57 protein-coding genes, 1 tRNA gene and 1 other RNA gene (2 of these 59 cut by a window edge) are annotated in these 56213 nt (G+C 59.3%); 16 read left to right on the top strand and 43 right to left on the bottom strand.

Translation table 11 applies throughout. The features are described 5' to 3' along the window. The 9 genes from FF098_RS00545 to FF098_RS00505 all read right to left on the bottom strand — a co-directional run. On the bottom strand, positions 1 to 2309 hold the 5' portion of the coding sequence (locus tag FF098_RS00545; RefSeq protein WP_155135856.1) for a TonB-dependent receptor. It extends 403 nt beyond the left edge of the window; 2309 of the gene's 2712 nt are visible here — the first part of the coding sequence; its start codon is at positions 2307 to 2309; its stop codon lies beyond the left edge, outside the window. A 194-nt stretch (positions 2310 to 2503) separates the two neighbouring features. Continuing rightward, on the bottom strand, positions 2504 to 3532 hold the full coding sequence (locus FF098_RS00540; RefSeq protein ID WP_155135853.1) for a LacI family DNA-binding transcriptional regulator: 1029 nt from the start codon (positions 3530 to 3532) through the stop codon (positions 2504 to 2506). A 363-nt stretch (positions 3533 to 3895) separates the two neighbouring features. Next, positions 3896 to 4681, bottom strand: coding sequence for an SDR family NAD(P)-dependent oxidoreductase (locus FF098_RS00535; protein ID WP_155135850.1), 786 nt, complete (start codon positions 4679 to 4681; stop codon positions 3896 to 3898). Between the two features lie 409 nt (positions 4682 to 5090). Beyond that, a complete protein-coding gene (locus FF098_RS00530; RefSeq protein WP_155135847.1) occupies positions 5091 to 5498 on the bottom strand; it encodes a helix-turn-helix domain-containing protein in 408 nt (135 codons plus the stop codon). A 101-nt stretch (positions 5499 to 5599) separates the two neighbouring features. Continuing rightward, the gene (locus FF098_RS00525; RefSeq protein WP_166426256.1) at positions 5600 to 6334 is read right to left on the bottom strand and encodes an alpha/beta fold hydrolase; all 735 of its coding nucleotides are present in this window, start codon (positions 6332 to 6334) and stop codon (positions 5600 to 5602) included. Positions 6335 to 6345: 11 nt separating this feature from the next. Continuing rightward, complete coding sequence (locus FF098_RS00520) at positions 6346 to 7104, bottom strand: class I SAM-dependent methyltransferase (protein ID WP_155135841.1); 759 nt, start codon at positions 7102 to 7104, stop codon at positions 6346 to 6348. Positions 7105 to 7132: 28 nt separating this feature from the next. Next, on the bottom strand, positions 7133 to 7324 hold the full coding sequence (locus FF098_RS00515) for a hypothetical protein (protein ID WP_155135838.1): 192 nt from the start codon (positions 7322 to 7324) through the stop codon (positions 7133 to 7135). Next, positions 7299 to 7919, bottom strand: coding sequence for a GNAT family N-acetyltransferase (locus tag FF098_RS00510; RefSeq protein ID WP_155135835.1), 621 nt, complete (start codon positions 7917 to 7919; stop codon positions 7299 to 7301). Before FF098_RS00510 ends, FF098_RS00515 begins: the two co-directional genes overlap by 26 nt. Beyond that, entirely contained in the window at positions 7916 to 8602 is a 687-nt protein-coding gene (locus FF098_RS00505) for a hypothetical protein (protein WP_155135832.1), read from the bottom strand. The genes FF098_RS00510 and FF098_RS00505 overlap by 4 nt, the downstream gene beginning before the upstream one ends. Positions 8603 to 8694: 92 nt before the next feature. Between FF098_RS00505 and FF098_RS00500 the strand changes: the two genes are divergently transcribed. After that, positions 8695 to 9705, top strand: a complete 1011-nt coding sequence (locus FF098_RS00500; RefSeq protein WP_166426255.1) for a LysR family transcriptional regulator — start codon at positions 8695 to 8697, stop codon at positions 9703 to 9705. 139 nt (positions 9706 to 9844) lie between these two features. On the opposite strand, the gene FF098_RS00495 is transcribed toward FF098_RS00500, so the two are convergent. Further along, entirely contained in the window at positions 9845 to 10624 is a 780-nt protein-coding gene (locus tag FF098_RS00495; protein WP_166426254.1) for an ImmA/IrrE family metallo-endopeptidase, read from the bottom strand. Between the two features lie 10 nt (positions 10625 to 10634). Further along, entirely contained in the window at positions 10635 to 10988 is a 354-nt protein-coding gene (locus FF098_RS00490; RefSeq protein WP_155135823.1) for a helix-turn-helix domain-containing protein, read from the bottom strand. Between the two features lie 112 nt (positions 10989 to 11100). On the opposite strand from FF098_RS00490, the gene FF098_RS00485 reads away from it, so the two are divergent. The 5 genes from FF098_RS00485 (at position 11101) to FF098_RS00465 (ending at position 15411) form a co-directional block, all read left to right on the top strand. Beyond that, positions 11101 to 12402: a site-specific DNA-methyltransferase gene (locus FF098_RS00485; protein ID WP_188544027.1), complete on the top strand. Its 1302-nt coding sequence runs from the start codon at positions 11101 to 11103 to the stop codon at positions 12400 to 12402. Beyond that, complete coding sequence (locus FF098_RS00480) at positions 12399 to 13097, top strand: DUF5681 domain-containing protein (RefSeq protein WP_155135817.1); 699 nt, start codon at positions 12399 to 12401, stop codon at positions 13095 to 13097. Before FF098_RS00485 ends, FF098_RS00480 begins: the two co-directional genes overlap by 4 nt. 124 nt (positions 13098 to 13221) lie before the next feature. Continuing rightward, the gene (locus FF098_RS00475; RefSeq protein WP_166426253.1) at positions 13222 to 13446 is read left to right on the top strand and encodes a DUF3489 domain-containing protein; all 225 of its coding nucleotides are present in this window, start codon (positions 13222 to 13224) and stop codon (positions 13444 to 13446) included. After that, positions 13436 to 13873, top strand: a complete 438-nt coding sequence (locus tag FF098_RS00470) for a DUF2924 domain-containing protein (RefSeq protein ID WP_155135811.1) — start codon at positions 13436 to 13438, stop codon at positions 13871 to 13873. Before FF098_RS00475 ends, FF098_RS00470 begins: the two co-directional genes overlap by 11 nt. Then, positions 13870 to 15411, top strand: a complete 1542-nt coding sequence (locus FF098_RS00465) for a recombinase family protein (RefSeq protein ID WP_155135808.1) — start codon at positions 13870 to 13872, stop codon at positions 15409 to 15411. Before FF098_RS00470 ends, FF098_RS00465 begins: the two co-directional genes overlap by 4 nt. A 318-nt stretch (positions 15412 to 15729) precedes the next feature. Here FF098_RS00465 and FF098_RS00460 read toward each other — a convergent pair. Then, a tRNA-Ser gene (locus tag FF098_RS00460) sits at positions 15730 to 15819 on the bottom strand. Between the two features lie 198 nt (positions 15820 to 16017). Here FF098_RS00460 and FF098_RS00455 point away from each other — a divergent pair. Beyond that, positions 16018 to 16284: a hypothetical protein gene (locus tag FF098_RS00455; protein ID WP_155135805.1), complete on the top strand. Its 267-nt coding sequence runs from the start codon at positions 16018 to 16020 to the stop codon at positions 16282 to 16284. Here the strand turns inward: FF098_RS00455 and FF098_RS00450 are convergent. Next, positions 16281 to 17144, bottom strand: a complete 864-nt coding sequence (locus FF098_RS00450) for a TerC family protein (protein ID WP_155135801.1) — start codon at positions 17142 to 17144, stop codon at positions 16281 to 16283. The two genes, FF098_RS00455 and FF098_RS00450, sit on opposite strands and share 4 nt — an antisense overlap. 162 nt (positions 17145 to 17306) lie before the next feature. Here FF098_RS00450 and FF098_RS00445 point away from each other — a divergent pair, with 162 nt between their 5' ends. Further along, positions 17307 to 19577, top strand: a complete 2271-nt coding sequence (locus tag FF098_RS00445) for a S9 family peptidase (protein ID WP_155135798.1) — start codon at positions 17307 to 17309, stop codon at positions 19575 to 19577. A gap of 13 nt (positions 19578 to 19590) precedes the next feature. Here FF098_RS00445 and FF098_RS00440 read toward each other — a convergent pair whose 3' ends face one another. The 10 genes from FF098_RS00440 to ffs all read right to left on the bottom strand — a co-directional run bounded on the left by FF098_RS00440 (position 19591) and on the right by ffs (position 29883). Further along, positions 19591 to 20523, bottom strand: a complete 933-nt coding sequence (locus FF098_RS00440) for a tetratricopeptide repeat protein (protein WP_155135795.1) — start codon at positions 20521 to 20523, stop codon at positions 19591 to 19593. A gap of 3 nt (positions 20524 to 20526) precedes the next feature. Continuing rightward, on the bottom strand, positions 20527 to 21894 hold the full coding sequence (locus FF098_RS00435; protein ID WP_166426252.1) for an ATP-binding protein: 1368 nt from the start codon (positions 21892 to 21894) through the stop codon (positions 20527 to 20529). A gap of 75 nt (positions 21895 to 21969) precedes the next feature. Continuing rightward, entirely contained in the window at positions 21970 to 22938 is a 969-nt protein-coding gene (locus FF098_RS00430; protein WP_155135792.1) for a zinc transporter ZntB, read from the bottom strand. 84 nt (positions 22939 to 23022) lie between these two features. Then, positions 23023 to 23628 (bottom strand): recombination mediator RecR, encoded by a 606-nt coding sequence (gene recR / locus FF098_RS00425; RefSeq protein WP_155135789.1) that lies wholly within the window; start codon positions 23626 to 23628, stop codon positions 23023 to 23025. After that, positions 23628 to 24818, bottom strand: coding sequence for a hypothetical protein (locus FF098_RS00420; protein WP_155135786.1), 1191 nt, complete (start codon positions 24816 to 24818; stop codon positions 23628 to 23630). The genes recR and FF098_RS00420 overlap by 1 nt, the downstream gene beginning before the upstream one ends. Positions 24819 to 24831: 13 nt before the next feature. After that, on the bottom strand, positions 24832 to 25155 hold the full coding sequence (locus FF098_RS00415; RefSeq protein WP_155135783.1) for a YbaB/EbfC family nucleoid-associated protein: 324 nt from the start codon (positions 25153 to 25155) through the stop codon (positions 24832 to 24834). 26 nt (positions 25156 to 25181) lie between these two features. Further along, positions 25182 to 26021, bottom strand: a complete 840-nt coding sequence (locus FF098_RS00410; protein ID WP_155135780.1) for a rhamnogalacturonan acetylesterase — start codon at positions 26019 to 26021, stop codon at positions 25182 to 25184. Between the two features lie 38 nt (positions 26022 to 26059). Next, positions 26060 to 27856: a sulfotransferase family protein gene (locus FF098_RS00405; RefSeq protein WP_155135777.1), complete on the bottom strand. Its 1797-nt coding sequence runs from the start codon at positions 27854 to 27856 to the stop codon at positions 26060 to 26062. A 74-nt stretch (positions 27857 to 27930) separates the two neighbouring features. After that, the gene (locus FF098_RS00400) at positions 27931 to 29715 is read right to left on the bottom strand and encodes a DNA polymerase III subunit gamma/tau (RefSeq protein ID WP_155135774.1); all 1785 of its coding nucleotides are present in this window, start codon (positions 29713 to 29715) and stop codon (positions 27931 to 27933) included. 70 nt (positions 29716 to 29785) lie between these two features. Continuing rightward, positions 29786 to 29883, bottom strand: an RNA gene (gene ffs, locus FF098_RS00395) — signal recognition particle sRNA small type. A 653-nt stretch (positions 29884 to 30536) separates the two neighbouring features. On the opposite strand from ffs, the gene FF098_RS00390 reads away from it, so the two are divergent. Next, positions 30537 to 31046 (top strand): hypothetical protein, encoded by a 510-nt coding sequence (locus tag FF098_RS00390; protein ID WP_155135771.1) that lies wholly within the window; start codon positions 30537 to 30539, stop codon positions 31044 to 31046. Between the two features lie 219 nt (positions 31047 to 31265). On the opposite strand, the gene FF098_RS00385 is transcribed toward FF098_RS00390, so the two are convergent. After that, positions 31266 to 33263, bottom strand: a complete 1998-nt coding sequence (locus tag FF098_RS00385; protein WP_155135768.1) for a DEAD/DEAH box helicase — start codon at positions 33261 to 33263, stop codon at positions 31266 to 31268. 228 nt (positions 33264 to 33491) lie between these two features. On the opposite strand from FF098_RS00385, the gene nudC reads away from it, so the two are divergent. Both nudC and FF098_RS00375 read left to right on the top strand, forming a co-directional pair. Beyond that, complete coding sequence (gene nudC, locus FF098_RS00380) at positions 33492 to 34394, top strand: NAD(+) diphosphatase (protein WP_155135765.1); 903 nt, start codon at positions 33492 to 33494, stop codon at positions 34392 to 34394. A 74-nt stretch (positions 34395 to 34468) separates the two neighbouring features. Continuing rightward, on the top strand, positions 34469 to 34837 hold the full coding sequence (locus FF098_RS00375; protein WP_155135761.1) for a DUF6249 domain-containing protein: 369 nt from the start codon (positions 34469 to 34471) through the stop codon (positions 34835 to 34837). A gap of 87 nt (positions 34838 to 34924) precedes the next feature. On the opposite strand, the gene FF098_RS00370 is transcribed toward FF098_RS00375, so the two are convergent. Both FF098_RS00370 and FF098_RS00365 read right to left on the bottom strand, forming a co-directional pair. Next, complete coding sequence (locus tag FF098_RS00370) at positions 34925 to 36703, bottom strand: SLC13 family permease (protein WP_166426251.1); 1779 nt, start codon at positions 36701 to 36703, stop codon at positions 34925 to 34927. Between the two features lie 74 nt (positions 36704 to 36777). Further along, positions 36778 to 37626: a prephenate dehydratase gene (locus tag FF098_RS00365; protein ID WP_155135758.1), complete on the bottom strand. Its 849-nt coding sequence runs from the start codon at positions 37624 to 37626 to the stop codon at positions 36778 to 36780. Between the two features lie 179 nt (positions 37627 to 37805). Between FF098_RS00365 and FF098_RS00360 the strand changes: the two genes are divergently transcribed. Then, the gene (locus tag FF098_RS00360) at positions 37806 to 38600 is read left to right on the top strand and encodes a c-type cytochrome (protein WP_155135755.1); all 795 of its coding nucleotides are present in this window, start codon (positions 37806 to 37808) and stop codon (positions 38598 to 38600) included. A gap of 39 nt (positions 38601 to 38639) precedes the next feature. Continuing rightward, positions 38640 to 38846 (top strand): DUF4169 family protein, encoded by a 207-nt coding sequence (locus FF098_RS00355; RefSeq protein ID WP_155135752.1) that lies wholly within the window; start codon positions 38640 to 38642, stop codon positions 38844 to 38846. Here FF098_RS00355 and FF098_RS00350 read toward each other — a convergent pair whose 3' ends face one another. From FF098_RS00350 to FF098_RS00340, 3 genes are all read right to left on the bottom strand, one after another. Next, a complete protein-coding gene (locus tag FF098_RS00350) occupies positions 38847 to 39719 on the bottom strand; it encodes a C40 family peptidase (protein WP_166426250.1) in 873 nt (290 codons plus the stop codon). 69 nt (positions 39720 to 39788) lie between these two features. Next, positions 39789 to 40139: a MarR family transcriptional regulator gene (locus FF098_RS00345; protein ID WP_155135746.1), complete on the bottom strand. Its 351-nt coding sequence runs from the start codon at positions 40137 to 40139 to the stop codon at positions 39789 to 39791. Positions 40140 to 40239: 100 nt separating this feature from the next. Further along, positions 40240 to 41088 (bottom strand): hypothetical protein, encoded by an 849-nt coding sequence (locus FF098_RS00340; RefSeq protein ID WP_155135743.1) that lies wholly within the window; start codon positions 41086 to 41088, stop codon positions 40240 to 40242. Positions 41089 to 41340: 252 nt separating this feature from the next. On the opposite strand from FF098_RS00340, the gene FF098_RS00335 reads away from it, so the two are divergent. Beyond that, positions 41341 to 42429 (top strand): sensor histidine kinase, encoded by a 1089-nt coding sequence (locus FF098_RS00335; RefSeq protein ID WP_166426249.1) that lies wholly within the window; start codon positions 41341 to 41343, stop codon positions 42427 to 42429. Next, entirely contained in the window at positions 42426 to 43226 is an 801-nt protein-coding gene (locus tag FF098_RS00330; RefSeq protein WP_155135737.1) for a LytR/AlgR family response regulator transcription factor, read from the top strand. The genes FF098_RS00335 and FF098_RS00330 overlap by 4 nt, the downstream gene beginning before the upstream one ends. 254 nt (positions 43227 to 43480) lie before the next feature. Here the strand turns inward: FF098_RS00330 and FF098_RS00325 are convergent, their stop codons facing one another. From FF098_RS00325 to FF098_RS00290, 8 genes are all read right to left on the bottom strand, one after another. Then, complete coding sequence (locus FF098_RS00325; protein ID WP_155135734.1) at positions 43481 to 43897, bottom strand: hypothetical protein; 417 nt, start codon at positions 43895 to 43897, stop codon at positions 43481 to 43483. A gap of 12 nt (positions 43898 to 43909) precedes the next feature. After that, positions 43910 to 45001 carry a flagellar type III secretion system protein FlhB gene (gene flhB / locus FF098_RS00320; RefSeq protein ID WP_155135731.1) on the bottom strand — a complete coding sequence of 364 codons (1092 nt, stop codon included), beginning with the start codon at positions 44999 to 45001 and terminating at the stop codon, positions 43910 to 43912. A gap of 3 nt (positions 45002 to 45004) precedes the next feature. Continuing rightward, complete coding sequence (locus FF098_RS00315; protein ID WP_155135727.1) at positions 45005 to 45790, bottom strand: flagellar biosynthetic protein FliR; 786 nt, start codon at positions 45788 to 45790, stop codon at positions 45005 to 45007. Positions 45791 to 45922: 132 nt separating this feature from the next. Further along, positions 45923 to 48007 (bottom strand): flagellar biosynthesis protein FlhA, encoded by a 2085-nt coding sequence (gene flhA / locus FF098_RS00310; protein ID WP_155135724.1) that lies wholly within the window; start codon positions 48005 to 48007, stop codon positions 45923 to 45925. A gap of 48 nt (positions 48008 to 48055) precedes the next feature. Beyond that, a complete protein-coding gene (locus FF098_RS00305) occupies positions 48056 to 48319 on the bottom strand; it encodes a flagellar biosynthetic protein FliQ (RefSeq protein ID WP_155135721.1) in 264 nt (87 codons plus the stop codon). Positions 48320 to 48361: 42 nt separating this feature from the next. Then, a complete protein-coding gene (locus FF098_RS00300) occupies positions 48362 to 48685 on the bottom strand; it encodes a flagellar hook-basal body complex protein FliE (RefSeq protein WP_155135718.1) in 324 nt (107 codons plus the stop codon). A gap of 22 nt (positions 48686 to 48707) precedes the next feature. Continuing rightward, positions 48708 to 49100 carry a flagellar basal body rod protein FlgC gene (gene flgC / locus FF098_RS00295; protein ID WP_155135715.1) on the bottom strand — a complete coding sequence of 131 codons (393 nt, stop codon included), beginning with the start codon at positions 49098 to 49100 and terminating at the stop codon, positions 48708 to 48710. 17 nt (positions 49101 to 49117) lie between these two features. Then, complete coding sequence (locus FF098_RS00290) at positions 49118 to 49465, bottom strand: flagellar basal body protein (RefSeq protein WP_155135712.1); 348 nt, start codon at positions 49463 to 49465, stop codon at positions 49118 to 49120. Between the two features lie 102 nt (positions 49466 to 49567). On the opposite strand from FF098_RS00290, the gene FF098_RS00285 reads away from it, so the two are divergent. Beyond that, a complete protein-coding gene (locus FF098_RS00285; protein WP_155135709.1) occupies positions 49568 to 50923 on the top strand; it encodes a FliI/YscN family ATPase in 1356 nt (451 codons plus the stop codon). Positions 50924 to 50939: 16 nt separating this feature from the next. Here the strand turns inward: FF098_RS00285 and FF098_RS00280 are convergent, their stop codons facing one another. From FF098_RS00280 to FF098_RS00255, 6 genes are all read right to left on the bottom strand, one after another. Continuing rightward, on the bottom strand, positions 50940 to 51779 hold the full coding sequence (locus tag FF098_RS00280) for a DUF1217 domain-containing protein (protein ID WP_155135706.1): 840 nt from the start codon (positions 51777 to 51779) through the stop codon (positions 50940 to 50942). After that, positions 51779 to 52222, bottom strand: a complete 444-nt coding sequence (locus FF098_RS00275; protein WP_155135703.1) for a flagellar biosynthesis repressor FlbT — start codon at positions 52220 to 52222, stop codon at positions 51779 to 51781. Before FF098_RS00275 ends, FF098_RS00280 begins: the two co-directional genes overlap by 1 nt. A gap of 1 nt (position 52223) precedes the next feature. Then, the gene (flaF, locus tag FF098_RS00270; protein ID WP_166426248.1) at positions 52224 to 52613 is read right to left on the bottom strand and encodes a flagellar biosynthesis regulator FlaF; all 390 of its coding nucleotides are present in this window, start codon (positions 52611 to 52613) and stop codon (positions 52224 to 52226) included. Positions 52614 to 52696: 83 nt separating this feature from the next. Then, positions 52697 to 53956, bottom strand: a complete 1260-nt coding sequence (locus FF098_RS00265; protein WP_155135697.1) for a flagellin — start codon at positions 53954 to 53956, stop codon at positions 52697 to 52699. A gap of 216 nt (positions 53957 to 54172) precedes the next feature. Next, complete coding sequence (locus FF098_RS00260; protein WP_155135694.1) at positions 54173 to 55426, bottom strand: flagellin; 1254 nt, start codon at positions 55424 to 55426, stop codon at positions 54173 to 54175. Between the two features lie 142 nt (positions 55427 to 55568). Then, positions 55569 to 56213, bottom strand: the 3' portion of a protein-coding gene (locus FF098_RS00255) for a flagellin (protein WP_155135691.1). It continues 618 nt past the right edge of the window; only the last 645 of its 1263 coding nucleotides appear in the window; the start codon falls outside the window, past its right edge — the gene reads right to left on this strand; its stop codon occupies positions 55569 to 55571.

Raw genomic sequence — 56213 nt, 5'->3', positions numbered from 1 at the left:
AGGTCCCCATCGAAGTAGTTCTTCGTCGCAGCCACATAAAAACCAAGGCCGTCGAATGGGGCCGGCAGATATACGAAGTTATGACGGGCGGTAACCTCGAAGCCGGAGAACTCGCCGGCCCCTAGGTTTTTCGGTGCATCCAAGTCAAACGTGTATCCGGAGATCTCCTCCTGCACCAGACCGTCCTGAATGAAGCCATCTATGTCCTTGTAGTAGTATCCTCCGGTAAGCGTCGTGTTCTCGCCATACCACTCAAGGGATAAATCCAACTGATTTGAGGTGATGGGATCAAGATAGGGATTGCCGGCAGACCCGGTATAAATATCATCCCCATCGACATTGCTGACATTCAGATTACGCGCCAGGCGAAGTTCATTGAAATTCGGTCGAGCTATCGCTCTGCCAGCTCCGAATTTTACGAGAAGGTCGTTGGTCAGCATCATGGTGGCGTTGATGCTCGGTAATATATCCGTATAGGATGTATTGACTTCATCAGGCTCAAGCCCGCCGACACTCAGGTCAAAACCGCCCGAGCCATTCTCAGTCAGTATAAGCTCGCCCGAGAAGCCCTTGGCAGTGAGGTCCGTCTGAAGGGCACGCACACCGGCAACCCCGCGGATCGGGAAACGACCCAACTTTGTCTCCCAGGATAATTCGGCGAAGCCGGAAACGGTCTTCTCCTCGTTGTCGATATTGTATTGCAGCAGATCACTGTCGTCCGCATCAAACACGAACTCGCCAGTTGGCGTCAGCCCGACAAAATAATCCCATGCCGCAGCCGCATCGAAAGTTGCAAACGGGTCGGTCAAACCACCCGGTACATGATCCGGATTAAAGTTGATATAGGGATCAACATACAATTCTTCAGGCACCGGATTGCCGCGCGGTGAGCGGTCGTCTTCATCATCCCTGAAATAGTCCAGTCGACGATTGCTGTAACGGATGCCAGACTGAAAGTTAGTAAAGATACCGGTATTTAGCTCGCGGCCGGCCTTTGCGCTCAGCGACCAAGCGCTATCGAACTCGTCCACGTTGTTACCGTAGAGCTGCTCGCCCTGCCACGGCCCGGTATTCGATAGATCGCCGGCAAATGACCCGATGGTCCACCCATCATCACCGACCTCAAGGGTGGTATCCATGCCTACCTGACGGATGGCAACACGTCGCAGGCTCAGATCACCCTCAACCTGTGAATAAGAGCCGTCGAGTTCCAGAGACCACCGACCAATGTCTTTCTGAATATTCAGGCCAGCCAGCACAGAAAGCTCATCCTGCGTGATACTGTCCCGGCGAGACTGAGTGACAACATTGTCCAGCCCGGTCGAAAGTAGCTGCCCACCATCAGAAAAGACCGGGTCGACATACCTGGCAGGATTGATCAATCCCGCAACAAGGAAGAAGGTTCTCTCCTGAGGGTCGTCGATGTGACTGATAATCAGATCCCCCTTAAGACGAAGGGAATCGCTTGGCTCCCACTCGACCACGCCGAGCAGGGAATTTCGAACGAAGTTTTCAGTATCGTTCTGAAAGAGAAGAGCGGCAGGAATGATCCCGTCCTGACCATCAAACGTGGCGCGATCGTAGACCGGGTTCGAACTGAGCCCGGAAATAACCCTCTTGTTGTCATGATAATCGTAGGTAAATAGCCACCCCAGTTCACCTTTGCCAATATCGACCTTGTCCTGAAGGCTCAGAATTGCCTGCCCGCCCCAATTGTCGATCAGGTCATTATTGTCATTATACGGCGCATACTCCGCCCTATACGATGCACTGATCTGAAGGTCGTCACGCCTGTCATCTAAAGGGCTTGGTGTTTCAAGGACTATCGTCCCAGCTACACCACCCTCGACAATTGATGCGGTCTGAGCCTTGTTCACCTCTACACGCTTGAAAAACGAGCTTGGATAGTTCTGGAAGCGAACAAAACGCACTCCATTGCTGGACGCCACCTCCCGGTCATTGAAGCTTGTCAGCGTAAGAAGCTGCGGCAGCCCGCGCAGATATACCTGGTCGACAGTGCCGCGAAAGCGCAGCCCAACAGCACCCGGGAGATATTCAAGGTTATCGGCAATGTTCAATGCCGGCAGATCACCCACATCATCAATACTGATGTAATCGGCCACGTTATCAGAGTTGCGCTTCGCCTCAGCACTATCCTCCAGACTCTGCCGAATACCCGAAACCACTATGACATCGTCATCTCTTTCCTCACCCTCAGCAGCCTCTTGAGCAGTGGCAGCAACCTGTGCCGAGAGACCCAGCAGTGCAACAGAAGACAACAGAAAACTTTTCCCCGAGCGATACAACATTATTTCCTCCAAAACCGGCTTTTCACCTTATGATGGACAACTTGTTGCACAATATTTATTGGATCGTCAAGACGCCATCAACAATTCTCTGAAAAAGTCCGCTTGAATCGCAGGATAATCAAACAAACTCGCGAAACCTGTTGCACAATGAGCGCGCTCATAACGGCGCGCCAGCCCGGCCTAGAGTCGCCCACTTAGCTCTTCTTATGAGAAATCGTGCTTTCGCGAACTTGAAGTTTGGGAGGAATAACCTTGCTGTCGACCTTTTCTCCCGCAAGAGCGCTGCAGAAAACATCCACCAGCAATTGCCCGCCCACGGGTATTTGCTGACTTACAGTGGTAAGCGACTGGCCGTAGGCCGAAGCCAGGCTGATATCGTCATAACCCACAACCGCAACATCCTCCGGAACTCGGCGCCCTACAGAGCGCAAAGCATCAATGACATTGAGAGCAATCACATCGCTGCCGCAAAAAATTGCATCGAAATCGGCCGAACTGGCAACCGCTGCCTGCGCAGCAATTCGCGCGCGATAGGCATTGAAGGGCGACTTGAACAATATCGGTTGCTGTCCAGCACCCCACTCCTTAAGGGCCTGCAAGTACCCCTCCTGTCTCTGCGTTACTTCCGGCTCTGCAGGATCGCCTATAAAGGCGACACGCCTTCTGCCAAGCGAAAGCAAATGTTCTGTGGCAAGCCTGCCCCCGGCGACATTGTCACTTCCAACAGTAAGATGATGGTCACCATCGACCCTCGCGCCCCAGACAACGAGATTTGAATTTTCCCGCCCAAACCGCTGAAGCGCTTCTTGGTCAGGCGCGTGACCGATAATGATCATACCTGCAACGTGGGGGAGATGGGCAACATTCCCCCTCCGCGCCCAAGGTGTTTCATTGATTAGCACCAGATTGAAGTTGCGCTCGGCAAGCCCGTCAGCGACCACAGCAAGCATATCCAGATAGAACGGGTCGGTAATTCGCTGCTCACCGGCGACTGCGAGCGGAAAGACAACCTCAACAAGTCGGCGCAGCTTTTTGCCTCCCTCCGTACCAGCAATACCACTATACTGACCTGCTCGCGCGGCTTCGATGATTTTCGCCTTGGTCTTCTCACCGATACGTGAAGATCCTGCCAGCGCCCGCGAAACGGTTGAGGGGGAAACCCCAACCTGCTCGGCAATGTCGTAAATTGTGATGTCACCTGATCGCGACCTCTTATCCGCCATAATTGTTATCCTTTTTGGCTTTCCGGTTGCACTGAGACCCTCGTGCTATATCCCCATGCGCAACTTTGTGCAATACGTCGGTGACGCACCACTGACTTTTCGCAAAAGGCGCTGAATGCCTAAAACAGTGTGCTCTGCTCAATTCAATTGGGAGAGCACTGGAAACCAAGCCGGCAACTAGTTGACCAAAACCTGAAAGGTAGCGCGATGCCAACCAGATGGATGGCGACCTTATTTTGAAAAACAAAGGTGTAGGCACCATTTCGGGACAAAGCATCCCCAAAAGTGGAGCGCCGTTTCTTCAGTATTTCACCCAGTCTAGAGGGTAAAATGCAGAAAGGGGATTTGAATCTATATCAATACTTATATGCAACCGCCATCTACTATGAACTGCTGCCCAGTAATCATATCGGCGTCTTTTGAAGCAAGAAAAAGTGCGGTGCTAGCGATAGCCTGGGGCTGTAAACGACGTTTCAGCGCCACTTTATTGAGGAAGTCTTTTTCAACCTCCGGCGTCAACCATGTTCCAAGCTGCCTCTCTGTCGCAACCCATCCAGGAAGGATCGCATTGGAGCGGATGTTAAAATCACCGAACTCACGCGATAGGGATTTGCTCAGCCCCAACAGGCCAGCCTTGGCAGTAACGTAAGCCGGCACGGATGGCGTCATGCCCGACAATGCATTGATTGAACTCATAAAGAGAATAACCCCCTCCCTTTGTGTACGCATTACTTTCAACGCTGCCTGAGTAGCGAAGAAAGCTGCATCCAAATTGATAGCAAGACCGTTTCTCCACTCGCAGGGTGCAAGTTCAAGCGTATCTTGGCGAGCATCATTTGCGACATTGTTTATGAGGACATCCAGCCCGCCTGCAGTCGCCGAAAACTCGCTGATGCACTCCTGTAGCAAGTCGATATCCGCAATGTCCGCTTCGCGATACCAGATACTTTCTTCACTCTGGGAGTGCAGGCGGGACAGAAGGTTACTGGATGAAGACGCATCCACATCAACGAAGCCTACTTTGGCACCTTGACGGTGAAATGCCTCCACCAGACAAGCACCGATTCCGCTGCCACCGCCAGTAATGAATACAGCCTTGCCCATCAGCGAAGAATAGAGGGTATATTGATGCATCACCTTGCCTTCCATTCTAAAGATACTGGAACCATCCTAGATCGATTTAATCCGTAAACACCCCTAATAGAGATATCAACACGCGTCAACTCACACCAAAATTGCATAAAAGCTCAACACCCGCCCCTCTTTCCATAATCAAAGAATCCGAGAGCATCAGAATAACACCGAGAGTCTTCCCGAGAGAATTGAGCGGGACTCGCACGGCTATATCACTATTTATGATTAGTGCTGAGAATCTATAGCTGATTATGCAGAAACCAGAATTTTACGCACAAGGAACCTGCAATATTACTCACTTCATAAGATTATAAGTACGGTGATTAGGTGGCGAGAATCAACGAGCCCGATCAGGAATTCCCTACCCTGAAATCAGTCGGGTAAGATTCACATCGCACCCGTCATATTAGGTAAATTTTTATAATCACTTTCTTTGGCTATACAAAACATCGATGAGATCGCGCAATTTCGTGCGGGCATCCGCAGGGAGGGCATTGATGCGAGCGGCCAGTCTGATATCCGCGCTGGTGACTGGCGGCAATTCGTCAGCCTCTTGCCGATCGCTTATTTTGTGCGGATTGCCCTCGGCACCTTTCTTGATCGCCTCTGCAGGTGATGGCATGTAAAAGGCGTCAAGTGGTACGTCCAGTATTTCACAGAAGGCCCAGAGCCTTGACGCGGCTATCCTGTTTGAGCCTTTTTCGTACTTCTGTATCTGCTGAAATGTCAGATCAACTCTGTCGCCCATTTCCTGCTGGGACAGGCCGCGCATCGTGCGCATGGTGCGTAAATTCTCGCCAACCAACTTGTCGATTGGGTTCGGTCTATGCATTTGACGCTACTCCAACTGGGAACTCCCGCTTCTCGGGAAGGGCGGAACCTATCCTATTTTGGGTTGTGCGAAAACTGGTTTATGCACCAACTTGCAATCCTTTAATTCAGGAAGTCCGATATCACACGCCTGAACTTTTGGGGTTTCTCCAGAAAGGGATAATGCCCGCCGCCATCGATGTTGATGGATTGGCAAGCCGCATCGCATAACTCGGCACAATCATTGGGCTCAATGAAGTCACCGGTCCCAAACACACAAAGAATATTCTCGGAGCCAAGGAGCGCAGATTTGCGAAGGTCATAGTCGCCGACTTCACCGAAGATACCGGCGAAACTCCTGTAATCATATTCGGGCTTGAAGGCGTCAGGTATCGAGTCTGTAGTGCTGTAATAAGGATAAAGCTGTCGCAGACCCTCCGAATGATCAGCGGCATCATCGCTCGCCATCAACTCCCTCAGCCGCAGCGCATGGTCTTCAGGGACACGCTCAAACAGTCGTGCCTGAGCGACACCGAACCCTGACGCGGTAAGGGGAAGTGGATTTGAAAAAACGATCTTGTGAATATTCCGGGTGAGTTCCGGGTGGCTCTCGATACAAAGTAGCAACAGCAATGTGCCCCACGAATGGCACAAGACATTGCACCGGCTAGTCGACGAGGCCTTCTCCATAGCATCCCTGCATCGCTTCAGGCTTTCCGAAAGCGAAGCAGAATTGCCTTCAGACTGCTCGAAGAATTCCAGCGCCATTTCCGGGAAGAGATCGGAAAGAGGCGCACGCAAATATCCGCTCAAAAGACCGGGGCCGCCATGGATAACGATCGTGCGCGTCTTCTTCACTTGTCCCCACGTCAGTTCGGTCGCAGCAAGGCTCCGAATAATCCGAACTGAGCCGATGATTCATCGTCTTGATACCAGTCCAGCACCTCATCAAAGAGTGGCATCTCTATTTCATCATTGCCAGCGAATTTGGCATTGAGGAGCATATAGAAGGCAAACTGTGCCTTGAGGCCCTTCATGTCGCTGTGAATGAGGATGTCTTTTTGCCAAGCCGTCTTCAGCCCTGCCTGATACTCAAGTTGTTCGAGGTTATCGTGAAGCGTCCGATTGACACCTGAATAGGCCCATAGCTTGGCGATAGTGGCGCGCAATAGAGGCATCGGACGGTTTATCTCGAAATAGCTGTCAGCAGCATCGATCAGAAGCAGGCAGGCACTTGGGCTGCCCTTCAATCTTAAAAAGTCTCCCAGCAACGACAGCGCCGGCAAGTGAAGCGCCACATACCGGGCGAGGACGATATCGAAACGCATGTCCTCGGGGAGGTCTTCTATGCCTGTGCCGGTGAAGACACTGTTCGGCTTGGCAAGCCGGGACTGGGCGGTTTGAGCCAAGGTCTCGTCACGCTCGAGGCCGAAGCACTGGGCGCCCGGCATCGCCTTCTCGATCTCCCGCAAATAGGCACCATTGCCGCAACCGAGGTCGAGCAGGTTTTTGCCATTGCCAAGACCGGCCCGCCTAAGAAGTTTTAGCTCATGTGAAAACGACAGGTTCGTCTGGACTTGCAGAAGCTGGTCAGTCGTTCGGGTCTGGCCGGAGAATTGACGCAGCATGGGGGATTCTTTGAACGGAATAACATTATCATGCACGTGGTATACTCCCGCTGATTTCCTTGTCTATTTCTTCCAAGGCTTCGTTCAACCGGTAGACGGCAGCAACAAAGCCATGATCCCTTGCCATCATCGCGGCATGTTCAACCATGCGCCGCAGCGCCTTCCGGTCGTCCTGGTTGGTGATGATCCTGGTGTCAGGCCGATTTTCGATAGGTTTCATATTGCCCTTCTCTTTTTTGATCTTTGGCCCCCCGTAAACTTGACGCGTCCAGAATGCCTGGCCGGTCCCATTCGCCCTCGGGCCTGATGAGGGTTAGTGGTTTCGAGTTAAGTGTGACCTGCTCACCGCTATAGTCTGTGTAAAGATGGCACTCCTGATATTCATAGTCGGAGAAGGAGAATGCCGATTTCGGAGTTCCGTTCGGTGCAGCGGGCCGGAAACCGAAGGACTGCCACAATGTCAGAGTGTGATCAGGCACATGGGCGCAGAAATTCCGGAAGCCTTTGCGCTGGCAAAATTCTATCGCATAGGTGATGATTTTGCGGGCAAGCGTCTTGCCACGGCAGGATGGCAGCACCGCCAGCCGTTCCAGTTTGACGAAGTCCCCGAAATATCGAAGCCGGATACATCCAACGGGGTTACCGTCTTCAGATGCTAGGATCTGTGTCCCGACAAAATCGTTTCCGTCGAACTCCTCATCATAAGGACAATCTTGTTCCGCCATATAGGTCGCGGCCCTGATCGTGTAGACCCTAGCCAGGTCCTCCATGGTGCGGGCAGGGCCAAGCGTCAGCGTGTCATCATGCGCGCTCATGCGGCTCTCTCCCTGCCTTGGATCGTTTTCTGGGCTTGATGAAATGTCGCTTTAGGGGACCACCGGCCCTCCACGAGGGCGGGATCGAGAGAACGGTTCGAAAGGCGGCGATAGATGATCAGATTTCCGATGCCGCTTTTTGCCGGATCGACCGGCTCAAATCCGACACGGGACATCGACGCGCCGCCCGCCTTGCTACCGATTCTGGCGATGATATCGAGATGCCGGTAGCGCTGCCCCAGTAGCTCATTGACGATCAGCGGTACAATTTTGAATACGCTGTTGTCGACGGCAGTAACCCACCAGTACAGGCACTCTGGCTGCTCGTTGCGACCGGCAATCGCAGAGAGCGGTGGGTCTGTCATATCGAGATCATCGGCAAGCAAGGCCTCAAGACCAGACTTCGTCAGGGGCAGAAAAACCGTGAAGCCGAAATAGGACACCCTTGAATAATCGTCGGGGCGCAATTCGTGGAAGACCCAGGCACACTCATTGTTATGGGTAATAACTGCTTGAAACTTATCGCAATTCACAATAGGAGTTTGTAACTTGCGAAGGGCAAACTTATGATGATGCGGCGCTTGAGCCGGTATGATGGGCATGATCGACATGCCGGAAATCGTGCCTTGGCGACCGCAACAATCGAACTCTACTGGACGGGTCGAATGCTCTCTCTTTGTCATTATCTTTTCCCTCATCGAGTAACGTGCGATCCACTGTCATGCAGAATGGCGGTCTCGGGGAGAGAGAAATTCGGTCACAAGGCGTGTTCAAAATGAACACATCTGATCCGCTTCAGCTATTCGATCAGGTAAGCTGGGACGATTTCCGCATGTTCCTGGAAATCGTGGATGCCGGCAGCCTTCGCGCTGCGGCTGACCAAGGCACATTCTCAATCTCGACGATAAGGCGACGACTGCCAGCGCTCGAGGAACGGGTGGGAGAGCAGCTCATCAAGCGCAGCGTGGAGGGTGTTCAACTCACACCATTTGGTGAACGCTTTCTTGCCGAGGCGCGGGAAGTGGAAGAGGCAGTGCGGAAACTCGCCCGTATCACCCGTCTTGGTTCCGATGGCGTGCGAGGGCAAATCTCCATCAGCATCACCGAGGGCCTCGGCCTGTTCTGGCTTGTCCCTTTTATCGTGGACTTCCAACGCAACCACCCGGGCCTCACGATCGATCTCAATACCCAGATGGCAAAGGGAGACGTGCTGAGAAAGCACATGGATGTGTCGGTTCAGTTCGCGCCACCCGAGGAGGCGGAGCTCATCACGAAACCGCTCGGGCGTCTGCACCTCATGCTGTGCACGTCCCCTGGATATGAAAAGGCCTACGGGCTGCCGAAAAAGCTGGAAGACCTGAAAGACCACAAGCTCGGCTTCCAGGCGGCAGAACAGCTCGATGAAAGCGCCTTTTTCGAAATTCTCGAAATACCGCCCCACAGGCGTTTCGTCTCGTTCAGGGTGAATTCATCTGTCACCTACTACGAGCTGATCCGGCGCGGTGCGATCATCGGCGTCATGCCGACCTACCTGCTGGCGATGGAAACGGGTCTGATACCCATACAGTTAGGGCCGCATTATCACCGTGACTTGTTCATCAGCTACCATACGGATTTCATAAAATCCGCCGCAGGCAAAGCAACCGTCGATTTCCTGAAAAACTGTTTTGACAAGAAGAAGTTTCCGTTTTTCGCGGAGACCTTTTTCGCTCCGGAAGATCTCGCAGGGCAAGCGATCATCCCGGCCACAAGACAGCTGTTTCCGCAATATCTGAAAGCGCTCTAGGGTAGGCTAAATTCAGAGGGGCGTCACAATATGCCATTGTTCTGGCTAATTCGAGTTTCATCGCGCCCGCCCAATGCGAGGAAGCCCAACGCTCAATCGGGCGTGCAAATCAGCAACCTAATCAAAAATATCTACTCGACTAGCCAGACTTCAACGTCAGCATGGTGATCGAGAAGCCCTCCTGTTGTTTTAATACCTGTGCGTTGAGACATGGATTTTCCCGCTGCCTGTTGTGCTGATCATTGTAGGTTAGAATTGAACCCGCAGATTTGGAACAGTTTCTAACAGCAAATTCTTCCGGTAGCGCTGCACCGATTTCCAAGTCTAGTTTTGGAAATCCGTCACCGTACCGCACATGTATGACTTTACCGTTCTGTGCAGATACCATCGCAATTGGCGAAGGGTGGAGGTCTTGGTACCGGCGTCCCGCAACCTGCTTTGAGATGCGCAATTCTTGAGAGATTTCGACGACTGCACTGATATCCGGAGCTTGGGACATATATGCATCGAAGCGCGCCCTTGGCGCCAGTAATTCAGCGGCAAACTGGTTGGCCTCCTTCTCCTGCAGATAGTGCCGACCCGCTGCCGGCCCGGCGGCGCTCATGTCTTTTCGCGTGCATCTAAAGCCAGTTTCAGTCTGTCGATGGGTGGGATTGAGAAAGTGCAAGAGTTCATGGGCAATGGTGAACCGGCGGCGCCAGACACCTGCATTCGTGTTTACACTGATGATACCAATTGTGTGTTCGTCGTTGGTGAGAAGAGCGCCTTCATAGGTGGTAAGCGCATCATAGGAAATCTTGGTTATATCAAGCGCTCTCGCCACCTTCCCTGCATCGATATGACCGCGCTGATAATCGATCTGCCGGTGAATCTCTTGCGCCATTGCGCATGGATCAAGTCCCGCCTCTTCTACCGCCATCCGATCAAGCTTATCGGGATACCTCGTCACCATCCTGCCTTCGACGCTTCAGCTGATCATGTAATGTTTGCATCAAGTTACGCAATATTTCGCGCTCCGTTGGGGAAAACTCCGATGCCTGACGAAACATTCCAACGAGCTCCGGATCAGCGTCTTCCGCGTCGAGATCCTCCCCGACCAAATATGCGATACTGACGCCGAAATGGTCAGCCAGAGCCTGCACCAGTGTTATGGCGGGCTTTGTGGCGTTGCCCTTTTCCAGTTGCCAGAGGTGGCCTTTAGTCGTGCCAACGGCATCCGCCGTTTCTTGCAGTGATTCGCCTTTCGCCCGGCGGAGGTCACCCAGTTTCACACCCAGTCCCATCGCGTATCTCCTTGCTCGTTTTTTACACGAAACAGGATTGTAGCGCCAACCATTGTCAAACACCACCGTTTAGTGTAGAAAACTAATGTGTTTTCCCTCTAGGAGTTACGAAATGTCAGACCTTGATATCCGGCAGCTGCCGACCGCCAGCTTGAAGCCTTGGCAGCGAAACGCGCGCACCCATTCGAAGAAGCAGATAAAACAGCTTGCCGACAGCATTCGGGAATTCGGCTTCACTAATCCGGTTTTGATCGACGAGCAGGGGTCGATTCTGGCCGGTCATGGCCGGGTTGAGGCTGTGAAGCTTATCGGATTGAGCGAAGTCCCCTGCGTACGGCTGGATCACATGACACCGGCGCAGAAGCGGGCATACGTTATCGCCGACAACAAGCTCGCCCTCAATGCAGGCTGGGATGATGATCTCTTGGCCGAAGAACTCCAGTCCTTGATGTCGGACGACCTGGAGTTTGATGTCGGCCTGACAGGGTTTTCGATCGCCGAGATCGACAACCTGATTGACACTGTCGAGCCTGAGGAAGACGGCGATCCAGGTGATGACAAGGTTCCCGATCATGCTCCGCCGCGCGTCCGGCTCGGCGATATCTGGCAACTTGGCCAGAATCGCCTGATATGCGGCGACTCGACGAACGCTTCCGTAGTTTCCGACTTGATGCAGGATGAGCAGGCAAAAATGGTCTTCACCGATCCGCCTTACAACGTGCGGATCGACGGCCATGTCGGCGGGCTGGGCAAGACGAAGCATCGGGAGTTCGCGATGGCCGCAGGCGAAATGACCAGCCCGGAGTTCGCTCAATTTTTGCGGCAGGCGTTCGACCAACTCTATGCCAACAGCGCTGATGGATCGATCCACTATATCTGTATGGACTGGCGGCATATGGCGGAGATGATGGACGCTGGCTCGGTCTATGACGAGATGAAAAATCTAGTAGTCTGGGTAAAGGACAATGGGGGCATGGGTACCTTTTATCGATCCCGACACGAACTGGTCTTTATATTCAAGAAGGGAACTGCCCCCCATCTGAACAATTTCGAACTTGGCCAACACGGTCGCTACAGGACGAACGTATGGGAATATCGCGGCGTCAACACGATGCGCGCTGGCAGGATGGAAGAACTCACCATGCATCCGACAGTAAAGCCGGTTCAAATGATTGCCGACGCCATCCGCGATACAACCGGACGTGGCGACATAGTGCTCGATTTGTTTGGTGGATATGGATCGACCCTTATTGCAGCGGAGAAGACCGGAAGACGTGGCTATTTGTGTGAACTCGATCCACTTTACTGCGACAGTATCCTTACCCGCTGGGAAACTTATGCACATGATGATGCCGTGCAGCTCTGTTGCGGATTAGCCGGTGCCGATCGCAGGCTGGTGGAGGCCGGTGAATGACCAAGCGGGATTACGAGATCGGCTATGGCAAGCCACCGGCTCACAGCCGATTCAAGAAGGGCCAGTCAGGAAACCCGAAGGGACGGCCAAAGGGCTCCAGGAACAAACCTTCGCAACCTGCCACAACAGAGGATATGCTGCAGAGCATCATCTTGGACGAAGCCTACCGCACGATAAATGTAAAAGACGGCACCGGCGAGATCACGATTCCGGTTGCCAAAGCCGTTATCCGATCATTGGCCGTCAACGCCGCCAGAGGAAATGTCCGTTCGCAAAAAATATTCACCGACATGGTGGCAAACACCGAACGGCAGATGCGGCTTAAGCGCGAAGAATTGCTCGCAACGTTCATTGAGTACAAGACAAACTGGGAGGCAGAACTGTTCAGGCGACAACAGGCTAGCATAACGACACTCCCGGACCCTGTTCCGCATCCGGATCATATAATTATCGACATGACACGTGGCACCGTATGGATCGACGGTCCAATGACGGAGACCGAAAAGAATAACCTCGAATACATTCACAAATGCCGGGCGGCGCATCAGGAAGAAATCCTGCACTTTCAAAGTGACCTTGCGAAATACGAAAAGGACGACGGCAGGCGGGCGTTCATTGAGAATGAGCTGGCCTTTGAAACGAGGCTGCTTGATATCTGTGATCGAGCTATCGCTAGTTATCGCCGGGAGATGTGACATAAACGGCACGACTCGGCACCATCGTGCTTTTTGAACTCTCGCCAAAAGTAATGATTTCCCACTGGACTTCGCCCACTTATCGAGCATTCCTGTCCGTATAGAGATGAAAGGAGTACTTGGTATGAAAAAGCCAATCAGCAAAGCAAAGAGGCTCTCAAAAAAAGATCAGCTTCTCGGCATGTTGCGCCGCAAGAACGGCGCCAGCATCGCAGAGATGATGAAGGCGACAGGCTGGCAGGAACATACGGTTCGGGGTTTTCTCTCGGCGACCATCAGAAAGAAGCTTGGCCTGAACCTTTGTAGCGATGAAGCAACGGGCAGCAAGAGGCGCTACCATGTCGCTTGAATCAGATATCGCTGCCATCGAAGAACTGCCGAAAGAGGATCTCGTCGAGCGCTGGAGGCTTCTTTATGGCAAGGAACCGCCAGCCGGCCTGTCGGTGAAACTGATGCGCGGTGCGCTCATCTATGACCTTCAGGCGCGGCGCCATGGCGATTTGTCCTCCAGAACAAGAACACGTCTTCAGCGCATCGCCACCCGGCTGGAGAAGAACCCCGACCGGTCGGTTCTGGAGACGGAAGGACCCTCCCCCGGCACGCGACTGACACGGGACTGGCACGGATCGCGCCATGTCGTTGAGGTGCTGAGCGACGGCTATGCCTGGCAGGGGGCAACCTATGCGAGCCTGTCGGAGATCGCCCGCAGGATCACCGGCGCGCGCTGGTCAGGCCCGCGTTTCTTCGGGCTGAAGACACGGAGGAAAGTGGCATGACCGACAAGATCCTCAAATGCGCTGTCTATACCCGCAAATCCACAGAAGACGGACTGGAACAGGAGTTCAACTCGCTTCATGCGCAGCGCGAGGCCTGCGAGGCCTACATCAAGAGCCAGGCGTCGGAAGGCTGGGTACTGATGGATCGTGCCTTCGACGATGGCGGCTTCTCCGGCGGCAATCTCGATCGTCCGGCCCTGAAGGAGCTGATGGGCCTCGTCGAGACCGGCAAGGTCAATGTCATCGTCGTCTACAAGATCGACCGGCTGACTCGCTCGCTCGCGGACTTCGCCCGCCTCGTCGAAGTGCTTGACCGTCATGGTGCATCCTTCGTGTCGGTCACCCAGCAGTTCAACACCACAACGTCCATGGGCCGACTAACCCTGAATGTCCTTCTCTCCTTCGCCCAATTCGAGCGCGAAGTGACCTCCGAGCGCATCCGCGACAAGGTCGCTGCCTCGAAGCGTCGCGGCATCTGGATGGGCGGCTTCCCGCCGCTCGGTTATGACATTGGCGACCGGAAGCTGATCGTCAATGAGGAAGAAGCGGACCGAGTCCGGACAATCTTCCGGCTGGCGCCGGAAGCCGCATCCCTTGCAGACCTGAAACAGCAACTCGATGCGCGCCGCATCCATGGCAAACGCTGGACAGGCCAGTCCGGCAAGGTGATCGGCGGTAAGCCCATTGCCCGGGTCAGCCTTGGCCGAATGCTGCGAAATCCTGTCTACATCGGCAAGATCAGGCAGGGCGGACAGCTTCATGAAGGCGAGCACAAGCCGATCCTGAGCGAGGAAGACTGGACCGCCGTCCAGGTCTGGCTCGACAACAACGGCCAGAAGCGAAGAACGACCAAGAGGTCTCCATCCGATGCCCTGCTTGACGGTCTGGTCTTTGATGATGCCGATAATCGCATGCCGCCAACCTATGCGCAAAAAGGCATCGCTACCTATCACTATTATACCAGCACACCGCTGATCAGGGCGTCGGCAGAGAAAGCCGGATCCATTAACAGAATCAGCAGCGTTCGGCTGGACGACGAGGTGCTCTCCGGTCTTGACGAGGCTAAGATCTGTCCACCCGGCACCACGCCAAAGGATCTCATCGCAAGCATTGCGAAGATTGTCCTCCATCCCGCAGAGATCGAGATCAGGTTGAAAGATCATGAGACAGGACCGTCAGTCCTCCGTATCGAGACGGATCTTACCTCCATCAAGAACGCAAGCCGCCTTATCCAGTATGGCGGTTCCAATCAACGCGACGAATACCTGATCCGCTCGGTGGTACAAGCCTTCGACTGGCGGCGACAACTGGAGCAGGGCAAGCAGGCATCGGTCCCGGCGCTCGCCCGGCAAAAGTCCATGTCAGAACGCTATGTCGCGAAGATACTCCGCCTCGCCTTTCTGGCACCCGATATCGTCGAGGCCATTCTCGACGGTCGCCAGCCGTCTGATCTTTCCCTGAGCAAGCTCAACAAGATTGCGCCGACAGGTGACTGGAACCAGCAACGCAAGGCGCTGGGGTTTTTTAAGGCGGCCTGACGCGACTGCCCTCCATTCAGGCTACTTCGAACCCTCAGACGATGAAGACCGGACATGCCATGTCCGTTCTTTACCAGTTGCGGAGACACTTTGGTTCGCTAGTGTTCGCTAGCCTGAAAATACATCTATCTCCGACGGTCTTGCGCCCCATTTTGACGTCACCACAGACGCCTGAAGCAAAGGAGGAATTCCGGCCTGGAATGCGGGACAATCGCGTCTCCCCGCAGGCGGAAATAGTGCCAAATCCCGACGCAAGCCCTTGAATTCACGGCGACATTCGCCGGGAGATACAGAGACCGCAGTTCGATCGGGAAATGCTGGCGGACAGAGAGGGATTCGAACCCTCGAGACGATTGCTCGCCTACACGCGTTCCAGGCGTGCGCCTTCGACCACTCGGCCACCTGCCCAGCAAGAGAGCGGGACTATAGCGTCACCGACTGGCGATGCAAGCGCCGATTTGCCCGACTTTGCATCATTCTTGCGAGGTCCCCGCTCTTGGGATAGGCTTTGTTCTTCTGTAACGGGGTCAAGCCCGCGCCGCCCATGTCCATCTGTTGGGGATCTGGCATGAGCGCGGCATCAAACGGGTAAAAACGGGGCGTCTAATGGGTATTTTCCGTCTTCTTTCCTGGATTTTCGTGGCCATCGGCCTGATGCTTGTCGGGGCCGATATCGTGTCCTGGCTCGAGACCGGCGAAATCACCATCCGCACGACGGCTGAGGTGATGAACCTGGTCGGCATCGGCGTCTCGGCCGATGTGGGTGACGGGGCTGCCGCCAAGGTCGCGAACTTCATCCTGAATGTGCCGCTCTGGGCCCTTGTCGGTGGCCTAGGCATCATCATGACGCTGATCTTCCGCCCGCTCGACTAGAGCTTTCTGTCGTTCTGTCCGGCAGCCTTGTCTGCCGCCGGGAAGGCCGTTTCCGGCTCCATGGTCGGCAGGCCGTCGCGCATGGCCGCTTCACGCGCGGCCATCAGCTTGGTGCGATAGCGCGACTGGATCACCGAAACGCACACCATGATGAAGATCACGAAATAGAATGTCGCCTTCGACATCGGCGTGATCTCGTAGGTAAAGACATGCATATGCGCCAGATGTGCGCCTTCGGACAGCAGAAGGATGCCGACGATGAACAGGATGAACAGGCCCAGCACCTCATAGGCGCGGTTCTGTTCCAGGAACGCCGAGACGTGGTCGGACAGCCAGATCATCAACAGGCCGCCAATCACGATCGCTGTCGCCATGACGAGGAACACGTCTGACAGCGCCATCGCCGACAGGATCGAGTCGAAGGAGAAGATCAGGTTCATCGTCACGATCCAGAACAGGGCCGAGGCGACGGAGCGCCGCCCCGCAGAGTCTGAATGTTCCAGATGATCGACGGCAAGCAGGTGGAAGATTTCCTTCATCGCCGTGTAGATGATGAAGCCACCGCCGAACAGCGTCACCAGCGAATGGAAGGTAAAGGCGCCATCGATAATATTACCGAGCCCTATCGAAAAGAACGGCTCTCGCAGGGCGTTCACCATCTGGATCACGACGAACAGCAGCACCAGCCGGAAGGCGATGGCCAGCCCTATACCCATGCGGCGGACGAACGCTTGCCGCTCCGGCGGCACACGCCGGCTCTCGATCGAGATATAAAGAAGGTTGTCGAAGCCCAGAACTGCCTGCAGCAAGACCAGCATCATCAGGGTGAACAGGTTTTCCAGGGTGAACAGGTCGGCCATCTCGCATCTCCTCGGTATGAGTGTTCAGGCTTAGCAAGTTCGTCTTCCTAAAGACACCCTTTCAAAGTCCCCTTGTCAGGTCCGATATTTTGACTGGTTTGGCTGTTTGCACCGCGTAATCATCGCGCTACTTCTGGTGAAAGACAGTTTTGAGGAGCGAGCATGCCTTTCCCGACCCGACCGCTATCTGCCATTCTCAGCGCCATTGCAGCCCTTTCCATTCTGGGCCACACAAATGCCCAGCCCCGTGCCCAGGCCGAGGCCAGTAACGAGGAAACAGCAATGCCCCCTGCCCGCCAGTTGACGATCGATGACCTGCACGCCGAAGGCGGTCTCGACGGCCCTGCCCTGCGCCAGCCACGCGTGTCACCCGATGGCAGCCTCGTCACCCTGTTGCGCGGGCGTGAGGACAATGCAAGCCAGCTCGACCTGTGGGCCTATGACACAGCAACGGGCGAGGCCTCCATGCTGGTCTCATCCACCGATCTCGTCGGCGATGTCGAATTGTCGGAAGAAGAAAAGAACCGGCGCGAGCGCCAGCGTATCTATGCCAGCGGCATCGTTTCCTATCAGTGGGACGCAAAGGGCGAGCAGATCCTGTTCCCGCTCGGCGGCGATATTTTCCTCTATCAGCTTGAGGCCGGGAAAGCGGTGAAGGTCACGGACACGGATGCGTTCGAGACGGACCCGAAGATTTCCCCCGCCGGAAACTTTGTTTCCTTCATCCGCAATGACGAAGTGTTCGTCTACGACCTTGCGACGGGCACGGAGAAACAACTCTCCAGCGGCGCGACAGAAACGATCCGCAATGGCGTTTCGGAATTCGTTGCGCAGGAAGAGCTCGACCGCGACACCGGTTACTGGTGGTCGCCGGACGACAGGCTTATCGCCTATACCCAGATCGACGAAAGCCCGGTCGATATCGTCGAGCGACTGGACTTTGGCCCCGATGGCACGAAGACGATCCGCCAGCGTTATCCCTTTGCGGGGACGGACAATGTCACCATCCGCCTCGGTGTCGTACCGGCAGCTGGCGGCGAGACGGTCTGGGTCAATCTCGGCCCGGAGAAGGACATCTATCTCGCCGATGTCGCCTGGGCGAAGGACGGCAAGCAGCTCTATGTCACGCTCCTCTCCCGCGACCAGAAAAAGCTGGAAGTCCTCGCTGTCGCACCGGAGATGGGGGCCAGCGGCGGCCTGCTGGAGGAAACGAGCGAGACGTGGATAAACCTGCGCGGCGGCATGCGGCCTCTCGCCGATGGTTCCTTCCTGTGGGAATCCGAGCGCGATGGCTTCAACCATATTTATCATTACCCCGCAGACGGATCGTTGGTCACCCAGGTCACAAGGGGCGACTGGGTCGTCTCCGGCATTGACTGCGTCGACGAAGACAATGGCACGATCTACTTCACCGGATGGACAGAGACCCCGCTGGAGCGCCATGTCTATCGCGTGCCGCTTTCCGGTGGTGAGCCGGTACAGATTTCCGAGGGCGAAGGCTGGCATGGCGCCAGTTTTGCCGGCAGCTGCGATGTCTGGATCAACACCTTTTCCGCGCCGGACCAGCCGTCGCAGGCGCGGGTACGCAGCGCCGATGGCGAGCATCTTTTCTGGCTGAAGGAAAACGCCCTCACCGCCGATCATCCTTACGCGCCCTTTGTCGCCTCCCATGTCGTGCCGGAGTTCGGCACGATCGAGGCCGAGGACGGCACGCCGCTTTACTATCAGGTGATGAGGCCGGACCTTGCACCGGGCGAGAAGGCACCGGCCATCGTGCGTGTCTATGGCGGCCCGCACGCTCAGACGGTGCAGAAGGACTGGACCGGCGCATTCGACCAGATGCTCGTCGACATGGGCTATGTCGTCTTCCGGCTCGACAATCGCGGCTCCTGGAACCGCGGCACGGCGTTCGAGAACCCGCTCTATCATGCCATGGGCTCGGTCGAGGTGCAGGACCAGGCGACCGGCACACGCTGGCTCGCCGCACAGGATTATGTGGATGCGGACAATATTGGCGTCTTCGGCTGGTCCTATGGCGGCTACATGACCCTGCACATGCTGGCGCAGGACCCGGACCTCTACAAGGCTGGCGTCTCCGGCGCCCCGGTCACCGACTGGCGTACCTATGACACAGCCTATACGGAGCGCTACATGGGTGACCCGCGAGAGGTCGCAGACGCCTATGACGGCTCTGCCGTCTTCGCCCATCTCGATGGCATGAAGGCCAACAGCCTCTTGCTGATCCATGGCATGGCCGATGACAATGTCATCTTCCAGAATTCCATCGACCTGATGGCCGCCCTGCACGAGCGCGATGTCGCGTTCGAGATGATGACCTATCCGGGCGAAAAGCACGGCTTCCGCAAGCGCGAGAACAAGCGCCACATGGACCGGCTGGTCGTCGATTTCTTCGAGCGGAGACTGAAGGACTAGAAGGCAGGATCCGTCAATAATCGTCCCGGATGGTCACGTCTTTCAGTTCAGACTGAACCATCCGGGCAAAGATATACGGACCGACCCAGGTCATCAGCACAAAGCCCAGCCAGCCCCAGCTGAGCACGCTTTGCATCGTCGGCGACATTCCCGGCAACAGCGTGCGGGCAAAGACCTGCCACAATAGCCACAGGCCAAGGATGATGCCCAGCTGCTGCTTGCCGGAAAAGCGGCCCATGAACATCGCCCAATAGAGCCAGATGCCCATGAACGGGTTCTTGCGTGCCTTGACCTTGGTCAATAGCGTCAGCGCCTGCCGGTTCTCCGCGTCCTGCGACAGCACCCACAGCGCCCGCTCGCGCGCCTCCTCCAGCCGCCCCTTGCGGAAGGCGATATCGCCCATCAACAGCGCAAGGTCGGCATTGTCAGGGGCGATCTGCCCGGCCCGCTCGACAAGCACAGCCGCATCGCCGGCCCTGCCACGGTCGACGAGATAGCTTGCGTAATCCGTCAGGGCAGAGACATTGTCCGGGTCCAGCTCCAGTGCCCTGATATAGGCGGGTTCTGCCTTTGCGAAATTGTTGCGCCGGTCATAGAAGCTCGCCAGTGCCAGATGGTTGTACGGATCGACCGGCATCAGCTCCACCGCCCGCAGATAGGCCTCCTCGGCATCGGCATAGGCCTTGTCATCCGTATCGAGAATATAGCCGCGCGACCGCCAGGCGAAATCATATTCGCTGTCGTAACCGAGCGCAGTATCGATCAGGTCCTTCGCCTCATCCTTGTCCTTGCGGGCGGACCGGCACAGGGCAAGCAGGGTCAATGCCTCCACATGATCCGGCTGTTCGGCGATGATGGCGCGCAGCTCTGCCTCTGCGCCACTGACATTGCCGGCGTTCCATTGCGACCATGCCTTGTTCATGCTGCCAGCCGGTGTGTCGGTCATTGCCTACCTCATATTCTTGTCGAGAAAGGCCAGCACGTCTTCATAGAGGCCGCCCTCATTGGCATAACGGGCATAGTTGCGGGCCGATGACAGCCATTCGCCGGTGGAGGACTTCACCTCCTTCAGTGCCTCGGCCAGATGCGCCTTGCTGATCGGGCTGATCTCATCACTGTCCAGGCTCTCCTCGATCGCGATATCGCATGCAGTCTCGACCACATTGGTCAGGTCAGCGCCGGAGAAGCCGGACGTCTTCGCAACCACGGCCTCAAGGTCGAGCTTCTCCTGCGGGCGCTCTGCCAGCAGGCTGCGCAGGATTTCCAGCCGCGCCACCTTGTCTGGCGGCGGCACGAACAACACGCGGTCGAACCGGCCATGGCGCCGGAAGGCGGGGTCGATAGCCCAGGGCGTATTGGTCGCCGCCAGGATCAACAGTCCCGCATTGTCCGCCGAATAGCCATCCATCTCGTTCAGGAAAGTGGAAACGAGGGCGGATGAATTGGAATTGTGGGAGAACTTGCGCCGCGCGGCGAGCGCCTCCAGTTCATCGAAGAACAACACGGTCGGGCGGTCGGCCCGGGCTTCCTCGAACACGGCGGCAAGCCGCTTCTCGGATTCACCGATATACATGTCGAGGATTTCCGGAATCTCGACATTGACGAAACGCGCGCCGCACTCACCTGCCGTCGCCCGTGCAAGCATGGTCTTGCCGCAGCCCGGCGGGCCATAGAGCAATACGCCGCCCCCGGCCTGCTTGCGAAAACGCTTGAACATGGCCGGTTTCTGAAAGGGCAGGATGATCTTGCGGGATATCTGTTTCTTGATATCGGCGAGTCCGCCGACATCCTCGAAAGTGATCTGTTTGCGGACAGATTCGACCATGATCGCGTCGCGCTCATCCTTGTCGCCCCCGGCCTCTGCCCGGCCGCCGAGCCGTTCGCCAGACAGGCTGAATACTTCCGCGCCACCGCCGGAGGGCGCAGCGCCGCGTGCCATCAGCGCAGCATCAAGATCGCCGTCGCGCATGGCCGGGTTCTCGTCAACCAGCGCGCGATAAAGCGGCGCTGCCTCTTTCATGCGCCCCTGCCGCACGAGCAGGCGCACCATCGCCAAGCGCTCTTCATCGCCCTCTCCCGCCAGCCAGCTTTTAGCGGCCTCGGACGCTTCCATGTCGGACAGGAAATCGGCTGCCTTTTCCCGCGTATCGAGGTCATAGGCAGAGGGGTTGGCCTGCGACAGCCAGGCGATCGCCGGTGACGGATCCGGCGCCTCGCGCCCAGCCCGCAAGAGCGAGCGCAGGATTGGCCCCGACCCGGGCATGGCGGCGCATGTCTCTATCAGGTCGGCCAGCGCCTGGCGCTTGTCGTCACTCATGGATGTTCCCTCTGAACCGTTACGGCGACCCGTTGCAGCAGTTACCGTTACACGCAGCCTATCTGCTTGGCGCGATCAAATCCACTTCATCTTGCGGAACAGCCAGAGCTCGGCAAGGGTGATGCAGATCAGCAGGGCACAGACGATCCAGAAGGCGACATCCATGTCAGCGCCCGGCATGCCGCCGACATTGATGCCCAGCAACCCGGTCAGGAAGCCGAGTGGCAGGAAGATCGCAGTGACGACCGACAGCACCAGCATGTTGCGGTTCATCTCTTCGGAGCGGCGGTCAACCAGCTGGTCATGGATGATGCCGGCCCGCTCGCGCGTGATGTCCAGTTCCTCGACCACGCGGGTCAGGCGGTCCGCCTCCTCCCGCGCGGCGTTCTGCAGCGTGTCGTGCAACAGGCCCGTCTCGTTCGCGGCAAAGCGGGCATAGGCCTCGCGCTGCGGAGCGATATAGCGGCGGAAGACGATTGCATCGTGGCGCATGGCGGCCAGCGGGCCGCGCAGCTCCTCTACGGTGGCGGTCAGGGATTGTTCCTCGAACACGTCGACCCGGTCGGCAAGCTCGTCGACCACCGGCTCCATCTTGTTGGTCAGTCCGCGCAGCATCTGGAACAGCAGCGTGCCGGTATCATCAGGCCCCTGCCCTTCCCGCAAGGCGTTGCGCAGGTCCTCCACCGCGACAAGGCGGCGCTTGCGCACGGTAATCAGACGCCCCTTCTCGACCCAGACCCGCAGGGATACCATGTCCTCGCTCTGGCTTTCCGGGTTCAGGTTCACCCCGCGCAGGGTCATCATCAGCCCGTTCTCGTGCACGGTACAGCGCGGCCGCGTCTCGTTCGCCAGCAGGGACTGGACGACGACGGCATCGAGACCGGCCTTGCGGCGCAGCCAGTCCTGGTCGGCCCCGAGATCGAGATGCGCCCAGTAGAACCCGCCCCTGGGCACATCCGGCCCGGCGCGCAGTTCCTCGAAATCCATCGGTCGGGCGCCGCCCTTGCCGTCGAGCACAAACCCTTCAATCAGCGGATCACTCATCGCACCTCTCCTTGTTCGTCAAGCAGAGCATTGTTCATGAAAAATGAACAGGGCGTTGAGAAAGAGGCAGGTTCTGGGTCCGCCTCAGGCCTTGTGGCGGGATTTCATCGCTGCGGCGAGGGTACCCTCGTCGAGATAGTCAAGCTCGCCGCCGACCGGCACGCCATGGGACAGGCGCGTAATATCGACCGTCAGCCCTTCCAGCCGCTCTACCAGATAATGCGCCGTGGTCTGACCATCGACCGTGGCGGACAGCGCCAGCACAATCTCGCTGACCCCGCCGGCAGACGCCCGCTGGGCCAGCGAGGCGATATTGAGATCGTCCGCGCCGACGCCATCGAGCGGCGAGATCACCCCGCCCAGCACATGATATTTGCCCTTGTGCGCACCGGAGCGCTCCAGCGCCCACAGATCCGCAACCTCCTGCACGACGCAGATGACCCCGGTCTCGCGGTCTTCGTCAGCGCAGATCTGGCACGGATCGGACGAGTCCCAATTGCCGCAGATCGAACACGCTGTCACCTTTTCCGCCGCCTCTTTCAGCGCTACCGCCAGCGGCGCCATCAGGCCGTCGCGCTTCTTCAACAGGTGCAGCGCCGCCCGCTTGGCAGAGCGCGGCCCCAGCCCCGGCAGCTTGGCCAGCAGCGAGATAAGACGATCCAGTTCAGGTCCGGCGGGGGTTCTGGGCATTACCAGACAGCTTTCTTTTGGGTCAAAAAGTTATCGGCATAGTGGAGATTGACAATTCCAGTCTTGGAATGGTTTTCGCAGATATCCCGCGCGATTGCGAGCGCCTTGGCACGACTTTCCTTAAGACGGGTCTTGCGCCACTTCAAAACCCTGTGGCGCAATGCACTGAGGGCTATCGTCTGGATAAGGAGTAAAAAGTAATATGCGCCTATGGTAACCCCAAAGACAAACGCGATTGGAGACGTAAAGTCTATATCGCCGTTCCCAATACCGAAGGTGCCGAGAATTGCCCATAGGAGAATGCCTAGAATGCCAATATAGAAAGGGCCCATCCACAAATGACTTAATACGGTAGAATAACAATCCCTGTATGTCGCTGTGCTGTTGATCCGAGGCAGGAAAGCCATCCTGCACCAAGGACTGAATGGCCCCAATACTCTCTTGTAGCGCTTCGACACAAACCTCGACCAAAAGGCCCGGGGTGAAAAGGCGTAGCGCCCAGCCATCATTTCCCGCCTGAAAGCCTTTTCATGCGACCTATCCAGAATGGATAGGTGGTCCGCATTAATCTCTGCGAGCTCACCATGAGACAGAGGCCGCAGAGTGCGTTCCACACCGGCTTGTCGAAAGACAACCTCATCAAACCGCCTGGTCCGCGCAGCATGTCGGCTCGAGCCAAGCTTGCGGTCCACTTTCACCCAACAATATTTGATCAGGAAGTAGGGAACGATGAGCGCCAACAGTGCAATCAATTTAATTATCAGTTCGGACACCCAACCCTCACCCGGAACCAAGTCCCACGGGATATCAACGAATTGGAAGCCGAGCATACCCAGAAACACGAGTGCAAGGAGAAGTAGTGCATCCCCCCATGTTGCCGCCATCAAGCGTGTGTAGCTGCCACTCATCAAGTGGGGATTTTCGTGACGCCATCCAAAACTTTGTGCTGCAGCTTGCCTGAGCATGTCGGAGCTCACCCTGCAGCCCTCAGTCATACCGGACACGTTGTCGGAGTAGTCGTAAACAAAGGCCGTATCTCGCCGTTCCATTACGACGACACGGACAAAATAGTCGCTAGGGCCTAATTTTGACGTCCGGTATGCAACTGCGTTTTCACTTGCAAAACCATCTCGCAACCAGGATTGAAGTGCCTGCTCCTCTCCCACCGCACAATCACCGCGCTCACCCACTGAGAGGGACCATTCAGAACGGCAGTTTCATGCCCGGGGGCAGGGGCAGGCCGTCGGTCAGGCTCTTCATCTCTTCCTGCGACTGTTCTTCCAGCCGCGCCTTGGCGTCGTTGATCGCGGCGGTGATCAGGTCTTCCAGCACCTCGCCCTCCTCGGCGTTCAGCAGGTCCTTCTCGATACTGACTTTCGAGGCATAGCCCTTGCCGGTCAGGGTGACCTTGACCATGCCGCCACCGGCAGAGCCCTCGACTTCCATCGCGGCGATCTTTTCCTGCATTTCCTGCATCTTGCCCTGCAGCTGCGAGGCCTGTTTCATCATGTCGCCGAAATTCTTCATCGCTCTTGTTCCTTTCCAGTATCGATCTAGCCGGGTTGTGCCCAACTGAATGCCCCAGCGCAATCGGTAACCGCTTGCGGGCGCAGCGCGTCGGCGGGCACATCCGCGGACGGTGTCTCGACAGAGATAATGCCTTCTTCGGCCAGCGCCAGTGTGACGACCATTGCCACCCCGCAGGCCCCCAGCGCGGTGAAATGGGTGTTGTCCTCGACCCCGTCCGGATGACGCTCATTCCTGTCTTCCGGCGTCAGCCACAGGAAATCTTCCTTGGTCTCCTCCCGGCCGATCGTCTCGAAATAGGCAAGCGACAGGGTGGCAAGGTCGATATAGGCGGCCCCCGTCTTCTCAGCGGCCTTTTGCGCATTCCAGCGATAGAGCCCATGGGTCTCGACCATGGCCGGTCCTTCCCACAGGCGGCGGGCGGCGGAAGACACGATCACCGGGCGGGCATCGCGCGCCCGCACATCGGCAACGAACTGCTTCAGATAGGCGCGATAATCCGTGTTCGCCTCGGCATACCGCTCCGGCGCATCATCGCGCTGGTCGTTATGGCCGAAGCTGATCAGCACTATGTCGCCCGGCTGCAATGCCTCCAGCAGCGCCGCCCACTTGCCTTCATCGACGTAAGAGCGCGTGCTGCGGCCACTGACCGCACGGTTCTCCACCGCAATATCCCCCAGAAAATACTGCAGGGCCTGACCCCACCCGGCCTGTGGCTGGCGCTCGACAGGATAAGGCGATGCAGTGGAATCCCCGGCTATGACGATACGCGTTCCATCCGTCTCCTGTGCCGATGCGCCCGGCATGGCGACGCCAACCGCAGCCATCGTACAACCCAGCAGCAGGGCAACAGGTTTCCACATCATTCACCGTCTCCTCGTTCTTCAAGACACGTTGCAGACTATCAAGCGACGACACCCTGTTGGTCATCCAGTCTGGCCTTCTTCTTGCGACCCTTTTTCGGCTCTTTCGTCACGTCTGTGACCAGGCCCTTGCGCAATTGTGCGATCAGCGTGCCATAGCCGCGCCATTCATGCTCGGCTCCCGTCACATGGCCGGTCAGGGCCGGATCGATGGAACCCCAGTGCCCCTCCTTTTTCGCCGTGCGGGCATATTTGGCGAGGCCTGCATGGTTGGACGAGGCAAAGACATGCAGGCTGCCCAGCCATGCGGCACGCTCGGTCGGCGACAGCGGCAGGCGGTTGATGCGCACTACACCCTCGAACAGCCAGCCCGGCAGGCTCTGGTTGACGCGCGGCAGCACGATCTCGCCCGGCGCCTCGTAACCGCAGACATCGAAGAACTTGCCGACCCAGTCATCCTCATAATCGGCCATGACCAGCCCGGCACCGCCAAAGGCGGCTACGCAATCGGCACGCAGCGCTTCGCTGTCAAGGAAACGCGCGATCCGCGGCTGCCGGCTGAATTCCTCCAGCGTCAGCCCCTGCCCATAGCAATACTGGTCCGATTTCTGGTTCGTCTCGCACTGCTTGTGATATGATCTCAGCCAGTCCTCAGGCTTGCGTCGGACGAGGAAGACCGTCATGTCATGGTCTTTCGTCAGCTCACGAAACATTTCGAGGGCTGCGGGCCGGAAATCATAGAGATGGTTGGTCAGGCCCTCGGTGCTGAGCACCAGTGTCCCGTCACTGCTCTCCTCCAGCGCCTTCGCGGTGCGCTCGACCGTGGCGTTATGCAGGTCGTTGACGATGAACTGGTGCTTTGGCATGGCCGTGCCGCTGTTCGGCGTCGGATAGCAGATACCCTGCCCCGCCAGCGCCTTACGATGGTTATAGCACCATGACTGCAGCGAACTCGTCCCTGTCTTCGGCAATCCCACATGCAGCACCAGCTTTTGCCGGCGGGAGAATTTCGCCGGCGCGGACAGCCTGGCATTCACATGGGCTATCGCATTATCGACGACGGGCTGGCCGGTCGGCTTCAGCCTGCCGCGCCTGTCCACCGCGCGATGGTAATGCATCATCACCGGTGCCCCATTGCCGATTTTCTCCGCAGGCTGATGGGTCGGGAAGTTCAGCGCCCGCGGCAACAGAGCAAGGTCGATTTTCAGCTCCAGGCAGGTCAGGGCAAAGGATATCTGGTCGACATGAAACGCATGCTGGCCGAGCAGTTCGGCACGCTCTTCCGTCCAGTCCGCCCATTTGCGCCAGTGCTGGTCGAGACGCGCCAGCATCTTGCCGGGCAGCACATATAGTCCGCCATTACGGTTTTCAAACAGCGTATTTACCTCCGGCACCGATCCGGCGGGGATATCTTCGCGCTGACGAGCGAGCCCGGACTGCTTGAGCAGGCGGTTCCAGATTTTCATGGGCGGGCTCGGCAGGTCGACGACGACGGCCCCCGCCTGGCCGCGTTTCAGATAGGGCCGGGGATCGGAGACGAACACCGTGTCGCAATCGCACAGCACGGCAAGATCCGCCTGCTGAAGGAAAGGAGTGCGCAACTGCGCCACCTTGTTCATGTGCGGACGTTTTTCCGACACGCGCTCTATCACCTCGGTCCGGATACCGAGCGAGGCAAAGGCTGCGACACGGTCCGGGTCGGTCTCCGGCGTATGGTGAACGATGATATCCTGCGGTTCGACACCGGCAATCTCGATCAGGCTGCGCGCCCAGCGCATGGACTGATTGGCGAATATGTCGCCCTTGTCGACGACACATGAAAAACGAATAGTCAGCATTCTTGCCCCCTCGGCACCTTCCCCATATCAGGGCCCCATAACAGGCCCCTTTATAGCCCCATCATAGGGAAACTTTAGTCCGGGTCCACCTCATCGGACAAGTCGGGCAGATCATCGAGGTCCTCGCCCTCTTCGCCTGCCCCGGCGGTCAAGGCCGTATTATCCTCGCTGATCTGCTTGATCCGTACATTCTCGTCGGGAATCTCGGGGAATGCCTCGCGCGCGGCGATGAACAGCGGGTGGGCATAAACGACGCTGTCGCGGTCATGGCGCAACGTGTCCTCGCCTTTTTCCCGGGTGTTGATCGACACCGTCCAGCGCTCGCCGGTCCAGTCCTTCAGCTTGGCGGCAATGCGGCCCGCCAGGTTGCGCGGTGCACCTTCCGCCGGGTGAAAATCGATCACCCCCGGCTCGAATTTCACGATACGAACGAAATTCTCGATCTCATGGCGCAGGCGCGCATCCCGATTCTGTGAACAAAGCGCTACAAGATCCTTCAGGCTCGACAGCCGGGTCTGGTTCGCCGCTTCCATTTTCGGTGCACTGCGATAGTTCGCCTGCGGCGCGCTGGACGGCTGCGCCTCCTGCCGCACGGCACCGCCGGACACGGCACGGGCGCCGCCCGAACCACCGCCCGATGGCGCTCCCTGCGGCGCAGCCCCACCGCCGCTTACCTTGCCTTCTGTCAGCATACGCACGGCCTCGTCCGGCGTTGGCAGGTCAGCGGCATAGCACAGCCGGATCAGCGTCATCTCGCCTGCCGCAGCCGGGTCAGGCGCGACCTGCGCTTCCTGCAGGCCTTTCATCAGCAGCGACCAGGCCCGTGTCAGCCCGGCCATGGGGAATTTGTCGGCCATGCCCTTTGCCTGCACCGCCTCGGCGGTGCCGGCGGAACCATGGCTGGCCGCTTCATCGCCTGCCGCTTTTACCCGTGTCAGCAGGTGCACCAGCTCCAGCATGTCGCGCAGGATGACGACCGGGTCGGCGCCCGCATCATATTGCCGGCGGAACAGTTTCAGCGCTTCCGCCGCCTCGCCCTTCATCGCCGCGCCCAGCATGTTCCAGCTGGTCGAGCGGTCGGCAAGGCCGAGCATGTCCTGTACATCGCCCGCCGTCACCGCCTCGCCGCCGGAAGTCGCATGCTGGATGATCGCCTGGTCGAGCAGCGATAGCGCATCGCGAACGGAGCCTTCCGCCGCCCGCGCGATCATCAACAGGCCATCGCGCTCGACTGTCGCGTTCTCCTTCTCGCAAATGCCCTGCAGGTAATCGGCGAGCGTGTCCTGATCGAACCGGCGCAAATCGAAGCGCTGGGTCCGCGACAGCACCGTCACCGGCAGCTTGCGGATCTCCGTCGTCGCGAAGATGAATTTCACATGGGGCGGCGGCTCTTCCAGCGTCTTGAGCAGCGCGTTGAACGCGCTGTTCGACAGCATGTGAACCTCGTCGATGATATAGACCTTGTAGCGGGCCTGCACGGGCGCATAGCGCACGCTCTCGATCAGCTCGCGAATGTCGCCGACGCCGGTGCGCGAGGCCGCGTCCATCTCGATCACATCCGGATGGCGGCTCTCGGCGATCGCCTGGCAGTGGATGCCCGGCTTTTCCATGTCGATGGTAGGCTGGTCGATGCCGTCTTCTGTCTCATAATTCAGCGCCCGCGCCATGATCCGCGCGGTCGTTGTCTTGCCGACACCGCGCACCCCGGTCAGGATCCATGCATGCGCGATGCGGCCAGAGGCGAACGCATTTCTCAGCGTACGCACCATCGCATCGTGACCGAGCAGGTCATCGAAATTCTGCGGCCGGTATTTGCGGGCCAGCACCTGATAGGGGGTTTTGGTTTCGGAATCGCTCATCACAGCTGACTATGCACCGGAACCGGCCCCGCTTCAAATGGCCCTGACGTCGTGAGGGGAAAACAAAACTGAGGTGGAAGACTGAAACGACCCGAGCGGAAACTCGTTGCGGCTGCTTCCTTCCGGACCTGACCGGGTTGGCGAGGAGCTCGTCCGCCAGCCTTCCACCGGTGGATATCGCCGTTCGGGCGGCAGAATGCAAGGGGGTGGGGCAGAGACTCTGGAAAAAGATCGCGATTTCAGGCGTTTGGGTAAACTTATCCCCGCGGTGTATGGCCCGGCTATGCTTGTGAAGTTGCCGGTGAGGACCGGAAACGGGGATGATGCTGCCCTTACCTGCGGGCGGCACCCTCCAGCAGGCATCCCTGTCGCCCCTTTCGGGGAGAGGAGCGGGCGCGCGTCGGCGTTCGTGGCAGGGATCGGCATCCTGTCCAGACGGATAGGCGCGAGAGCTCCTTTAGGGCCGCGCACCGGAATGCCGCCGTGACGGGCGATATGCGCTTCCACGCTTGTCGCTTTCGCGCTTAACGCTGGAAGAATGTCCGTCACGGGCCTTCCTCATTTCATTTACGCTCGCAGCTTCTCAGCTGGCGGCGCTATCGGTGTGATTAAGTTGTCAACCGAAGCCTGTAAGGCGGATTCCGCCTTACAGGCTTGGTGAGCCATTGTTTTACCGGCGGCGATCAGTCAAGGAGCGAAGCCCGCCGGAGGCGGCGGCCCTGAAGGGCCGTCCTTGACAGATCGACACCGGTGAAACACCCACCGCACTTCCCCTTGGTGGTGATGCTAGCTACACTCAGGGCGAACAGAGGGAGAGCATCATGAAGAGCCGCACCACCATCCTTACAGCCGCCGCTGCATCGCTGGCTGCCATCACAAGCGCCTCCGCCGAGGAAGCGCCATGGCAGCCCGTCTCCGGCGAGGGCATCCACTATTTCTCGACCTCGGTGAAACATTCAGAGGCGCCAACCGAGACAGGTGCTGTCATCCGCAGCACAGACATCGTCTCCCTGACCGGCGACCTGACGGGCACCGTGCTTTATCACCCTGTCACCGTAATAGATGGCGCGGCGGGCACGCTGAACAATAGCGGCTATCAGGTCTTCTCCGGCACGGTGCTGGGCGGAGAGCCGGTGCTGCTGCTCGATGACAGTTTCTCTTTCGAGGTGCTTCTGGCGACAGGCACGGCAAACGGCACCGTCATTCTCGACCAGACGCTGGCCGGCCCGCCGACCGTCTGCAAGCTGACGGTCAACGGCGATGGCACGATGACCGAGGACGGCGATTCGCTCTTCACCTATGAAGGCGAATGCCAAGTTGAAGCTCGCTGAGAAGTCTTATCCATTACCCACTCACCACCAATCGACTGACGGAGATCTCGCTGTAGGTAAGTTGTCAACCGAAGCCTGTAAGGCAGATTCTGCCTTACAGGCTTGGTGAGCAATTGTTTTACCGGCGGCGATCAGTCAAGGAGCGCAGCCCGCCGGAGGCGGCGGCCCTTCGGGCCGTCCTTGACAGATCGACACCGGTGAAACACCCATCGCCTCAGCTCAGCCCTTAGGCTTTTTCTTCCCCGGCGAGCGTTTTTTCTCGCCGTTTGGCCCGCGCGGCTTTTTCGGACCCTTTTTCTTCTTCACCCAGGCCGGCTTGCCACCCTCTGGCTTGCCGCCTCCAAACTTGCCACTTGGCTTACCGCCCTCTGCGTCTTGGGGCGCGGCAGGCTTGCGCGGCCGGCGTTGAAACTTTGGCTCCGGCGCATCGGGGTCGCCCGGCGCAGGCGACCATTCTTCCTTCGGACGGATTGCCACCTTGCTCTTGCGCGGCGGGCGCGGGGCTTGAGCCTGTCCACCACCGCCAATACCGGCATCATCCTCGCCCGGCCCGTCGGCCCGGGTCACATAAAGGCTCTTGTCGATAATCTGGTTCTGTCCGGCATTTTCCATGATGCTGTCGGCGGCATCCGGCTTCAGCTCGATCCAGCTGGTCGTCTCGCCGATCCTGATCGCGCCGATCGCACTTTTTGAAAAGCCGCCTGTCTTGCACAGCATCGGCACCAGCCATTTCGGGTCGGCATTGCGCGCCCGCCCGACGCCGAGGGCGATCCACGCGCTGTCCTCGAAATCCGGGTGGCGCTGCTTCGGCGCTTTTGGTTCTCTGGGTCCACGGGGCTCACGCGGTTCGCGTCCGCCACGCGGCGGGGCGGGCTCGAACGAGCCGCCTCTTTCATCATCCTGCATGTCCTCAGGCGCGGACTGACGCGTGCGGGCAAGCTTGATGAACGCTGCCGCCAGTTTCTCCGCAGGGAATTTCTCGACCAGCGCTTCGGCGAGGTCCATATCGCTTTCAGCCAGGTCCTCGCTCAGCGCCGGATGGTCGAGCACGCGCTTATCGAGTACGCGCTGGATATCCTCCGTACCCGGCGGCTGCGTCCATTGCGCTGACACGCCGGCATCGCGCAGCAATTGCTCCGCCCTTCGCTGGGCCCGGCCCGGTGCGATCAGCACGGACGCCCCTTTGCGCCCGGCCCGGCCTGTCCGGCCCGACCGGTGCAGCAGCGCTTCTTTATTCTGCGGCAGGTCGGCATGGATGACGAGGTCCAGCCCCGGCAGGTCGATGCCCCGAGCGGCAACGTCCGTCGCCACACACACGCGCGCCCGCCCATCGCGGATTGCCAGCAGGGAATTGCTGCGCTCCTTCTGGCTGAACTCGCCGGACAGCGCGACGACGGAAAAACCGCGATTGGTCAGCCGCGCCGTCAGCTTGTTCACGCCCTCGCGCCGCGCGCAGAAGACCAGCGTCGTCGGCGCATCGTGATAGAGCAGCAAATTGATGACCGCCTTCTCCACGTCCTTGTGCCCGACCGGGTGCACGACATAGTCGATATCGACATGCTGTTCGCGGCGGGAAATGGTGTTCAGGCGCAGCGCCTTGTCCTGATAGCTCTCAGCCAGGTGCGCGATCTGTTTCGACACGGTCGCCGAGAACATCAGTGTACGGCGGCTTTCCGGGGCCGCCTGCAATATCTCTTCCAGCTCCTCGCGGAAGCCCAGCTTCAGCATCTCGTCGGCCTCGTCCAGCACCACGGCCTTGAGGTAGTCCATGTTCAGCGCCCGGCGCTTGATGTGGTCGACCAGGCGCCCCGGCGTGCCGACGACGATATGCGCGCCCCGCTCCAGTGCCCGGCGCTCGGTGCGCACATCCATGCCACCGACACAGGTCGCGATGCGCCCGCCCGCCCCGGCATAGAGCCATTGAAGTTCCTTGCTCACCTGCAGGGCAAGCTCTCGGGTCGGTGCGATGATCAGCGCCAGCGGCGCATCGGCCCGCGGCAGGCTTTCACCATCTTCCAGCAGCGACGATGCCAGCGCCAGCCCGAATGCGACCGTCTTGCCGGAGCCGGTCTGCGCGGAAACCAGCAGGTCGCGCGTGCCGACATCTGCCGCCATCACTGCCTCCTGCACCGGGGTCAGCGTGTCATACCCCTTCTGTTTCAGGGCGTCGGCGAGGGGGGCTGCAATCGGCAGCGCGGTATTGAAATCGGCAGGCATCGTTGTTCTTTCAGGGGGTGGCGGGCAGGCGCAGTATATCACGATTGATCGCGCGGCCCGGGCGCGGGACCTCATGTCGCCAGCGCCAGAAAGGCACTCCATACAGCAAAAATGCCGTCCATAAAGGAAAATCGGCGTTACGGCACCAAAACCAGGTCAAATAAACGTGTCTGCCGTTCCCTGCATGCCGCACTCCCCTTCCCGCCATTCCATGCTAGATAGCGCTCCATGCCAGTGATCAACCCGAATGCCTTTACCGGCAACCCGCTCGACCGCCTGTCCGAAAACCGCAAGGACGAGGCCTGGGTCGCCGCCCAGCTGACCGCCGAAAACGGCCGCATGGTCGTGTTTCACAAGGGCCAGCCGCTGATCGACACGGATCGGAAAGAACCGCTCTGGCTGTCCCCTGCAGCGCGCAGCGAGCTACCGTCGGACGCCACCCACATCCTGCTCGGCTGGTGGAATGACGTGCCCTATTCCGCTATCGACGCCTCAGCCGCGCCGGACCAGCCTTTCTCTGACCTTGGCACCTACATCCCCTTGCGGGAAACCGGTGGCCTCCTCGGCCGGGAAGAGCTGGCGATCCTCGGCCACGCGGCATGGATGCTCGACTGGCACCGCCGTCACCGGTTCTGCGCCCGCACCGGCAAGCCAACACAAATCCGTGGCGGCGGCGTCAGCCGTATCGAGCCAGAGTCGGGTACGGAGCATTACCCCCGCGTCGACCCGGTCGCCATCGTATTGCCGGTCAAGCAGGACCATTGCCTGCTCGCCCGCGGCGCCCACTTTCCGCCGAACATGTATTCCGCGCTCGCCGGTTTCCTCGAACCCGGCGAAACGCTGGAGGAATGCGCCATCCGCGAGATCCGCGAGGAGGTCGGCATCATCCTGACCGATGTGCGCTATGTCTTCTCCCAGCCATGGCCGTTCCCGTCCTCGCTGATGGTCGGTTTCATCGCACAGGCCGAAGACTGGGAAATCCTGCTCGATCCGCAGGAAATCGAGGCCGCCCGCTGGGTCGAGAAAGACGAGCTTGCGACCCTCCTCGGCGGCGAACGGCGCGAAGACCTCTGGGTGCCACCCAAATACGCCATCGCACGACAGCTCATGGAAGTCTGGGTGAAAGAATAGAGTGCCATTGTCGCCGCTGGCAAAAACCGTGATATGAGTCCCCAAAGGACCAACCCTCGCAAAGAAGGCCCGTCATGGAAGTCGCCATTCTCGTCCCGCTGATCTTCTTCACCGCCATCGTGATGATCATCGCGCTGCCGTTCTATTTCAGGCATCGCAACCGTCGGCTGGTCTATGAGGCGATCAAGACGACGATAGAGAAGGACGGCACGGTCGATCCGGCCCTTGTCGCTGCGTTGACGACGGAGAATATCGGTCCCAATGCCGACCTGCGCCGGGGCATCCTGCTGATTGCCCTGGCCCTCGGTCTCGGCATTTGCGGATACTTCCTGCCCGACGACTATTCAGGCCCGATTGTCATCGGCATCGCCTTCATACCTGGCCTGATCGGCATCGCCTACACGATATTCCACTTCTTCATCCCGCGCGAAGCAACGGTCTAGATATTCAGTCTGGAACGGCCAGCACGCGCTGCCGGAAAAGTGGACACCGGTTTTCCGGTGAGCAGCGCGTCACCTAGAATGGCCAGATCAGAATGGCCATATCAGCGGGATCATCACCATCGCCACGATGAACATCGACAGCGACAAGGGCAGGCCGAGGCGCAGATAGTCCGTGAACCGATAACCGCCGGCATTGTAGACCAGCGTATTGGTCTGGTAGCCGATGGGCGTCAGGAAGCTGGCGCTGGCGGCAAACATCACCGCTACTACGAAAGGCCGCGCATCGACGCCCAGCCCCTCGGCCAGTGCGATGGCAATCGGCGTCATGATGATCGCCACCGCATTATTGGTCACGATCTCCGTCAGCATCGTGCAGATCAGGTAGACGACGGCAAGCGCGACCAGCGGCGGCAACCCGGCCATCAGCGGCTCCAGCGCCACGACGATGTCAGAGATCAGCCCTGTCTTATCTAGCGCCGCGCCGATGGCAAGCATGGCAAGGATCAGCATCAGCACGCGCCAGTCGATCGCCTGGAACGCCTCGTCGGCTTCCAGGCACCGTGTCGCCAGCACAGTCACCGCCCCGACGATGGCCGCAATCGAAATCGGCAGTACACCGAAGGATGCGGCCAGCACAACGCCGATGATCACCGCAATCGCAATCGGCGCCTTTGTCCGCCGGAAACCCGTCGCCCGCGGCTCGGCCACGTTGACGAGATCATTGTCATCGACGAGGCGCTTCAGGTCCGTGGGTGAGCCCTCGATCAGCATCGTATCGCCGACGGCGAGCGGCACATGTTCGAACCGGTCGGCAAAATTCTCCCCGCTGCGATGCAGCGCGATGGGATAGACGCCATAGCGCCGGCGCAGGCGCAAATGCCGCAACGTCTTGCCCAGGATCTTTGCCCCTGGCACCAGCAGGATTTCGACGATGGTCGATTCCCGCGTGCCGAGTTTCTGGAAGTGATCGTCGACGGCTGTCATCTCGCCTGATTCCTTCATCGACAGGATATCCTGCACCGGGCTGCGCAACACGACGACGTCACCTGCCTGCAGCACCACCGCGTCCATTTCCCGGCGCAGGGATTCACTGCCGCGCAGCACGTCGATCAGCCGTGTGTTGCCGCGATTGAAGAAAGGAACCTCCAGCGCCTTCCGGCCGATATGGGGCGAGCCTTCCTCGATCGCGGCCTCGACCATGAAGCGCGATGAGGCTGCCCGTGCGCCCAGGTCCTGCCGGCTTTCCCGGTCAGGCATCAGCCGCCGCAGCACGATCAGCACCGTCAGGCCGACGATTGCGCTGGTCACGCCCAAGGGCGCGATCTCGAAGATATGAAAAGGCGCCAGCCCCTGCTGGCGGGCAACGGAATCGACCAGGATATTGGTGGACGTGCCGATCAGCGTGCAGGTGCCACCCATGATTGCCGCATAGGACAGCGGAATAAGGATGCCCGACGCCTTGCCATTGATCTCGCCCGCCAGTTTCACCCCGACCGGGATCATCAGCATGACGAGCGGTGTATTGTTCATGAAGGCTGACAGCACGGCGACGACAAGCAGGAAGACAGCCACCGCCAGCACCGGATAGCGCTGGGCGGGTCCGGTCATCGCCTCCGCCAGCCGGTCGAGTGCGCCGGTACGCACCAGCGCGGCAGAGATGACGAACATCGCCGCGATGGTCACCGGGGCCGAGTTGGAAAAAACGCTTAAGAATTCCTTCTCCGTCAGCAGACCGAGCAGCAGAAGGATCGCGACGATCATTCCCGCGCTGACTTCCGGCGGGCGCCATTCCCGCGCAAAGGCGACGAACAGCACGACAAGAAGCAGACCGACGATCCACGAAGCGTAAGGCGCTATAATTTCCACTGAAAAATCCTACCCCGAAACCGGCTGATAATATCACCGGCGGGGAAAGCGCAAAGTGGATATTTTGAGAGGAACTACCGCCCCGCCTTCTCGCGATACGGGTCGGCCTTGTAGACGCCGAGTATTTTCAGCGTTGAAGAGAAAAAGCTCAACTCCTCCAGCGCCAGCCGCACCGGTTCCTCGTCCGGGTGGCCCTCGATATCGGCATAGAACATGGTCGCGGTGAACTCGCCATCGCGCATGTAGCTTTCCAGCTTGGTCATGTTGACCGCATTGGTCGCAAACCCGCCCATCGCCTTGTAGAGAGCCGCCGGGATGTTGCGCACCTGAAAGACGAAGCTGGTGATAACCTTGCCGTCGCCTCGCGTTGCAAATTCCGGCTCGCGGCTCATGGTCATGAAGCGGGTCGTGTTGTGCCCGGCATCCTCGACATCGGCCTCGATGATTTCAAGCCCGTAGAGGTCTGCCGCGAGTGCCGAGGCGATGACCGCCACATCCCGCTCGCCGGTCTCCGACAATTGTCGTGCCGCGCCTGCCGTGTCGCCGGCGATTTCCGGCTTCAGGCCCCGCCGGGCGATCACGCCCCTGCACTGGCCGAGCGCCATGGCATGGCTGCGCACGGTCCTTATCCCGGCCGGGTCAGTGCCTTTGACCACCATCAGCTGGTGATGGACCGGCAGGAAGTGTTCATCGACGATCGACAGGTCGGTATCGGGCAGCAGGTGATAGACGTCGGAGACCCGCCCCGCGAGGGAGTTCTCCACCGCCACCATCGCCTTGTCGGCCAGCCCGCGGGAGACGGCGTCGAATGCTTCCTCGAACGTGGCGCAGGCCAGCGGCTCCAGCCCCGGCGCATAAAGCCCGCAGGCGACCTGCGAATAGGCACCACTTTCGCCCTGAAATGCTATTTTTCCTGCGCCCATGATCCTCGATATCCCTGTCTGATGCCCTTCTGCGGCAGACCGTGCTTAAACGACGCGCCAAATGATGCAAGTGCACCGTTGCAAGGCAGCAAGAAGGCCGCTATTACCGCCAAAATGTCAATCAAGCCTTCGCGCGGGGCTGCCGTTCCGCGTGACCCAGATTCCCGGGAAAAGTATCCATGAAGGATGAACTCTTTTTCAATAAATTCGCAGCCGCCGGCCTGTCGGTCGCGCTCATGTTCTTCGGCCTGCCGATCCTGGTGAATGTGTTTTACGGCGGTGGCGGCCACCATGGCTCCGCAGCCCATGACGGAGAACATGACGAGAGCAACCCGCTGGGTCTCGCCTATCCGATCGAGTTTACGCTCGAAGGCGGCCCTGCCGTTGCCGAAGCGGAAGTCGATCTCGGCACGCTGCTCGCCAATGCCAGCGCCGCTGCCGGCGAGCGCGGCATTGCCATCTGCCAGGCCTGCCACACCTTCGAGCAGGGTGGTGCCAATGGCACAGGCCCGAACCTGTGGGGCGTCGTCGGGGCAGACGTGGCGTCCCATGCCGGCTTCTCCTACACCGGCGCCCTGTCCGGTCTGGGAGGTACCTGGACCTATGAGAAGCTCGATGCCTATCTGGAAAACTCTCAAGCCTATGTTCCGGGCACCCAGATGGCCCAGCGCATCGGCCGCGAAGAGAAGCGCGCCGACATCCTCGCTTATCTCGCCACCCTGACCAGCGGCGAGCCTGTCCCTTTCCCGGAACCGGCCCCGGCCGCAGAACCGGCTGAGGAAATGGCTGAAGCAGAAGGCGCCGATATCACGGTTGAGGACACCGCTTCGGAAGAGACCATGACCGAGTCCGGTCAGGAAGCTCTGGAAGAAGCCGGGCAGCTCGCCGATGAAGCCGAAGCCGAAACCGGCGAACCGGCTGATGACGCCACGCAAAGCGATGGCGAGACCAATCAGGGCGAAATTCAGGAATAGAACACCTGCCCTTGTCCCTCAGCGGGAGCCGCTCAAGCCATGGCCGACATCGTCAATCTCCGCCGCTTCCGCAAGGCCCGCAAACGGGCCGATGCCGATGCGGCGGCTGACGAGAACCGCCGCCGCCATGGCCGCACAAAATCCGAAAAGCAAAGAGACGCGCTGGAAGCCGATCAGTCCCGGCGCCATCTTGATGGCGCCCGCCTCGATCAATCAGACAAGTCCCCCGATAAGTCCGAAGACTGATCAGATCCGGTAGATCGCCTGCACCAGTCCTGATTCCGTGGCGACACGCCCGGAAAACTCACGCGCCTCGTCGATCGAGACCTGCATCGCCGTTGCATTGGCGTGGATCATGTCTTCGCTGTCGACCATCATCGCGACATGGCCTTTCCAGAAAACGAGATCACCCGGATGCAGCGCCAGCCCGGTCCAGTCATCGCGCTCCTTCTTGCGCAGGAAAATCTCCGCCGCGCCATTCTCGCGGCACCACGCTTCCTGCTGGTCGGTATCGCGCGGCACCGGAATGCCGCGCCGTTCCAGCACGTTCTGTGTCAGCCCAGAGCAATCAAGCCCCGCGCTCGACCGGCCGCCCCACAGATAGGGCACGCCGAGGAATGTCTTCGCCAGCCTGACCATGTCGCCCGTGGACTGCGCCAGTGGTGCGATATGGCCGGAGAACACCCAGCCGCCCTGCGCCTCGCGCACATATTTATCCCCGGCATCGGTGCCAGCCTGTAGCTTTGCATTCATCGGCAGCGGGCCGAGCGTGGGTGATTTCAGGTCCGGCTCGCTATAGCGCCATGTCGTCAACGCGGTGACACGGTGGGTGTTCCTGACGGGCGACGCGCTCAGCGCCGCCGCCTCGACATAGCCGACATAATCATCGAATTCGGCCTGGCCCCAGCACCAGCCGTCTTTCGTCTCGTAAACGGTGAAAGTCTCGCCGAACAGCAGCTGCGTTTCCAGGCTGCCCTTCGGGTCCGGCGCGCGGCGCAGGCCACAGACCGGCAGGACGACCTGATGCTTCCTGCCGTCAACGAAAGCGGCCGCCTCGACCTGCCCCTCAAGGTGGCTGGCCGCAAGGTCGGGCCGTGCTGGTGTCAGTCGTCTATCCATGACAGTCATCATACGAACGACACGCGAGGGTTGCCACACGAAAAAACGGTAAGGTTAAGGGGGGCGTTTCTAGAAACCGCCGCCAAGGTCGGACAGGCGCGTGCGCTCTTCCACCCGGCGGGCAAACTCGTCGACGAACAGCGCGCCATCGGCTGTCTTGCGCACCAGCACGATACGCTTGTCGTTCGGGTCGCGGACCCGCTGGATGAAGCCAAGGATCGACAGGGCATCGAGCGCGCGGGATATCGCCGGTTTCGGAATACCGAAATCGGCAGACATCTTGCGCACGGTGTGGGGTCCCGGCGTGAGATAGACCGACAGCAGGATCGCCCATTGGCGCATCGACAGGTCCGGCACATCGCGGCGCACGGAATCGACCATGATGTCGCGCCAGGGCAGGAGAATGTCGGTCGATTGCATCAGCACTCACTTCGCAGACTGGAAACAGGCCTATCTATGTGGCCTGATTCATTGCGGATGCGAAATGGGATTGCGCCGGTGAGCGGCGATTGGAAGCTGGTTACTCGGTTATCGGCTCGACAGGGCGGACCATACCCGTCGGGACAGTACCGACAATGATCTCACCGCTGGGCCGGGGTGTCGCCTCTGCCCGCTCAAGCAGGTTGCGGCCGAGGGTCTCGCCCAGCACACGGGCATATTCCGGGCTCAGCTGGTCATCTTCGACGGTGAAGCTCGCCGTTTGTGCCAGATCGCTGGATGAGAGGGCATTGGTCGAAAGATCGTTCGTCGCGACGATGTTGTCGATGCGTTTGACGGTGTTCGTCCGGGGACCTTCAGCCGCCATGGCGTCCATGCGGCCCATCGCCGAAATCTCTTGCGCGCTCAGGCTGGCTTCCTGCACCTGGCTCTCCGGATCCGGTGCGTAAATCCGGTTATTGGCGATGACCGAACCGAAATAGGCACCGGCGACCAGCAGTGCATAGGCCATGAAGGACAGGGAATTGTCGCGGGCAAAGCGCGAGACGAGCCCCATCCGGAACACATGCCAGACGAAGACCGGGATCGCCAGCGGCACGATCGCGCCGAGCGCCGTCGCCTTGATGTTCTCCATGATCCTTTCGCGATGGGCGACACCGGTCGTACCGGAAACGAAGGCAAGCGCCGCGCCCAGATACAGGACCGCAGCATGGGTACTCCAGCCGGGAATCGATATGCCGAAACGCTCGTCGAGCATGTTCATGGCACCGCCAAAGGCGTTGCCCAGCAGGTCCATGTAAACCCGGTTGAAGACCGCCAGCGGCCCGTACCATGTATCGACGCCAACGCCGAACATCTGTGCAATCGCGTTGATCGCCCCGACGCTGATCGCCACCGCAAAGGCGATAAAAAGAACTGGTATCAGCCGCATGTCGTAAACCCCTTCCCCTGAGGGGGCACTTTCCCCAAGCCCCTCAAGGGTTAACTATAACCGCGAAAAAGGGGGATGAACAGCCGCCATGTAAACGGGGTACCATCCACCGCCTCCCCCCGGAATATCCGTCCTGCCGCTGGACAATTGCGACCAATGGCGAGCAGACTGCGACGAACGGTTTTGACCGGCCCCCATGGCTCGGCGACAACTGACAGTGCATCATTGCACCAAATATCTGGGCCCTCACGCATGTTTCGTCTGCGTCCGCGCATTTATATCGGCCTCCTGGTCGCTGCCATCGTCTACTGGCTCCTGTCCTTCTTCATCGTTTCTCTCGGTGTTCTGCTGGATAGCGGCGAGTGGCGGTTCCTGTGGCAGCGCTTCGGTGCCTACAGCCTGTCGATCATTCCGGCCTATCTCACCGGCATTGTCATCTATGCCATGTTCACCGCGCGCCATGCGGCGCGCTGGCCGTTCTTCATCCTCGCCTTTGCGCTCACGTCCTTCCTCCACGGCGCGTTGTATACGCTGATGTACAAATATGCCGTACCGCTGGACTATTTCCGCTCCATGAGCTTCTGGCAGCTGACCCTGTCGGTCACGCTCGTCAACTGCACCCTCGCCGGTGTCTGGCAGCTGATCATCGTTACCTGGGTCATGGCACGAAAGGCGATCGACAACGAGCACCGCGCCGCCAAAGCCGAGAATCTCGCCCAGTCGGCCCAGCTGGAAATGCTGCGCTACCAGCTCAACCCGCATTTCCTGTTCAACACGCTGAACTCGATCTCCAGCCTAGTCGTCGAAAAGCGCAATGACGATGCAGAAGACATGATCATGAAGCTGTCGCAGTTCCTGCGCCGCAGTCTGGATACAGACCCGACCGACCTGATCACGGTCGAGGCAGAGCTGGAAGCCATCGACCGTTATCTTTCCATCGAGCAGAACCGGTTCAGCGATCGGCTGACGGTCCATGTCAGCGCCAGTCCGGACGCACGAAACCTGCTGCTGCCGCCGCTGATCCTGCAGCCGCTGATCGAGAACACGATCAAGCATGCCGTCTCCGGCGCGACCGATGCCATTCACATAGAGATCAGTGCCCGGATCGTAGACGGATATCTCGTGCTCTCCGTCGCCGATAATGGGCCCGGCCTGCCAGATGTCAGCCTGAAAGAGGGGGACCTGAAAGAAGGCGCGCTGAAGGAGGGCGTGGGCCTCGGCAATATCCGCATGCGCCTGTCGCTGCTGTTCGGCAGGGACAGCGACCTGACGCTGACAACACGGGACGAAGGGGGAACCGCAGCCACAATAACAATGCCAAGAATCGAGGCCGCCCAATGAAACCCCATTCCGTTCTCATCGTCGATGATGAACCCCTCGCCCGCCGGCGCCTGCGCCACGGCCTTGACGGCATAGAGGGCATCGGCGCCATCAGCGAGGCTCGCGACGGTGCCGAGGCGCTGCACATGATCGAGGATGAAACACCAGACATCATCCTTCTCGACATAAAGATGCCGCGCATGAACGGCTTTGACCTTGTCAGCATGCTGACGGAGCGTGACTGCGCCCCTGCCATCATCTTCGTCACCGCCTTTGACAATTACGCCGTGCGCGCCTTCGAACGCGACGCCATCGACTACCTGCTCAAGCCCGTCGCCTTCGCCCGGCTGAAAAGCGCCATTGCCCGGGCGCGGGAGCGGCTGGAGCAGGTCTCGGCAATAGAGAGAGTGAAAGACCTGCAGAAGACCCTTGCCACGCTCAACAGCGGCAGGGACGAAACCGCAAAACCCGAAATCGCCGATTTCTGGATCAAGGACAGGGATGTTATCACCCGCGTCACTGCAGCGAGTATCATCTGGATCGAGGCGGAGCGCGACTATGTCCGCCTGCACCTGGACGGGCGCACCCATCTGATGCGCTCGACCCTGACATCGGTAGAGGAGAAACTGCCCGAAAGTGCCTTCCTGCGCGTCCACCGCTCGGCCATCGTCAATCGCCGCCAGATAGAGAGCCTCAGCCACTCTTCGACCGGTGCCTACACCCTGCACCTGCGCAATGGCGACAGCGTGCCGGTCGGCCGGTCGTACAAGAAGCAGATCCTCGCCGAGATCGAAGAGACGCGCAAAGGCAGCCAGTAATCGCAGGCGAAAAAAGACCCGGGCGTGGGTAGCGCCCGGGCACGCGGCTGGTAAGACCGCAGGTTTCCAAGATTCGCTCAAACCGCACGAGGGTGCGACTGAACGTATCCAGTATGTGGGGAGGCGCGCGACGTTTACCAGAACCAAGCGATAAACGGGCGACAATATGCTACCAGCGTCGCTATTTTTAGCTTAACTATTAACCTAGTTAAAATTTCACGACGATACTTTATCACAAGGCTGGTTTTACAGGGTCAGTAGCGGCGCTGTTGCAGCGCACTCAGGCTCGCCTCGTCCTGGCGTTCCTCTTCCTGCTGTCCGGCGACGAACTCCAGCCGCTCGATCACATCCTTCATCGCTGTCACCTTGCCGATGATTTCCCGTAGCGCATTTTCGCGCGCCTCGATTTCGGGCTGAAGCCTTTGCGCCTGTTGCAGGCTCTCGCTCGCCTTCTTGCGAAGGACGAGCCCTGTGCGGTCTGCGGCCAGCATCGCCCCGGCGCTCGGCACCTCCCCTTCAGCCACCGCCGCCAGCGCCTGCGCGCGAAACCTGTCCGCCTGCTCCGTCAACTTGCGTCTGTCAGCCAGCACCGAGGCAAGCGCCTTCTCGGCTGCCGTTTCGCGGATTTTCAGCAGTCGGAGGATTTCGTGATATTTCTCCAGTTCCTTCATCTATCGCCCCCCTTAACGTCCCCGCGCTTTCATCTTCTTGCGCATCGTGTCGGCGAAGTGGATGGCGGCGGCGACGGCGGCGTAATGGTCGGGCTGGATCACCTCTCCGATTTCGACACCGGCATAGAGAGAGCGCGCCGTCGGCGGGTCGGAGCGGATCGGCACGCCTGCCTCTGCTGCATTTTCCTTGATCCGCTGGGCCAGTTCATCGACACCCTTTGCGACACATTCCGGCAGGGAATCCTTCTTGCGCGACCATTTCAGCGCAACGGCATAGTGCTCCGGGTTGACGATAACGACATCGGCGCTCTTCACGTCCTGCAGCATGGTCGAGGTGGCGATCATCTGGGCCCGCTTGCGCCGTTCCTGCTTCTGGTGCGGGTCGCCTTCCTGTTCCTTCTGTTCCTTGCGAACTTCCTCGAAGGTCATCTTCAGCTTTTCCGCATGGCGGTGGCGCTGCCAGGGCAGGTCGACGGCGGCAATCGCGCCCGACGCGATGATGATATAGATCAGCAGCATCAGGATCTGCTCGCGCAGCTCGCCCGGCAGCAGCCCGGCCTGCAGTTGCGAATAGCCGGGCAGGTCGAAATATTGCTGCCACAGGTACAGACCGGTGATGACCGCAACGGTCAGCATCTTCACGCCGCTCTTCACGAACTCGCCGATCCCGTCCGGCCCGTATTTCTGCTTGGCGTTGGAGATCGGATTGATCTTGCTCATCTTCGGCTTGATCTTGTCGGTCGCAAACACGACCGATTGCTGCGCCACGACCGAGGAGATGATGAACGCCGCCGGAATGACGAAGACCGGTGCCAGCAGCGAGCCAAACGTCATCATCAGGTCGGCGAACAGCTTCTTGTCCGGGTTGAACAGCAGCTCATAGGCATAGGCGTCGGGCTTGGCGAGGAAGCTCGTCAGGCGGCTGGCGAGGGATGTCGCCGTGCTGGCGCCGACCAGCATGACCATGATCGCAAACCCGGCATAGAGCATGAAAGTGTTCGCCTCGCGCGACTGGGGCACGTCGCCCTTCTTGCGCGCCTCGGCAATCTTGTGCGGGGTTGCGTCAAATGACTTTTCCTGGCCTTCGTCCTGTCCCTCCGCCACGGCCTATCTCCCCATCGCGATGATGTCGTCGAGCACGCTGGAGAAGCCGCCGGCCCAGACCGTCAGGATCGTCGTCGCGCACAGGAAGAACAGGAGGAGGCCCGCCCCGGTGATCGCCGGGATACCGACGAAGGCGACCATCAGCTGCGGCATCGCCCGGCTGATCGCGCCGAGCATGACGTTGTAGATGAAATTCAGGATCACGAAGGGCAGCGACAGGGCAAGCGCAAAGGAGAAAGCCTCCGCACAGCGCTGCAGCGACCAGTAAGCGGCCGTATCCGTATCGGCAAACTGGCCGAGGGCGAAAGTGTCATAGGACTGGATCAGCACACGGATTGCCTCGATATGCAGGTCCATGCTCACCGCCAGCGCCGTGCCCGCAAGGATCAGGATCGAGGAGATCGTCGTGTTGGGTTCTTCGGAGGTGGAGCCCAGCAGCTGTGACAGCGACATCGCCTGGGCGATGATCGTGCCGGCCATCTGCAGGACCCAGATCATCACGCGGAAGGCAAACCCCAGGATGAACCCGCTGAACGCCTCGGCAAAGAACGCCGCCGTGATCGTCGCCGCACTGGTCGTGTCGACATCATAGCGGGCGAGCACCGGCGGCACGATCATCCAGGTGATGACGAAAGCCGCGATCAGCCGCCCCCGTACAGGGATCTGCGTCTCGCCAATACCGGGCAGGAAGAAGGCCAGCACCGACACCCGCACGAAGATCGCCATGACACTGGCAATATAATCGCCATTGTCGAGGATCATCTGGTTGACGGGTTCGAGAAACTCCATTTTTCATCCCACTGGCTGCCGCCCTTCGTGGGCCAGCAAGCTGGCCACCTCAGGGTGAGGCAGCCCCATACCAAAGTCCTAATCCTGAGGTGGCGACGCAAGTCGCCCTCGAAGGACGAGGACTGTTTATTATCAAGCGATTCCCACGATCGCGGGCTGTTCGGAGGGCGGAATTTCCTCATAGGCGATGACCGGGTTGCGGATGCCCTTGGCCGCCAGCACGGTCTTCAGGAAACGGCGACGTCGGGTCGAGGTGGCGATCGCCGCATAGGTGCCGCGCGAGGCGGAATGGTTCAGCTTCTCCTGTATGGCGCCGGCAAGCCGGTTGAACTCGCCGGGCGGCAGCGCAATATCCGTCTGGCCGTTCTTGCCGGTCAGCTCGTGCTCTGAGAACAGCTCCTCCCATTTCGGCCCCAGCTGAACCAGCGGCAGCTTGCCTGCATCGTCACGCAGCTTGAAGATGAACTGGAAGGACAGGCGCTGGCGCACGAACTCGGCGATCTGTTCCGCCGAGTTGAGGGAGCCTTTCACTTCCGAGATCGTCTCGAGGATCACCGCGAGGTTGCGGATCGACACCCGCTCCTCCAGCAGCAATCGCAGCACGGACTGCAGCGTGTCTTCCGGCACTTTATCCGGCACGAATTCATCGAGGATGCGCTGGTTGTTCTTGGAGCGCTCGGGGTTGGTCAGATGGGTAAACGCATCGAGGATTTCGCGCAGCGCCCGGCGGGTCATCAGCTTGCCGAAATTCGCCTGGATCGTCTCCAGTATATGCGTCGCCAGCACTTCCGGCGCCTCGACGACCGGCACGCCGTTCATCAGCAATTCCTCGCGCTGGCCCGTCGCGACCCACCGCGCTGACGCGCCATAGACCGGTTCCTTCACCTTGTCGCCGCGGATCTCCGGATGGGCATTGTCCTCCATCAGGGCGAGCAGGTGGTTCGGCACGATCTTGTTCGCGGCAACTTCCGTGCCCTGAATCTTGATCCGGTACTTGCCGGACTCAAGCGTCGCCGAATCCGTCAGCCTTATCGCCGGAACGATGAAGCCATATTCCTCGGCGATGTACTTGCGGATCTTCTCGATCCTCTGGTCGAAGCCGAATTCCGGGTCCATCGTCACCGGCACGAGGTCCTTGGCCAGCTCGATATGAATGTCATCGAGATCGAGCACGTCGCCCAGCAGCTTCTCCGGCTCGATCGCGTCTTCTTCCTTCTGGCGCTTCTCTTCCGCCTCGGCAGCCTTCTTGCGCTTCTGCTGCTCGTTCCACGCAACGAACGCCATCAGCCCCGCCCCGACGGTGAACGGCAGGAAGGGCAGGCCCGGCATCAGGCCGAAGATCAGGAGGATCGCAGAAACCGTATACAGCGCCGCCGGATGCTTGCCGAGCTGGTCGAAAAGCGCAAGGTCGACAGACCCCTCGCCCCGGCCCTTGGACAGCAGCAGCGCGGCAGAGATCGAGATGATGACTGCCGGGATCTGCGAGACGAGACCGTCGCCGACCGTCAGGATCGAATAGTTCTGCACCGCTTCGCCGAAGGACAGCTGGTGCACACCAAGCCCGATCGCCATGCCGGCGATCAGGTTCAGGAGCGTGATGAGGAGACCGGCAATCGCGTCGCCCTTGACGAATTTCGACACACCGTCGAGCGAGCCGAGGAAGGATGCCTCCTCCTGTTCGATCTCGCGCCGGCGCTTGGCCTCGTCATGGCTGATCGCGCCGGCGGCGACATCGGAGTCGATGGCGAGCTGGCGGCCCGGCATGGCATCGAGGGCGAAGCGTGCGCCAACCTCCGCCATACGGCCCGCGCCCTTGGTGATGACCATGAAGTTGACGATGATCAGCACGCAGAAGACGATCAGGCCGAGGAACATGTTCCCGCCCATGATGAAGTTCGCAAACCCCTCGATCACGCCGCCCGCCGCATCGGTGCCCGTATGCCCCTCCCCGATGATCAGCTTGGTCGAGGAGATGTTGAGCGACAGGCGCAGCAGCAGCGAGGCCAGCAGGATCGACGGGAAGGACGAGAAATCCAGCGGCTTCTCGATGAACAGGGTGATGGTGAAGATCAGGATCGCGAAGGCAAACGACGCCGTCAGCCCGATATCGAGCATCCAGGCCGGTATCGGCAGGACCATCATGACGATGACCACCATCAGCGCCAGCGCCAGCAGCACTGTCGGTTGATAGAGTGACCGGATACTCAGCTCAGGCATTGATCCCCGTCATAAACCCTGCAAGGGCAGCCCTTCTTGTTGTTGTGTTTATTGCGAGATGACGGGCAGGACCCGTTCATCGAACAGCGACAGCATCACCCGCGCCATGAAACCCGACGAAGCGAAAAACACGATCAGCATGATGGCGAGCTTCGGCACGAAGGTCAGCGTCATCTCCTGGATCGACGTCAGCGCCTGCAACAGGCCGACGATCACACCGGCTAGCAGCGCGGCGACCAGCAACGGCATGGAGATCAGTGCTGCCGCCCACAGGAATTCCCGCAGGATGGAGAGGATTTCTAGCTCGCTCATATAAGTGCCCTGCTCCGGTCCAAAACCGGCGTCATACCGGTATCAGACCGGCATTCTGAGCAGTTCCTGATACGCTTCCACGACGCGGTTACGGATCGTTACTGCGGTTTCCAGCGCGACTTCGGCCCGGGCCAGCGCCTCCACGACGGAGTGCGCATCGGCATTGCCGGTTGTCATCGCTTCTGCGGAAGTCTCGGCGTGTTCGAAAACATCGGCAAACTGTTTCGCCGCGTCGGCAATATTGTCGCTCGCGCCCGATGGCTTGGCACCGCCAAGGTCAGGGCCGGAGGCCTGTTTGGAATCCGGCGTCAGCGCCTGGCGGGCGCTGGCATAATTCTTTAAGGCACCAAGAGAAGACGCTTCCATGTCTCAATACCTCCCTTTTCAGTTACCGCCTGAGCAGCGCGATCAGGCTGGAATACATGTCCCGCGCCTGCTGGAACGCCGTCAGGTTTGCTTCATACGAACGGCCCGCTTCTTTCGCGTCGGCCATTTCGATCATCATGTCCACATTCGATTTGGTGACATAGCCCTCTGCATCGGCGAGAGGGTGGAACGGTTCGTAGACCTTGTCACCTGGTGTCTTGTCGGTGCGCACCGGTCCGACGGTCAGGGTCTCCTCGCCGGTCTCCGTGTCATAAACGGTAGCGAAGGAGACGAGCTTGCGCTGATAGTCATTGGTGTCGGCGTTCGACAGGTTTTCGCTGACGATGCGCATGCGGAAAGACTGGGTGCTCATGCCGCTCGCCGCAGCGCTCATGGATTTACCGAGTGAGTCCATCTTCTATCCCTCCTGGCCTAAACGTTGCGACCCAGCGCGAGGCGGAAAATGTCGATCGTCTTCCTGTAGACCGCCAGCGCCATGTCGTGCTGGCCCTTGGCCTCTGCCGTCTTCAGCATCTGTTCGTCGAGCGAGACGTTGTTGCCATTCGGCGAAACCACGGCTTTCGTTTCCATCCGAACGATGGGAGCATCCATGGTGTCGACGGCGTTGAGCTGGCGCGCCTTGCTGTAGAATTCGTCAAATGGCTGAAGGTCCTGCGCTTTATACCCGGGGGTGTTGGCATTCGCTATATTGTCCGACAGCACCGAATGGCGCTGGGCGGAATAGCGGGACAGGGCGGAAAGATCGTCGAGAATTTTCATGAGGCAATTCGCGATTTGTTTACCAAGGTTAACGATTCAGTAAAAAATGCCGCGATATCGTTATCAAATGGTTAATAAATCCTAACAGCGGTTAACTTATTTATGCGCGTCACCCGACTGGAATCAGCCCTCTCCTCCCTGTCGACCGCCGCGGACCAGCCCTTCTGGGGCCATGTCAGCGCGGTGAAGGGCGATGTCGCGCATATTACCGGCCTGTCCGGCGTCGCCCATCTGGGTGACCGGGTTACCATCGAGAACGGCAATGGTCACCAGATCGGCGGCGAAGTCATCTCCATGGACGAGGAAAGCGCCGTCGCCATCCTCTATGACGAGGCAAGCGCCATCCGCGTCGGGGCGAAGGCGAGCTTCGGCCGCCAGGTCGGCCCGAAACCTTCGCCCTTCTGGACCGGGCACATCCTCAACCCTTTCGGCCTGACGGCGGAGGGCAACAGCCCACCAGCGGGTCCGCTGGAAATGCCGCTGAAGAACCCGCCGCCGCCCGCTCCGCGACGCAAGGCGCTGGGCACCCGGCTGAATACAGGCCTGTGTGCCCTCGACACCTTCCTGCCCCTGTGCAAGGGCCAGCGCCTCGGCCTGTTTGCGGGTTCGGGCGTCGGCAAGTCGGTCATGCTGTCGGAGCTCGCCAGACACATGGAGGCGGACATCGTCGTCCTCGCTCTGATCGGCGAGCGTGGCCGCGAAGTGCGCGCCTTCGCCGAGGAGGCGCTGGGCCCTGAAGGCCTGAAACGCTCTGTCGTCTTTGCCGCGACCTCTTCCGATCCGGCGCCTTTGAAAAAACGCGCCGCCTATATGGCGATGGCGACGGCGGAATATTTCCGCGACCAGGGCAAGCATGTGCTCTTGCTGTTCGATTCCCTGACCCGCTTTGCCGAATCCCATCGCGAGGTCGCCCTGTCTGCGGGCGAGACGCCGTCCTTGCGCGCCTTCCCGCCATCGACTTTCCGCGCCGTTGCCGGATTATGCGAGCGCGCGGGTCCGGGCCTGGAAGGTTCAGGCGATATCACCGCCGTCTTCTCTGTGCTGGTCGCGGGATCGAACATGGAAGAGCCGGTCGCCGACATGGTGCGCGGTATACTCGACGGCCATGTCGTGCTCGACCGCCAGATCGCCGAACGCGGGCGCTACCCGGCCATCGATGTGCGCCGGTCCGTCTCCCGTTCCCTGCCCCATGCGGCGAGCGCTGCCGAGAACGCAGTCCTCTCGCGTGGACGGTCGCTGCTCGGCGCCTATGAGGAGGCAGCGCCGATGATCCGTGCAGGTTTGTATTCCCCCGGCACCGACCCGTTGCTCGACGAGGCGGTCAGGATCTGGCCGCAGCTCGACAAGTTCATCGGGGAGAAATCCCCGGCGACGACCCATGAAAGCTATGAAAAGCTGATGCAGATTCTGGCCATGCAGCCGCAAGCGGTTGAAGAGGCTGCCAAAGGCAAAGCCTGATCAGATATTGGCCCGATCAGATATTGGAAAGCAGAAGGTTTGCGATGCCGACCGAGCCGAGCCCGCCACCGCCCTGCAGAACCTGCAGCGCGCTATAGCCCGGTGTCAGGGCCGATGGTCCGTTTTCCGCCTGACGGCGTAGCTGGAACCGGCGGATCATGGTCTCGACATTTTCCGGATCGGCCAGGGCGGACACGGATTTATCGCCGAAGATCTGGAACGACTTGTCGGCAAGGATTTCAGTCTGCCGGTCGAGATCGAGCTGGGCAAATTCCTTGGGCAGGTTGAACGCCGCCTCGACCACTTCACGCAAGGGAAGCGATGCCGTGATCTTCAGCCAGCCGCCAACCTCTGACAGGTTCTCGTTATTGGCGATGGCGCCGATTTCACGCTCGAAGTTCAGGGCAAGACGCATGTCATTGTCGACATTGCCGACCGCCTGCTCGAAGGCGCGGGTGCGGTAATTCTCGATGATGCGCTCGATCTGCTTGTCGGTCGGGTCGAACCCGCCATTGCCATAGCCGAAAGTGCGGGCAAACTCCTGATACTGAGGATTGCCGAGCCTGTTGGCAAAGGCATCCTCGTCCAGCGTCCCTTCCTCGAGGATCTTGCGCACCCAGGCGCCCTTGTTGATGTCTTCGCCCAGGCCAAACGCCTCCAGCGCGACGGTCAGCAGGCGGCGGTCGGTGACCAGGTCCTGCACCGTCGTTGCGTTGCGAATGTTTTCCTTGAAATAGTCGATATTGCGCGCAACTTCAGGCGACTTGGTAAAGCTCTCGAACTGGCGGTCATAAGTCCGCTGCACGAATTTCCAGCCGGTATAACCGTTCAGGGGAATGACCGGCGTGTAGCTCATTACACGGCCTGTTTCAGCAGGGGCTCGCCCATCGTGTGACGCGAATGGGCATAATTCAGCAGCGCTTCTTCTGCCGGCAGGATCGCCTTCAGATGGCAGATGATCGAATAGTAGCGACGCTCCTGCAGGGATTCCACGGCCTTGGCCAGGCGCTCTGCCGGCTCGCCCATGCGGAAAACGCCGAGCAGGTCCTCAAGGGCACCGGCCAGTTTCCTGCGGCCTTCGGCTTCCTCGATATCGCAGGAGATGAGCAGCTGCGCGATGTAATAGGCGCGCTTGACCGGCGTGTTGACGTCCTTTGGATGGATGGCATCACGAACCCGCAGCACGTTGGCGTCTTCATTCTCGATGCGGATCTGGGCGCGCTTGGCACCGTTCTGCACGACAACGCCGTTGATGATGAACTTCTCGTTCGGTCGCAGGTTCAGTACCAGTCCAGCCATGTTACGCCGCCTCCTCCGCGTCAGGCACGATCCCGGAAAGTCCGCCGATCATTGCCTTGTTGATGTCGACCAGCACGTCGCGCGATGCCTCGCCGCGCAGCACTTTCATCGTGTGCCGGCTGGTGAAGTCTGCAAGCTGCAACAGCATGCCGCGCAGGTCCTGGGAGAGCTGGTTATCGCTGTCGACGACATCGACGGCGATGATGTTCCACAGACGGACATTTTCGTGCATGGCTTCGGCAAGTTCGGCAAAACCGCCGACGGTATCGGTATCTGCAGCAGCGATGCGGGCAGTAATTGAGGAGAATACCTTCAACTCGATCTGTTTGCCCGAAGCCGTTTCCCGGTTGCTGGTCGCGTAGGCCTTTGCAGCTAGTCCACTATTATACATTCGAATAACCCTTTGCCCTGGCCGTCTCATTTAATATCCGGACGCCCTGAGCCGATAATATCGCTGGCGTGGATAAGAATTGGTTAACTGCGGAACAGGGATAGCAGCTGCTGCGGCGACGCGTTTGCGATCGACAGCGCCTGGACACCGAGCTGTTGCTGTACCTGCAGGGATTGAAGACGGGCCGAGGCCTCTTCCATGTCTGTATCCGTCAGGGCGGAGATACCCGCCTTCATCGCATCCATCAGTCTGCCGACGAATTCCATCTGGTTGGAAATCCGCTTTTCGGCGGAACCGAATTCGGCAGCGACATCGACAGTCGCCTGGATGGCGCGTTCGATAGTCGCGAGGGCACGCGCGGCACCTTCCGTGGTTGTGACGTCGATATTGGCTGCGTCGGTTACGGCACCGCTTGCAACGTTGTCGTCTGAGGTAACCGTATCGAGCCGTACCGCGATCGTGTCCGTGCCATCCGTGACGCCGGAGGTAAAGGTCAGCGTCGCGCCATCGGCGGAGACATTCAGGACGTCCGTATCCAGCCCGTTATCAGCGACATAGTCGGCATAGGCTGCGGCAAGGCCGGCGGCCACATCAGCGGCCGTATCACCTTCGCGGGCGACATAGGCGATATTGGCGGCGCCCGTTGCCGTGCCTGCCGTTGTATAGGTAGCCGGGACAAAGGCAGAGGAATCCGCGTCCGTGCCCGTCAGGCCGATGGAATAGGCAACCCCGGCGGTCGGTGTACCGACGGTGATGTCCTGCGTCTGCGTGGCGTTCAGCGTCGCGGCGGATGCGCCGGTACCGGCGGCATAGACACCAGCGGCGGTGTCGACAACCTGTTCTGCCTTCATGTCCTGACGGTCGACGCGGATGCTGGAGGTGGCGAGGCCCGATGCGGAGCGGTCGAGCGATGCGAGGATGTTGACCGCGTCGCCACCTTTCAACAGGTTGACGCCGTTGAACTGTGCCGCGTCGATAATGGAGGTTATCTGTTCGTTCAGGCGGTCGATATCGGTCTGCAGCTTGTCGCGGTCCTGGCCCTCTTCCTGGGCGGCGATGATCAGGCCCTTCATGTCTTCCAGCAGGCCTTCGATCTGTTCCGAACCCGCCCGGGCAACCGCAACCGATGAAGCCCCGAGATTGAGGGACTCGTTGATCTTGGCGAAGCCGTCGACATCGGATTCCATGACCTTGGAGATGGCCCAGATCGCTGCGTTGTCCTTGGCGGAATCGACCTTCTTGCCGGTCGCGATCTGCGACTGGATCTCGCTGAGGTTCTTGCTGATCCCCTTCAGCGTATCCAGCGCGACCAGCGCGCTCTTGTTGAAGTTGATACTGGACATAGGATGGGCTCCCTCATCGTTAAGTGCCGCTTTGGGACACATTTCTTAACGCATTTGGTAAACACAACCTTAAGAAACGCAAAAAAGCCTCAAGCTCCGTCAACAATTCTTAACGGACCAGAAGGCCTGACAGGGCTGGCGGCCTGCCTGCGCTTGGTTTTACCCGGCAAAACCGGGGGCCGGGACGGGCTTCAAGGCGCCCGCCCCTTCATTCGTCTAGCCGCGGAACAGCGACAGAATTGACTGCGAGGAGCCATTGGCGATCGACAGCGCCTGGACGCCCAGCTGTTGCTGGACCTGCAGGGACTGAAGACGGGCCGAGGCCTCTTCCATATTGGTGTCGGTGAGGGCCGAGATGCCGGCCTTCATGGAGTCCATCAGCTTGCCGACGAACTCGATCTGGTTATCGATGCGCTTCTCGGCCGAACCAAAGGCGGCTGCCGCATCGACGGTCGATTGTATGGCGGTTTCGATCGTATCGAGTGCCGCCGTCGCACCGGCAACGGATGTCACATCAATCGCATCGACATCGGCAAGGACGCCCCGCGCAACGTTATTGTCGCTGACGATGGTATCGATGTGCACGTCGATCGTGTCTGTACCATCGGTGACGGTAGACGTGGCGATAATGTCATCGCCTGATGCGGTGAAATTCAGGACGTTCGTATCGAGACCATTGTCCACCGCATATTGGGCATAGGCCGCCGCAAGGGCAGTTGCGACATCAGCCTTCGTGTCGGTACTCTTGGCAACATAGGCGAGCGGCTCAGACGCAGCGGCCGTGTTACCGCTCTGGTAAGTCGCCTGCGTAAACGAAGAATCGTCAGCGTCGAGACCGTGGAACCCGATCGAGTAGGCGACGCCTGCGACTGGATCGTCCAGCGTCAGCGTGCGGGACTGGGTCGCGTCGAGATAGAGCACGGTATCGCCGAAGGCGAAGTCCCCACTCGTATCGACATATTGCGTGGCGGTGCTCAGATCCTGGCGATTGATCATGATATTTGAGGTACCGACACCTGTCGAGCTTCTGTCCAGCGATGACAGCACGTTCATCTCAGCACCATCCTTCAACAGGTTGACCCCATTGAACTGGGCAGCGTTGGTAACGGAAGAAATCTGTTCTTTCAGGCGATCGATATCGGTCTGGATCTTTTCCTGGTCCTGCCCTTCCTCCTGCGAAGAAATGATCAGCCCCTTCATGTCCTGAAGCAGGCCTTCGATCTGCTCGGCACCGGCGCGGGCGACGGCGACGGAGGAAGAACCGAGGTTCAGGGATTCACTGATCTTGGCGAAACCGCCAACGTCGGATTCCATGACCTTGGAAATCGCCCAGATGGCGGCATTATCCTTGGCCGAACCAACGGACTTGCCGGTGGAAATCTGCGACTGGATCGTACCGAGATCGTTGTTGATCCCTTTCAGGGTATCAAGGGCGACAAGGGCACTATGGTTGAAGTTTATACTGGACATGACAGGCTCCCGTAGGGGTGATGCTTCTTGGTATGAGAAGTATCGGCGGAAGCTGGTCCTCAGCTGCGGTTAACCGGGGTTAACCATAAATCCGGCGCCGAAAAAGAGGCGGACCGGGTAAGGTCCGCCTCCGGATAGTCTATTAGCCGCGGAAGAGCGACAGGATCGTCTGCGACGAGCCGTTGGCGATCGACAGGGCCTGGACACCCAGCTGCTGCTGGACCTGCAGGGACTGAAGACGGGCCGAAGCCTCTTCCATATTGGTGTCGGTCAGGGCCGAGATACCGGCTTTCATGGAGTCCATCAGCTTGCCGACGAATTCCATCTGGTTGTCGATGCGCTTCTCGGCAGAACCGAATTCGGCAGCGGCATCGACAGTGCCCTGAATGGCAGTTTCGATCGTGGCGAGGGCGGCAGTTGCGCCTTCGGTGGTGGTGACGTCAATCGAGTTTACGTCGGACAGGAGGCCCTTGGCGACGTTGTCGTCAGAGGTCACCGTGTCGAGGCGAACGGCGATCGTGTCCGTACCATCGGTGGAGTCTGACGTGAAGGTCAGGTCGGCACCGCTTGCCGTAACGTTCAGCAGGTCCGTATCGAGCGAGTTGTCCGCGGCGTAGGTTGCGTAAGCAGCGGCCAGACCGGCAGCAACGTCAGCGGCAGTATCGCCATCTTTCGCAACATAGGCGATGTTGGCGGCACCTGTTGCAGAACCGGCAGTCGTGTAGGTCGCCGGAACGAATGTCGATGAGTCAGCGTCCGTACCCGTCAGGCCGATGGAGTAGGCCAC

It is taken from the genome of Aquisalinus luteolus (assembly GCF_009712425.2).
In the GTDB taxonomy this organism is placed as follows: Bacteria; Pseudomonadota; Alphaproteobacteria; order Caulobacterales; family Parvularculaceae; genus Aquisalinus; species Aquisalinus luteolus.
This window is presented reverse-complemented; position numbering and strand designations above follow the sequence as displayed.

Bases quoted from the DNA above. Each gene is read 5' to 3' on its own strand.
- FF098_RS00385 (WP_155135768.1), bottom strand. From the start codon at position 33,263: ATGCCTGCCGATTTCAATACCGCGCTGCCGATTGCAGCCCCCCTCGCC.
- FF098_RS00335 (WP_166426249.1), top strand. From the start codon at position 41,341: ATGTTTCGTCTGCGTCCGCGCATTTATATCGGCCTCCTGGTCGCTGCC.
- FF098_RS00540 (WP_155135853.1), bottom strand. From the start codon at position 3,532: ATGGCGGATAAGAGGTCGCGATCAGGTGACATCACAATTTACGACATT.
- FF098_RS00520 (WP_155135841.1), bottom strand. From the start codon at position 7,104: ATGCTGCGTCAATTCTCCGGCCAGACCCGAACGACTGACCAGCTTCTG.
- FF098_RS00480 (WP_155135817.1), top strand. From the start codon at position 12,399: ATGACCAAGCGGGATTACGAGATCGGCTATGGCAAGCCACCGGCTCAC.
- FF098_RS00340 (WP_155135743.1), bottom strand. From the start codon at position 41,088: ATGCGGCTGATACCAGTTCTTTTTATCGCCTTTGCGGTGGCGATCAGC.
- flgC (WP_155135715.1), bottom strand. From the start codon at position 49,100: ATGGACTCACTCGGTAAATCCATGAGCGCTGCGGCGAGCGGCATGAGC.
- FF098_RS00530 (WP_155135847.1), bottom strand. From the start codon at position 5,498: ATGCATAGACCGAACCCAATCGACAAGTTGGTTGGCGAGAATTTACGC.
- FF098_RS00495 (WP_166426254.1), bottom strand. From the start codon at position 10,624: ATGGCGGTAGAAGAGGCGGGACTTGATCCATGCGCAATGGCGCAAGAG.
- FF098_RS00535 (WP_155135850.1), bottom strand. From the start codon at position 4,681: ATGGAAGGCAAGGTGATGCATCAATATACCCTCTATTCTTCGCTGATG.
- FF098_RS00300 (WP_155135718.1), bottom strand. From the start codon at position 48,685: ATGGAAGCGTCTTCTCTTGGTGCCTTAAAGAATTATGCCAGCGCCCGC.
- recR (WP_155135789.1), bottom strand. From the start codon at position 23,628: ATGCCCAGAACCCCCGCCGGACCTGAACTGGATCGTCTTATCTCGCTG.
- nudC (WP_155135765.1), top strand. From the start codon at position 33,492: ATGCCAGTGATCAACCCGAATGCCTTTACCGGCAACCCGCTCGACCGC.
- FF098_RS00275 (WP_155135703.1), bottom strand. From the start codon at position 52,222: ATGGCTGGACTGGTACTGAACCTGCGACCGAACGAGAAGTTCATCATC.
- FF098_RS00315 (WP_155135727.1), bottom strand. From the start codon at position 45,790: ATGGAGTTTCTCGAACCCGTCAACCAGATGATCCTCGACAATGGCGAT.
- FF098_RS00330 (WP_155135737.1), top strand. From the start codon at position 42,426: ATGAAACCCCATTCCGTTCTCATCGTCGATGATGAACCCCTCGCCCGC.
- FF098_RS00485 (WP_188544027.1), top strand. From the start codon at position 11,101: ATGTCAGACCTTGATATCCGGCAGCTGCCGACCGCCAGCTTGAAGCCT.
- FF098_RS00465 (WP_155135808.1), top strand. From the start codon at position 13,870: ATGACCGACAAGATCCTCAAATGCGCTGTCTATACCCGCAAATCCACA.
- FF098_RS00470 (WP_155135811.1), top strand. From the start codon at position 13,436: ATGTCGCTTGAATCAGATATCGCTGCCATCGAAGAACTGCCGAAAGAG.
- FF098_RS00390 (WP_155135771.1), top strand. From the start codon at position 30,537: ATGAAGAGCCGCACCACCATCCTTACAGCCGCCGCTGCATCGCTGGCT.
- FF098_RS00280 (WP_155135706.1), bottom strand. From the start codon at position 51,779: ATGAGCTACACGCCGGTCATTCCCCTGAACGGTTATACCGGCTGGAAA.
- FF098_RS00305 (WP_155135721.1), bottom strand. From the start codon at position 48,319: ATGAGCGAGCTAGAAATCCTCTCCATCCTGCGGGAATTCCTGTGGGCG.
- FF098_RS00475 (WP_166426253.1), top strand. From the start codon at position 13,222: ATGAAAAAGCCAATCAGCAAAGCAAAGAGGCTCTCAAAAAAAGATCAG.
- FF098_RS00410 (WP_155135780.1), bottom strand. From the start codon at position 26,021: ATGATGTGGAAACCTGTTGCCCTGCTGCTGGGTTGTACGATGGCTGCG.
- FF098_RS00355 (WP_155135752.1), top strand. From the start codon at position 38,640: ATGGCCGACATCGTCAATCTCCGCCGCTTCCGCAAGGCCCGCAAACGG.
- FF098_RS00365 (WP_155135758.1), bottom strand. From the start codon at position 37,626: ATGGGCGCAGGAAAAATAGCATTTCAGGGCGAAAGTGGTGCCTATTCG.
- FF098_RS00415 (WP_155135783.1), bottom strand. From the start codon at position 25,155: ATGAAGAATTTCGGCGACATGATGAAACAGGCCTCGCAGCTGCAGGGC.
- FF098_RS00435 (WP_166426252.1), bottom strand. From the start codon at position 21,894: ATGAGTGACGACAAGCGCCAGGCGCTGGCCGACCTGATAGAGACATGC.
- FF098_RS00510 (WP_155135835.1), bottom strand. From the start codon at position 7,919: ATGAGCGCGCATGATGACACGCTGACGCTTGGCCCTGCCCGCACCATG.
- FF098_RS00515 (WP_155135838.1), bottom strand. From the start codon at position 7,324: ATGAAACCTATCGAAAATCGGCCTGACACCAGGATCATCACCAACCAG.
- FF098_RS00405 (WP_155135777.1), bottom strand. From the start codon at position 27,856: ATGCTGACTATTCGTTTTTCATGTGTCGTCGACAAGGGCGACATATTC.
- FF098_RS00445 (WP_155135798.1), top strand. From the start codon at position 17,307: ATGCCTTTCCCGACCCGACCGCTATCTGCCATTCTCAGCGCCATTGCA.
- FF098_RS00490 (WP_155135823.1), bottom strand. From the start codon at position 10,988: ATGGGACTGGGTGTGAAACTGGGTGACCTCCGCCGGGCGAAAGGCGAA.
- FF098_RS00505 (WP_155135832.1), bottom strand. From the start codon at position 8,602: ATGACAAAGAGAGAGCATTCGACCCGTCCAGTAGAGTTCGATTGTTGC.
- FF098_RS00455 (WP_155135805.1), top strand. From the start codon at position 16,018: ATGGGTATTTTCCGTCTTCTTTCCTGGATTTTCGTGGCCATCGGCCTG.
- FF098_RS00345 (WP_155135746.1), bottom strand. From the start codon at position 40,139: ATGCAATCGACCGACATTCTCCTGCCCTGGCGCGACATCATGGTCGAT.
- FF098_RS00500 (WP_166426255.1), top strand. From the start codon at position 8,695: ATGAACACATCTGATCCGCTTCAGCTATTCGATCAGGTAAGCTGGGAC.
- FF098_RS00290 (WP_155135712.1), bottom strand. From the start codon at position 49,465: ATGAAAATTCTCGACGATCTTTCCGCCCTGTCCCGCTATTCCGCCCAG.
- FF098_RS00265 (WP_155135697.1), bottom strand. From the start codon at position 53,956: ATGTCCAGTATCAACTTCAACAAGAGCGCGCTGGTCGCGCTGGATACG.
- FF098_RS00325 (WP_155135734.1), bottom strand. From the start codon at position 43,897: ATGAAGGAACTGGAGAAATATCACGAAATCCTCCGACTGCTGAAAATC.
- FF098_RS00260 (WP_155135694.1), bottom strand. From the start codon at position 55,426: ATGTCCAGTATAAACTTCAACCATAGTGCCCTTGTCGCCCTTGATACC.
- flaF (WP_166426248.1), bottom strand. From the start codon at position 52,613: ATGTATAATAGTGGACTAGCTGCAAAGGCCTACGCGACCAGCAACCGG.
- FF098_RS00430 (WP_155135792.1), bottom strand. From the start codon at position 22,938: ATGAGTGATCCGCTGATTGAAGGGTTTGTGCTCGACGGCAAGGGCGGC.
- FF098_RS00360 (WP_155135755.1), top strand. From the start codon at position 37,806: ATGAAGGATGAACTCTTTTTCAATAAATTCGCAGCCGCCGGCCTGTCG.
- flhA (WP_155135724.1), bottom strand. From the start codon at position 48,007: ATGCCTGAGCTGAGTATCCGGTCACTCTATCAACCGACAGTGCTGCTG.
- FF098_RS00400 (WP_155135774.1), bottom strand. From the start codon at position 29,715: ATGAGCGATTCCGAAACCAAAACCCCCTATCAGGTGCTGGCCCGCAAA.
- FF098_RS00440 (WP_155135795.1), bottom strand. From the start codon at position 20,523: ATGACCGACACACCGGCTGGCAGCATGAACAAGGCATGGTCGCAATGG.
- FF098_RS00350 (WP_166426250.1), bottom strand. From the start codon at position 39,719: ATGGATAGACGACTGACACCAGCACGGCCCGACCTTGCGGCCAGCCAC.
- FF098_RS00285 (WP_155135709.1), top strand. From the start codon at position 49,568: ATGCGCGTCACCCGACTGGAATCAGCCCTCTCCTCCCTGTCGACCGCC.
- FF098_RS00450 (WP_155135801.1), bottom strand. From the start codon at position 17,144: ATGGCCGACCTGTTCACCCTGGAAAACCTGTTCACCCTGATGATGCTG.
- FF098_RS00375 (WP_155135761.1), top strand. From the start codon at position 34,469: ATGGAAGTCGCCATTCTCGTCCCGCTGATCTTCTTCACCGCCATCGTG.